The 57,671-nt window shown below is 45.9% G+C and carries 44 protein-coding genes and 2 pseudogenes (2 of these 46 cut by a window edge); 19 read left to right on the top strand and 27 right to left on the bottom strand.

What is annotated here, in order from left to right; translation table 11 throughout:
* Positions 1–942 carry the 5' portion of a 3-phosphoserine/phosphohydroxythreonine transaminase gene (gene serC, locus AC6I8Y_RS07100; protein WP_498021246.1) on the bottom strand. It extends 153 nt beyond the left edge of the window, so only the first 942 of its 1,095 coding nucleotides appear in the window; the start codon lies at positions 940–942; its stop codon lies off the left edge, out of view.
* Positions 943–1,073: 131 nt separating this feature from the next.
* Positions 1,074–2,390 (bottom strand): DUF945 family protein, encoded by a 1,317-nt coding sequence (locus tag AC6I8Y_RS07095; RefSeq protein ID WP_498021244.1) that lies wholly within the window; start codon positions 2,388–2,390, stop codon positions 1,074–1,076.
* Positions 2,391–2,500: 110 nt separating this feature from the next.
* Between AC6I8Y_RS07095 and AC6I8Y_RS07090 the strand changes: the two genes are divergently transcribed.
* The 3 genes from AC6I8Y_RS07090 (at position 2,501) to AC6I8Y_RS07080 (ending at position 5,813) form a co-directional block, all read left to right on the top strand.
* A complete protein-coding gene (locus AC6I8Y_RS07090; RefSeq protein WP_498021243.1) occupies positions 2,501–4,471 on the top strand; it encodes an ATP-binding protein in 1,971 nt (656 codons plus the stop codon).
* The gene (locus tag AC6I8Y_RS07085) at positions 4,464–4,961 is read left to right on the top strand and encodes a response regulator (protein ID WP_394152091.1); all 498 of its coding nucleotides are present in this window, start codon (positions 4,464–4,466) and stop codon (positions 4,959–4,961) included. The genes AC6I8Y_RS07090 and AC6I8Y_RS07085 overlap by 8 nt, the downstream gene beginning before the upstream one ends.
* Positions 4,962–5,267: 306 nt before the next feature.
* Positions 5,268–5,813 (top strand): hypothetical protein, encoded by a 546-nt coding sequence (locus AC6I8Y_RS07080; RefSeq protein ID WP_042475437.1) that lies wholly within the window; start codon positions 5,268–5,270, stop codon positions 5,811–5,813.
* A 106-nt stretch (positions 5,814–5,919) separates the two neighbouring features.
* Here AC6I8Y_RS07080 and AC6I8Y_RS07075 read toward each other — a convergent pair whose 3' ends face one another.
* On the bottom strand, positions 5,920–6,513 hold the full coding sequence (locus AC6I8Y_RS07075; RefSeq protein ID WP_394152089.1) for a TfoX/Sxy family DNA transformation protein: 594 nt from the start codon (positions 6,511–6,513) through the stop codon (positions 5,920–5,922).
* A 368-nt stretch (positions 6,514–6,881) separates the two neighbouring features.
* Here AC6I8Y_RS07075 and AC6I8Y_RS07070 point away from each other — a divergent pair, with 368 nt between their 5' ends.
* The 5 genes from AC6I8Y_RS07070 (at position 6,882) to AC6I8Y_RS07050 (ending at position 12,455) form a co-directional block, all read left to right on the top strand.
* The gene (locus tag AC6I8Y_RS07070; protein ID WP_394152087.1) at positions 6,882–7,805 is read left to right on the top strand and encodes an HDOD domain-containing protein; all 924 of its coding nucleotides are present in this window, start codon (positions 6,882–6,884) and stop codon (positions 7,803–7,805) included.
* 52 nt (positions 7,806–7,857) lie between these two features.
* The gene (locus tag AC6I8Y_RS07065; protein WP_234493895.1) at positions 7,858–8,763 is read left to right on the top strand and encodes a LysO family transporter; all 906 of its coding nucleotides are present in this window, start codon (positions 7,858–7,860) and stop codon (positions 8,761–8,763) included.
* Positions 8,764–8,854: 91 nt separating this feature from the next.
* Positions 8,855–9,370: a hypothetical protein gene (locus tag AC6I8Y_RS07060; RefSeq protein WP_042475433.1), complete on the top strand. Its 516-nt coding sequence runs from the start codon at positions 8,855–8,857 to the stop codon at positions 9,368–9,370.
* Positions 9,371–9,580: 210 nt separating this feature from the next.
* Positions 9,581–11,224, top strand: coding sequence for a pyridoxal-dependent aspartate 1-decarboxylase PanP (gene panP, locus AC6I8Y_RS07055; protein ID WP_498021240.1), 1,644 nt, complete (start codon positions 9,581–9,583; stop codon positions 11,222–11,224).
* A gap of 376 nt (positions 11,225–11,600) precedes the next feature.
* Positions 11,601–12,455: a MurR/RpiR family transcriptional regulator gene (locus AC6I8Y_RS07050; RefSeq protein WP_042475430.1), complete on the top strand. Its 855-nt coding sequence runs from the start codon at positions 11,601–11,603 to the stop codon at positions 12,453–12,455.
* A gap of 86 nt (positions 12,456–12,541) precedes the next feature.
* Here AC6I8Y_RS07050 and AC6I8Y_RS07045 read toward each other — a convergent pair whose 3' ends face one another.
* The gene (locus AC6I8Y_RS07045) at positions 12,542–13,768 is read right to left on the bottom strand and encodes an iron-containing alcohol dehydrogenase (RefSeq protein WP_394152082.1); all 1,227 of its coding nucleotides are present in this window, start codon (positions 13,766–13,768) and stop codon (positions 12,542–12,544) included.
* Between the two features lie 407 nt (positions 13,769–14,175).
* On the opposite strand from AC6I8Y_RS07045, the gene AC6I8Y_RS07040 reads away from it, so the two are divergent.
* Both AC6I8Y_RS07040 and AC6I8Y_RS07035 read left to right on the top strand, forming a co-directional pair.
* On the top strand, positions 14,176–14,439 hold the full coding sequence (locus tag AC6I8Y_RS07040) for a GrxA family glutaredoxin (protein ID WP_234493899.1): 264 nt from the start codon (positions 14,176–14,178) through the stop codon (positions 14,437–14,439).
* A gap of 264 nt (positions 14,440–14,703) precedes the next feature.
* The gene (locus AC6I8Y_RS07035) at positions 14,704–16,386 is read left to right on the top strand and encodes an aspartate:alanine antiporter (protein WP_234493900.1); all 1,683 of its coding nucleotides are present in this window, start codon (positions 14,704–14,706) and stop codon (positions 16,384–16,386) included.
* Positions 16,387–16,496: 110 nt separating this feature from the next.
* On the opposite strand, the gene fabV is transcribed toward AC6I8Y_RS07035, so the two are convergent.
* From fabV to AC6I8Y_RS07000, 7 genes are all read right to left on the bottom strand, one after another.
* Entirely contained in the window at positions 16,497–17,699 is a 1,203-nt protein-coding gene (gene fabV, locus AC6I8Y_RS07030) for an enoyl-ACP reductase FabV (protein ID WP_252014270.1), read from the bottom strand.
* A gap of 167 nt (positions 17,700–17,866) precedes the next feature.
* On the bottom strand, positions 17,867–20,149 hold the full coding sequence (locus AC6I8Y_RS07025; RefSeq protein WP_498021238.1) for an acyl-CoA dehydrogenase: 2,283 nt from the start codon (positions 20,147–20,149) through the stop codon (positions 17,867–17,869).
* Between the two features lie 66 nt (positions 20,150–20,215).
* Positions 20,216–20,842, bottom strand: coding sequence for a TetR family transcriptional repressor PsrA (gene psrA, locus AC6I8Y_RS07020; protein WP_498021236.1), 627 nt, complete (start codon positions 20,840–20,842; stop codon positions 20,216–20,218).
* Between the two features lie 391 nt (positions 20,843–21,233).
* Complete coding sequence (gene nhaA, locus AC6I8Y_RS07015; protein ID WP_498021235.1) at positions 21,234–22,403, bottom strand: Na+/H+ antiporter NhaA; 1,170 nt, start codon at positions 22,401–22,403, stop codon at positions 21,234–21,236.
* Between the two features lie 307 nt (positions 22,404–22,710).
* Positions 22,711–23,817 (bottom strand): lipocalin-like domain-containing protein, encoded by a 1,107-nt coding sequence (locus AC6I8Y_RS07010; RefSeq protein ID WP_394152075.1) that lies wholly within the window; start codon positions 23,815–23,817, stop codon positions 22,711–22,713.
* A gap of 9 nt (positions 23,818–23,826) precedes the next feature.
* Positions 23,827–26,280, bottom strand: a complete 2,454-nt coding sequence (locus AC6I8Y_RS07005; protein ID WP_498021233.1) for an ABC transporter permease — start codon at positions 26,278–26,280, stop codon at positions 23,827–23,829.
* Entirely contained in the window at positions 26,261–26,932 is a 672-nt protein-coding gene (locus AC6I8Y_RS07000) for an ABC transporter ATP-binding protein (protein ID WP_042475417.1), read from the bottom strand. Before AC6I8Y_RS07000 ends, AC6I8Y_RS07005 begins: the two co-directional genes overlap by 20 nt.
* 261 nt (positions 26,933–27,193) lie before the next feature.
* Here AC6I8Y_RS07000 and AC6I8Y_RS06995 point away from each other — a divergent pair, with 261 nt between their 5' ends.
* Positions 27,194–28,618 carry a DUF2867 domain-containing protein gene (locus tag AC6I8Y_RS06995; RefSeq protein ID WP_498021231.1) on the top strand — a complete coding sequence of 475 codons (1,425 nt, stop codon included), beginning with the start codon at positions 27,194–27,196 and terminating at the stop codon, positions 28,616–28,618.
* 75 nt (positions 28,619–28,693) lie between these two features.
* On the opposite strand, the gene AC6I8Y_RS06990 is transcribed toward AC6I8Y_RS06995, so the two are convergent.
* The 3 genes from AC6I8Y_RS06990 to rsuA form a co-directional block, all read right to left on the bottom strand.
* Positions 28,694–29,347, bottom strand: a complete 654-nt coding sequence (locus tag AC6I8Y_RS06990) for a DUF2913 family protein (protein WP_498016684.1) — start codon at positions 29,345–29,347, stop codon at positions 28,694–28,696.
* Positions 29,347–30,552: a Bcr/CflA family multidrug efflux MFS transporter gene (locus tag AC6I8Y_RS06985; protein ID WP_498021229.1), complete on the bottom strand. Its 1,206-nt coding sequence runs from the start codon at positions 30,550–30,552 to the stop codon at positions 29,347–29,349. The genes AC6I8Y_RS06990 and AC6I8Y_RS06985 overlap by 1 nt, the downstream gene beginning before the upstream one ends.
* A 216-nt stretch (positions 30,553–30,768) precedes the next feature.
* On the bottom strand, positions 30,769–31,467 hold the full coding sequence (gene rsuA / locus AC6I8Y_RS06980; protein ID WP_498021228.1) for a 16S rRNA pseudouridine(516) synthase RsuA: 699 nt from the start codon (positions 31,465–31,467) through the stop codon (positions 30,769–30,771).
* 70 nt (positions 31,468–31,537) lie between these two features.
* Between rsuA and radD the strand changes: the two genes are divergently transcribed.
* The 5 genes from radD to rplY all read left to right on the top strand — a co-directional run bounded on the left by radD (position 31,538) and on the right by rplY (position 36,236).
* Positions 31,538–33,274: a DNA repair helicase RadD gene (gene radD, locus AC6I8Y_RS06975; protein ID WP_498021227.1), complete on the top strand. Its 1,737-nt coding sequence runs from the start codon at positions 31,538–31,540 to the stop codon at positions 33,272–33,274.
* Positions 33,275–33,346: 72 nt separating this feature from the next.
* A complete protein-coding gene (locus tag AC6I8Y_RS06970; RefSeq protein WP_394152062.1) occupies positions 33,347–33,754 on the top strand; it encodes a PepSY domain-containing protein in 408 nt (135 codons plus the stop codon).
* 25 nt (positions 33,755–33,779) lie between these two features.
* Positions 33,780–34,436, top strand: coding sequence for a response regulator transcription factor (locus AC6I8Y_RS06965; RefSeq protein ID WP_128649432.1), 657 nt, complete (start codon positions 33,780–33,782; stop codon positions 34,434–34,436).
* Positions 34,429–35,796: an ATP-binding protein gene (locus tag AC6I8Y_RS06960; RefSeq protein ID WP_498021226.1), complete on the top strand. Its 1,368-nt coding sequence runs from the start codon at positions 34,429–34,431 to the stop codon at positions 35,794–35,796. The genes AC6I8Y_RS06965 and AC6I8Y_RS06960 overlap by 8 nt, the downstream gene beginning before the upstream one ends.
* A 161-nt stretch (positions 35,797–35,957) precedes the next feature.
* Entirely contained in the window at positions 35,958–36,236 is a 279-nt protein-coding gene (gene rplY, locus AC6I8Y_RS06955) for a 50S ribosomal protein L25 (RefSeq protein WP_042475403.1), read from the top strand.
* A 427-nt stretch (positions 36,237–36,663) separates the two neighbouring features.
* On the opposite strand, the gene AC6I8Y_RS06950 is transcribed toward rplY, so the two are convergent.
* From AC6I8Y_RS06950 to AC6I8Y_RS06935, 4 genes and pseudogenes are all read right to left on the bottom strand, one after another.
* Complete coding sequence (locus AC6I8Y_RS06950) at positions 36,664–37,260, bottom strand: fructose PTS transporter subunit IIA (RefSeq protein ID WP_498021225.1); 597 nt, start codon at positions 37,258–37,260, stop codon at positions 36,664–36,666.
* Between the two features lie 11 nt (positions 37,261–37,271).
* The gene (locus tag AC6I8Y_RS06945) at positions 37,272–38,969 is read right to left on the bottom strand and encodes a sugar phosphorylase (protein ID WP_498021224.1); all 1,698 of its coding nucleotides are present in this window, start codon (positions 38,967–38,969) and stop codon (positions 37,272–37,274) included.
* A gap of 9 nt (positions 38,970–38,978) precedes the next feature.
* Positions 38,979–41,606, bottom strand: coding sequence for a glycoside hydrolase family 38 N-terminal domain-containing protein (locus tag AC6I8Y_RS06940; RefSeq protein WP_498021223.1), 2,628 nt, complete (start codon positions 41,604–41,606; stop codon positions 38,979–38,981).
* A gap of 68 nt (positions 41,607–41,674) precedes the next feature.
* Positions 41,675–43,079: pseudogene (locus tag AC6I8Y_RS06935) on the bottom strand (PTS fructose transporter subunit IIC).
* Positions 43,080–43,251: 172 nt separating this feature from the next.
* On the opposite strand from AC6I8Y_RS06935, the gene AC6I8Y_RS06930 reads away from it, so the two are divergent.
* Positions 43,252–43,899: a MurR/RpiR family transcriptional regulator gene (locus AC6I8Y_RS06930; protein ID WP_498021222.1), complete on the top strand. Its 648-nt coding sequence runs from the start codon at positions 43,252–43,254 to the stop codon at positions 43,897–43,899.
* 67 nt (positions 43,900–43,966) lie between these two features.
* On the opposite strand, the gene AC6I8Y_RS06925 is transcribed toward AC6I8Y_RS06930, so the two are convergent.
* The 6 genes and pseudogenes from AC6I8Y_RS06925 to AC6I8Y_RS06900 form a co-directional block, all read right to left on the bottom strand.
* Positions 43,967–44,710 (bottom strand): oligogalacturonate-specific porin KdgM family protein, encoded by a 744-nt coding sequence (locus tag AC6I8Y_RS06925; RefSeq protein ID WP_498021220.1) that lies wholly within the window; start codon positions 44,708–44,710, stop codon positions 43,967–43,969.
* 300 nt (positions 44,711–45,010) lie between these two features.
* Positions 45,011–46,321 (bottom strand): MFS transporter, encoded by a 1,311-nt coding sequence (locus AC6I8Y_RS06920; protein ID WP_006069896.1) that lies wholly within the window; start codon positions 46,319–46,321, stop codon positions 45,011–45,013.
* 11 nt (positions 46,322–46,332) lie between these two features.
* Positions 46,333–47,845, bottom strand: a pseudogene (gene uhpB / locus AC6I8Y_RS06915) (signal transduction histidine-protein kinase/phosphatase UhpB).
* Complete coding sequence (gene uhpA, locus AC6I8Y_RS06910) at positions 47,845–48,456, bottom strand: response regulator transcription factor UhpA (protein WP_498021218.1); 612 nt, start codon at positions 48,454–48,456, stop codon at positions 47,845–47,847. The pseudogene uhpB and the gene uhpA overlap by 1 nt, the downstream one beginning before the upstream one ends.
* A 157-nt stretch (positions 48,457–48,613) precedes the next feature.
* A complete protein-coding gene (uhpT, locus tag AC6I8Y_RS06905) occupies positions 48,614–50,005 on the bottom strand; it encodes a hexose-6-phosphate:phosphate antiporter UhpT (RefSeq protein ID WP_498021216.1) in 1,392 nt (463 codons plus the stop codon).
* A gap of 363 nt (positions 50,006–50,368) precedes the next feature.
* Positions 50,369–50,515, bottom strand: coding sequence for a hypothetical protein (locus tag AC6I8Y_RS06900; RefSeq protein WP_498021544.1), 147 nt, complete (start codon positions 50,513–50,515; stop codon positions 50,369–50,371).
* 321 nt (positions 50,516–50,836) lie between these two features.
* Here AC6I8Y_RS06900 and AC6I8Y_RS06895 point away from each other — a divergent pair, with 321 nt between their 5' ends.
* Positions 50,837–51,751, top strand: coding sequence for an SMP-30/gluconolactonase/LRE family protein (locus AC6I8Y_RS06895; RefSeq protein WP_498021215.1), 915 nt, complete (start codon positions 50,837–50,839; stop codon positions 51,749–51,751).
* Between the two features lie 79 nt (positions 51,752–51,830).
* Complete coding sequence (locus AC6I8Y_RS06890) at positions 51,831–52,613, top strand: IclR family transcriptional regulator (RefSeq protein ID WP_498021213.1); 783 nt, start codon at positions 51,831–51,833, stop codon at positions 52,611–52,613.
* A 38-nt stretch (positions 52,614–52,651) separates the two neighbouring features.
* On the opposite strand, the gene AC6I8Y_RS06885 is transcribed toward AC6I8Y_RS06890, so the two are convergent.
* The 3 genes from AC6I8Y_RS06885 to AC6I8Y_RS06875 all read right to left on the bottom strand — a co-directional run.
* Complete coding sequence (locus AC6I8Y_RS06885; protein ID WP_498021212.1) at positions 52,652–53,443, bottom strand: IclR family transcriptional regulator; 792 nt, start codon at positions 53,441–53,443, stop codon at positions 52,652–52,654.
* Between the two features lie 134 nt (positions 53,444–53,577).
* On the bottom strand, positions 53,578–54,159 hold the full coding sequence (locus AC6I8Y_RS06880) for an NPCBM/NEW2 domain-containing protein (RefSeq protein WP_498021210.1): 582 nt from the start codon (positions 54,157–54,159) through the stop codon (positions 53,578–53,580).
* Positions 54,116–57,671: the 3' portion of an NPCBM/NEW2 domain-containing protein gene (locus AC6I8Y_RS06875; protein WP_498021208.1), read on the bottom strand. 920 nt of this gene lie beyond the right edge of the window; 3,556 of the gene's 4,476 nt are visible here — the last part of the coding sequence; its start codon lies off the right edge, out of view; the stop codon is at positions 54,116–54,118. Before AC6I8Y_RS06875 ends, AC6I8Y_RS06880 begins: the two co-directional genes overlap by 44 nt.

The following is a 57,671-nucleotide window of genomic DNA, read 5'->3' as shown; positions in this document are numbered from 1 at the left end:
CTTAGCATCAAGCTCTGGCTTCGCTAGCTGGAATGGTACATTCATAAGAGAACGGTTGTCCGCATGAATATTGTTGTTGTAGAAAGGCGACGCATCAATATAGTCGTAAAGGATAGACGCCTTCTCGCGGTTGATACGCTCAATCGCTTGTACGCCACCTAGCTCTTTTAGCCATTTGAATACCAAGCCAGAGAGATACCAAGCAAACGTTGGTGGCGTGTTGTACATCGACTCTTTTTCTGCCAACACTTTGTAGTTTAGAAACGTTGGTAGTACATCGCTTGCAAGCTCCAGTAAGTCGTCACGTACAATCGCGATACAGATACCTGCAGGACCGATATTCTTCTGAGCACCGGCGTAGATCACGCCGTATTTCGACACGTCAATTTGACGAGAAAGGATGGTAGAAGACATATCTGCCACGATTGGCAAATCAGTGTCTGGAAGCTCATTAATTTCGATACCGTCAATCGTTTCATTCGGGCAGAAATGCACGTAAGCAGAGTCAGGGTCAATGAACCATTCACTTGCCGGTTGTACTGCTACTTTACCCTCGATTTCAGTCTTTGCTTGATAGACAACTGGCGTACAGTATTTTTCCGCTTCATCTACTGCGCTTTGTGCCCAGTAACCAGCATCAATGTAAGTCGCTTTGTCTTTACCGCCAAGTAGGTTTAATGGCACTGCCGAGAACTGGGCTCGTGCGCCACCTTGGCAAAATAGGACCTTGTAGTTTGAAGGGATGTTCAGAAGATCTCGTAGATCTTGTTCAGCCTCATCGGCAACCTGAATAAACTGCTTGCTTCGATGACTGATCTCCATAACCGACGTACCCAAGTCATTCCAATCAAGTAGCTCGGACTGCGCTTTTTTAAGCACATCTCTTGGCAACCCTGCTGGACCTGCACTGAAATTAAATACGTTATCTGACATCGGCTCCATGACCCTACTACTCCTAACAAAATACTTAAAGAAGCCATCAGTAATATCACGTTTTCAAAGAGATAAAAAGCAAGAAAAGAGGCTAGAAGCCTCTTTTCTATTGGGGGATGAAAATTTGATCAATCTAGGCGCTATTGCCCCATTGATTGTCCCATCAGTAACGGGAGAAACAACGCAATCAAAGGTATTTGTTGACCGTTTTCAAACACCAATTGTCCGCCCTCAATATTGGCATCCAACTCGTACCCAGCATCTTTCTCTTTGATCATATCCATCACGACCAGCTCATCGACACCCTGCGCGAGCATTGGGTGGGCAAGCGCCATACCCTGAGACATATACGCATTCATGTTTCCTTGCAGCGCCGGCAATACAACACTTGGATCACGAGATACGTTTTCAGTCCCTTCCGGCACTTCAACTAGCCACTTTGACTTGAACTCTTCTTCAGCAATTTTGAAGTGCATGTCATTCATCGACACTTGGAAGCCACGAGCAAACAAGTTTTCGATAAGTGGAGCAATCTCGTTAATATCTGCATGCGCTAAAGATGGATTAGAGCGGTACAAAGAGACCAAACCCTCAAACGCTGAACGGTCGAGAGAGTTCATCGCAAAATCGACGTTTAGATCGCTCAACTGAGCGCCCTCTGGATAAGTCAGTTGAGTCATATCGAAGATATGTTGAGTATCGATACGATCACTCTCAGCATTCAGAGACGACTTGAAGGTGTATCCGATCGTGTCGATATCAAACAAACTATCATGATTTTGATCAAGGATGCTGAACTGCTTCATCGATGCGCTCTGTTCACCGAGCCAGAAACCATTTTCTTGTTTACCTTCGCCTTTAGCAGAGACTTGGTTAATCACTAATTGCTCACCATTCTCGAAGTCGAGCTGAACAGAAGGCACGTTTAGTTGGAATGATACCTGACCAAGCACGGTTGCTGTACCTGTCACGACCGACGGCGAGATCGACATACTCACGGTTTGTTCATCACTGCCTTGATAGCTCCAGCTATCCAACGACAACTCAAATTCTGTGTTGCCATTGAGTTGAGTGACGGTTTTCAGAAGTAGCGGAAAGTCCGGGAAGTTCTTTAGAACTGAGTTGGCGGTCAAACTCATCAAACCATGGCTGATATCGCTTTTCACCACTAACTCTGTTGGCAACCCATCGACTTCAAGCTGCTCTTTAAGAATAGGGTCTTGGACTTGATATCGAGTTTCTACTACCGATGAGAGATAGCTGCGATCGTAAGAAACGATTTCTGCTGCCACGCCTTCATTGTTGAGCTGCGCCACGCCATCTTCAATAACTTTCTGACCAATGTGGCCAACCGCTAGGGGCCAACACAGCACTAGAGCGACTGCGCCACCAATTGCGCCATACTTCTTAAGTTGATTCATAGAGATAATTAAAACGTTTTGTGAGGTGTATTTCATTCAGTCTAACTCAAGTCGTTAGGATCTCCAATCTCATACCTACTTCTCATAACCCTCTGCTTTTTATTGATATATTAAATTCACATAGGACACGAGAGACTCATGTATCAATGACCCAAAATAACCGTTATGCCGTGCTCTGTTTAGACAGTGATTTAGCGAGCTTGGATAAGCTCGATACTGAGCTTTCTTTGTACCAATCGCATTTCGATATTCATTTGGCGACCTCCATTCTCGAAGGGTATGAGTTGATTCAACAGATCGGTCGACAAGGACAACATCTCGCACTAGTGATCGCGAGACATAGCAGACTGTTTGATGGTGGAGAGTTCTTGGTTCAGCTTGAGCAAATGGCTCACGCTCAATCGGCTAGAAAAGTGCTCATCAGTAAAACAGATGCCCATGACATCACTGCGATTCTCAATGCGGTGAATGAAGGACGACTTGACCACTGCCTGACCTACCCGATCGCACAAAGTAGCCTGCATAAAACGGTGGTGAAAGAGCTCACGCAATATGTAGTGCAACATGAAACAGAACATCTACTGCATTTTGGAAAAGTACTCGATCAGCAAAAGATACTCAGAGCACATATAGAAAACAAAATGCATTCCTATCGTGCGAGCTTTATTCATGATTTTCATGAAATTTCAGACAATCAACTCGCGGTACAAGTCATTGAAGCCTTGCTCGCCTTCTTTGCAGAGAAAGATGAGACTCGAGCCGTTCGAGCCTACTCTGCAGAGCACCTACTCACGGCCGAAGGGCAGCCTAATCAGTTCTTATGGTTTATCGTTGAGGGGCACGTTGCACTTTATAAGAAAGATGACATTGGCCAACAGCGAGAAGTAGTAAGACATGGTAGAGGCGGTATTGTTGGTGGTATGTCGTTTGTGACGGGTGAGCAGTCTTTCTCCACAGCAATGACCCTAACCCCAACTCAGGTCATCAAGCTTGATCGAACGGTATTTACTCAGGTGATGCATTCCAACACAGATTTGCTGCCACTATTCACCAACCTATTGCTCCGTCACTTTAACCGGCGATTGCAGCGAAGCATCAATACCAAACTCGAACTACAGAAAACTCTCGAATCACTCGAGTCCGCACATCAGCAGTTAATCGAGCAAGAGAAAATGGCCATGTTAGGTCAACTCGTGGCAGGTGTCGCCCATGAATTGAATAACCCCGTTTCTGCCATTCTGCGCGGTTCAGAAACCGTTTCTGACAAGATTGACTCGATTTTAAATGCCAATCATGACGCTAACACCTTTCAATTAGGTTTAGATGTTCTGCAAAAGTCTCGACTCTCTTCGCCCCTCTCAACTTCAGAGCTGAGAGAGCGCACCAAGCAGCTTCAAGAAAGAATCAAAGACCGCCGATTGTCTAAGCGTTTGGTGAGCCTGGACCTTCATGATCACTCCACATTAGTTGAGCAAGCCTTAAAACAGCCAGAGCTGCTTGCCGACACGCTCTCAAAACTGGAGAGCTTCCAAGTGACGGGGGCAACACTGCGCTCGATTCAGGTTTGCGCCCAGCGCATTGCGGACATGGTAAAAAGTCTTAAAGGTTATTCGAGACAGGATAATGAATCTTATGAACTCGTTGACCTTCATGAAGGCATTGAAGACACCTTGGTGATATTTGAAAATCGCTTAAAGCGACATAAGCTCATCAAGGAATACGGCGCCCTTCCCGCTATTTTCTGCAAACCTATCGCCCTGCAGCAAGTTTGGACTAACCTCGTGTCCAACGCTTTAGACGCCTTGCCTGAAAAAGGCACCCTAACGATTCGAAGCAGCCAAATTAATCGAGATGGCGACATTTACAACCTATATGAGTTTATCGACAACGGTTGTGGTATACCTGCTGAACAATTAGAGAGTATTTTTGAGCTTAACTACACCACCAAAAAAGAAGGCAATTTTGGCCTAGGCATTGGCTTGTCGATATGCCAACAGATACTGGCTCAGCACAAGGGCTGGATTGAAGCCCATTCTGAGTGTGGACAGTACACCAATATGGCAGTGTTTATTCCTGTCACCCAAGAAGAACTGATAAAGGAGCACAACCATGACTGAGTATCTAATTTTGTGTGTGGATGACGAAAGAGAAGTCCTTGATAGTGTCTTGCAAGATTTGGATGATTTCGAGGAGCACTTTATCGTCGAAGGTGCGGAGTCGGTTGATGAAGCTCGCTCTGTGATTGCTGACCATACTCAAGAAGGGGCAAAGCTGGCACTCATTCTCTGTGACCATATTATGCCAGAGCAAACTGGCGTGAGCTTTCTTATCGAACTCAGCGAAGACGAAGAACTAAAGGCATGTAGAAAGGTTCTACTTACTGGGCAAGCGGGTCACGAAGACACTATCGAGGCGGTTAATCACGCGTGTCTGGATTTCTATATTAGTAAGCCTTGGAAAGGTGATGAGCTTCGTTCCATCGTTAAGCAACAGCTCACGGATTACATGATAAACAATGTCAAAGACTTAATGCCTTGGGGACGCGTACTTGATACTGAACGCATCTTTAATGCCATTGCCGACAATAGAATAAACTTTGGTGACTAGTGGATTATGTGTCTTAACGCCTATTCCTGACAACTTGGCTTAGAAAACTCACACTTCCTAGGGCGTTAGTGTGCTACATCTCTCACTTTTGATTACGATTTTCTTACACAAAGCGTCCATATTGCTTGAATTATGTATGGCATTGTAAATTTTTGGGAATTTGCACCCGATAAAGGCACTTTTTGTTGGAGAACCAAGGACAAATTGATTTATCATAGCGAGATACTTTAAGTCACCATAAGCATCTTGCTAAGCGCACTCTTATGGTCAAGGAATTGAGTTCAAACAATAAGGTTTAGAGACACTATGCGCAAAACTCTATTAGCTGCTCTGATGGTTATCACTTCGCAGCAGGCATTTGCCAACCAGGACGAGCAACGAGCGACGATGAGTAACTTCAATTACGATTATGCTGAAGCTCGTATTGGTGCAAGCCCAATGACCTTCGGTGCTGCTATCAGCAAATCAATCCACCCAAATGCCCACATCGTAGGTAGCATCGACTCTAAATTTGAGGGTGACTACGACTTCTCTGGTGGTGTTGGCTTCCACGCACCGGTGAACAACTGGGCGGATTTCACAGGTGAAATGCTAGCTCACATTCACGACAGTGGTGATCATCACAAAACTGACACTGGTATGGAAGTAAACCTAGGTGTGCGTCAATGGCTTGGTCCACAACTTGAGATTGGTGGTAAAGCAGGTTACCTAAACGTTGGTGATAAAGACCGCTGGATGGGTTCTGTATATGGTCGCTTCCACTCAACAGAGCTTTTCTCTCTGGGTCTTGAAGGTCGTATCAACCATATCTACGGTGACCAGTTGATGTTCACTGCTCGTTTTGCATTCTAATCTAACACCTATTTGTAGATTACGCTGATTAGCAAACGAATGAAAACACAAAGACCGTACTTAGCACGGTCTTTTTCAATTCTGAACTACTGTTTTAACTTCGAATCTACTGTTCTATCTTCGAGCAATGCTCCAAAAGTCTCTGTTTCATTGGATCTTGAATCAGTTTCCAATGCACGCCATCGACTGCACCCGCAAACTTCCATAACAGTTTAAGGTCAACATCGTTGCCATACGTGCGTTTCACTCTATTGAAAACACGTGGCGCGCCTAACTCTAAGAACGTCTTAACATCCTGAATCCCCGACTTTTTCACCATGCGCTCTAATGTGAGTTGCATGTTAGGCAAGTCCCTCAATCGTCTATTCTCGACTGAATTCTTACTACAGTGCTGATCGACTGAGTTTTCGATGGACTGTCTAACCAAATCTTTGAGCACAGGAGCTTGCTGGTTGTACAGATTCGTTATGTCGTAATAGTTTACCGTTGCTGTTGATTGTTTTTTTACATGACGAAATTTCTCGCATTGCAGCTCGTGCAACTGAGTATCCAGTCCTTTTCCACCGCGGATGAATACTTTGTCGTTACTAATCAGTGCATACATGGCGCCTTCCTTGAAGAGCCCAGTGCCACCAAACATCGAACGTTTTTGCGATTCGCCAAATTGAGTCGTGTAGTCGTAAAAAGATTGCTCTATCATTTCCTTTGATCCTTAATCTTTACCCCGATTAATCGATCACCAGAAATAGCAGCTAAAAAAATGAAAAATGTTATTAGCAGGGTCAATTTATAGCAGTATAAAATGCCACGCTTTTTTATATGTTTTTATAATAGTTCACTATGCAAATTAAGTCTGGCTCAATGTCACAGTTGTGCGAGTTGGTCACAATTCATTTGCGAGTCACTTCACAATAACGCTCATACACAACCAGTTTCAAATCTAGTTACAATTGAATGATGTTCTAAACGCCATTTAGGCGACATTCGCCAATTAAAATCACTAATGTTATTGTCAATGACTGACCCACAAAGGTACACTTGCGCAATCGCTTCACCTGTCGAATGTTTATGAATCACTTATCATTTTATTGGCTTCCAGAGAATCAACAGCTCTTCATCAAAAGCCTCGAAACGGAATTTGCAGACTTAGTCGAGCAATCAATCAACACCGGAAAGATTTCCCTTCCTCCTATTTCTGAAGTTGTACTAAAAATACAAGCCTTATGTAATGATGAAGCTACAGGCATCTCCGACATCGCGGACTGTCTATTAGAAGATCCAGGTCTTGCTGCTACCGTCCTTAAAGTCGCAAACTCGGTGATATTCAATCGCAGAAATATCACATGTAACGATCTGAACACCGCGGTCTCCCGTCTTGGTATTTTCCGTGTTCGCGACATAGTCACAGCTCAATCCATCGAACTGCTCAAACACTCAGTCAATTTATCGAAAGAGTGCCACGAAGTACTGGTAAACAGTGCCACTGTATCTCGAGAGTTGGCTGCTGTTATGGTCATGGTTACCCGCAGCTTCCAAGACCTTTCCGTTGATGATTACACCCATCTCGAACAAGAAAAGTCACTTTTGGTTGGCTTTCTCGCGGATATCGGTCTTTTCTGTTTGGTCAACGAGTACCACCTTTATTTAGAGAAAGGAAACTACCTAGACCCTGATCTCGCGATGCAAATCTTCCAGTCTCGCTGCGCACTTACCAGTGAGCAAGTTCTAAATACTTGGGGATTCGATAAAGATTTTATCGAAGTCGCATCAAACCAAGTTAAACAGATTGAGCGACCTGAGGTTTCTTACCTAGATATTGCCCGTATCGCTAACCACATACTTCTTTTCCGCAAACAAGATCATGACGCACTTGAAGAACACGAAGTGGAAATCAACGTTGATGGTGCAGAGGTCATGTATCAACTTACCTCACTGAGCGAGGTTGAGTTCCAGGAAAAAATCAAAGACGTTCTTCGCTCTGCAGGCATGTAATTAGCCGCGAGCCGCTCATTGCTCAAATAATACTTTTACGAGGCACACGGAAATGTTTTCAGGGATGTTGTTCATTTTTACTCCGCTGGTTATCGGGTATCTATTCCCAGTTTCCAACGCGGCTTACCTCAACACCATTAACCGAGCAACCTCCTGGTTAATATACGTCATCCTGTTCTTGATGGGTTTAAGTTTGGCGGCTCTCGACAATTTCGGGAGTCACCTCAAGACCATTATTACAATGACCGCGACGTTTTTTGTCGTCATTGGTGGATGCAACCTATTGTGCCTTCCGATGATTGATAAACTGATGCCTCTTCAAACAGAGCAGCTCAAGAACCAATTGCCGTTATCGTCGATGGCGCTTGAATCACTCAAGCTCATCGGTGTTGTAGGCTCTGGTCTCATCTTGGGCTTAATGCTGCCAATCGGTCTTGGCTGGGTTGAAGCAGCCAGCGAATGGATTCTGTTTGCCCTCCTCTTCTTTATTGGTATCCAACTGAGAAACAGTGGACTGACACTCAAGCAAATACTGGTCAACAAACAAGGCATGACCATAGCGACTGTCATTGTGGCAAGTTCTCTGATTGGCGGCATAATCGCAGCGCTTATTCTCGACATCTCTATATATAAGGGGCTGGCCATCGCTTCGGGTTTTGGTTGGTATTCGTTGGCAGGTATTTTGATAGGTGATGCGTTCGGACCCGTGTTTGGCGGCACCTCCTTTATGATTGAGCTACTAAGAGAGCTTGTGGCTTTGGTCATAATACCGATGCTCATTGCCAAACGACCATGCACCGCAATCGGTTATGCCGGCGCGACTGCAATGGACTTTACGCTGCCAATAATTCAAAGCAGCGGCGGTGTTAGATGTGTACCCGTAGCGATAGTTAGCGGCTTTATCCTGAGCTTGCTGGTACCGGTTTTAATGCTGTTTTTTGTTTCTCTTGCTGCGTAGATCTCAGGAATGATTTTCTCATTCCTGTATTCTTGCCCCTCAAACATTACAATAAAGAAAAACGCTCGTTAGCCCACGAAAGGATACAATAATGAAAAAATGGCTCGCCGCTGCGGCAATTTTAAGCACCTCTTTTTCCGCAATGTCTGCAGACTCTACTCAATGTTTCGAGAACAAGTACGATGCGTACATTGATGCGTCGATTCATTGGTATGAAGATTTGGTTCAAATGACGACCAGCGAATACCCGGAATTGAACGAAGTCAGTAACTGGTTTTTGGAAGGCCGCAAACACCACTTCGAACTAAACCGTGAAGCCGTTCGCTATTACTTGAAAAATGAACCGCAGAAAGTAGCGACTGAGCAATCTATCGAGACCTGGCTGCAGCTTGAGCAACAAGACGTAAAAGCCTTAGCTCAAAGAGATGATGAGCTTGGACAAATCGCTGCAAAAAGCTTTGCTGACCGTCAAGCTAAGCCGCACCCTCAAAACTACGAGCTACGTAGCGCGTTTGCCGATCTATTGAGTCACCCTAAGAAAATCGAGACGGCATTAAATAGATACAATGAATCTATTCAGGAAGTTGAGGCAACCACTTGTAATTAGTGTACTAACTCTTCTCGTTCCAAAAGACGTACAATTCTTAAACAAAAGCTGGCTTATACGCCAGCTTTTGCATTTTTCGTAACCAAATACAGTAACAATACGCTGTGGCACGGCAAAAAATCGGCGCTGTGCTACATTTTTGCGAGACATTCGGACTCAATTGGTTTAGATTGTGCCGCTTGCAGTAACGGAATAATAGTAGATAACGATATGGTATCTGAGCAAAAAATTGCTGATGTCAGCTTTGAGAGCCTCCTTCGAATATTCACTATCCCTGAAGGACCTGACTCGACACTAACGCAAATTGAAGAGAGTTTATCCAAAAACTTGAACCAGTTTTTGCGAGAGCATATTGTTGCTGAAGAAAAACCACTTCACGAAATCGAAAAAGACTTCTCTAGTGCAGCAATTCCAGAGCAGCCTGAGTTCGTCTCTGCTCATACAGAACATCTGTTAGATACTTTAGTTTCGCACTCCGTTCACACCTCATCGCCAAGCTTTATTGGTCATATGACATCGGCACTTCCCTACTTTTTAATGCCTCTGTCTAAGATCATGATCGCTCTTAACCAAAATTTGGTGAAGATTGAGACTTCGAAGGCATTCACACCACTAGAGCGCCAAGTTCTAGGCATGCTTCATAAACTGATTTATACCGAGCAAGACAGCTTCTACCAAAAATGGATGCACAGCGCAGAGCATTCTTTGGGCGCGTTTTGCTCTGGTGGCACCATTGCCAACATTACCGCTTTATGGGTCGCACGAAACCGTGCGTTGAAAGCGCAAGGCGATTTTCTTGGCGTAGAAAAGGAAGGTCTTTTCAAAGCGATGAAACACTATGGCTATGAAGGTTTAGCTATATTGGTATCTGAGCGAGGTCATTACTCACTTAAGAAAGCCGCTGATCTGCTCGGCATTGGTCAACAAGGTCTTGTCGCTGTTAAAACAGACGAAAACAATCGAATCTGCCCTCTAGATCTTGAACGAAAATTCAAAGAGCTGAAGCAACAAAAAATCCACCCATTCGCGGTTATTGGTGTTGCTGGTACCACGGAAACCGGTAACGTTGACCCTCTTCGCGAGATTGCTGCTATCTGTGAGCGAGAAGCCTGTCACTTCCACGTTGATGCAGCTTGGGGCGGCGCGACATTGATGTCCGACAAGTATCGAGCCATCCTTGATGGTATTGAGCTTGCTGACTCTGTCACGATTGATGCTCACAAACAGCTCTACATCCCGATGGGTGCGGGTATGGTACTGTTTAAAGATCCCGATGCCATGAAAAGCATCAAACATCATGCTCAATATATTCTTCGCAAAGGCTCAAAAGACTTGGGCCGCCACACGTTAGAAGGCTCTCGCTCAGGGATGGCCATGCTTGTGTATGCGGCAATGCATATCATCAGTCGACCAGGTTATGAGCTGCTGATTAACCAAAGTATTGAGAAAGCCCGTTACTTCGCTGATCTTATTGAACAACAAAATGATTTCGAGCTGGTCAGTAAGCCGGAGCTTTGTCTGCTTACGTATCGCTACGTACCAGAGAATGTGAAACAAGCACTAGAGCTTGCATCTGAAAGCCAGAAAGATGAACTGCATGAGTTGCTCAATCAATTGACCAAGCTCATCCAGAAGAAACAGCGTGAGACTGGTTTGTCATTTGTATCTCGTACCCAACTTAATCCGACAATTTGGTCTGGTCGTGATACGATTGTTTTTCGCGTAGTGCTAGCAAATCCACTGACTTCAACAGAAGTATTAAGCAATGTGCTAGAGGAACAGCGACAAATAGCGCATGCTTCACCTGAAATACTGACCAAACTAAACAGCTTGGCAGACCAAATTCAGGCGTAACGATACCTCATTATTCGAGAATGAAATCAATTTCACTTCCCCAGTTATGAAACTTTCTTTCTGTTTTGTGGGAGTGATACGGTAAAACTGCGCTAGAAAGAAGCAAAAAGCGAGCAATTTTCGTTCTATTGTTTTTTTTCTTCCAGTTTTTTGTTTGATGCCTGTCATATTCTAAAGATTTCATGTGAGCTTTTGTTACAGATGACAAGAAGCATCGTTTATACTGAGGTTATGGAGTTGGCGTTAATCGACCTATTATAAAAACTCGACATCACGGACTCCGATTATAACAAACCCTTTTTTTACTATCGTGTTGGTTATTTTTCGGGCCTGATTAATTACGCCAGCAAGTTGTTCTCTTTACCCTGTGAACACTATGAATACACTAGAGAAAGTCCAAAAAAATTTAGAAAACTTCAGTAAGTCAGAACGCAAAGTTGCTGAAGTTATTATGGCGTCCCCCCAAACCGCCATTCATTCCAGTATTGCTACGCTAGCTAAAATGGCTGACGTTAGCGAACCGACTGTGAATCGCTTCTGCCGCAGACTCGACACCAAAGGCTTCCCTGACTTTAAACTGCACTTAGCACAAAGTCTTGCTAACGGTACACCTTATGTGAACCGCAACGTTGAAGAAGATGATGGTCCAGATGCATACACGCACAAGATTTTCGAATCAACCATGGCGTGTTTAGACGTGGCGAAAAACAGCTTAGATTCAATGCAGATCAACCGTGCCGTTGACTTGTTGACTCAGGCGAAGCGTATCTCATTTTTCGGTTTGGGTGCATCTTCGTCCGTTGCTCGCGATGCTCAAAACAAGTTTATCCGATTTAACATCCCTATTTCTTGCTACGAAGACGTCGTAATGCAACGAATGAGCTGTATTAACTGCTCAGATAACGATGTTATCGTGCTTATCTCTCATACTGGTCGTACTAAGAGCCAAGTAGAGGTTGCTCACCTTGCTCGTGAAAACGGCGCAACGGTTATCGCCATTACTGCGAAAGATTCGCCGCTTGATAAAGCAAGTTCACTGTCTATTACCGTCGACGTTCCAGAAGACACTGACGTTTACATGCCAATGGCAAGTCGTGTAGTGCAGATGACTATCATCGACGTACTAGCAACAGGCTTTACTCTGCGTCGTGGAAGCGGCTTCCGCGATAACCTTAAGCGTGTGAAAGAAGCACTTAAGGACTCTCGCTACAACAAAGTGCCGAATTACTAATCGAGCCATTTGTATAGCGCTAGATATTTAAAGGAGGTCAATATTGACCTCCTTTTTGATTTTTACAAACCTACCTCAATAAGGCATTAGTCAGTCTCGATAGGATTGTTGCGATATTCTACCTGCATACTGTCATCCCTGTTTTCCGTGCTGCCATCGCAGTTGCACTGACAGACTTGGTTGAGGATGTAGATTAGGCGGTCCTCGGTCAATGGAATTGGATTACCTTTTATTGCCATTGACTTCATCGCGTCAGCTGCGACTTGCTCAAACGATGTCCCACACACACCAAATTCCGACAGTTGTGGAAGCGCTAAGCGCTCTAATATCATGTTCACCCACTGAATGCTGTCTTCGATAGACGCATCATTTCGTCCGGTCAATATTTGAGCCATAGTGCGATAACGGTTTAGTACGTCACTGCGACCAGCCCTTTTCGCGGCTTTGATGTTTTCCATCATTACATGTGGAGCCAGCCTTGCAGTGATCACGCTATGAGGTGCTGAGATCTTACCGCCAAGCGCAGAGGCTAAGCCGTGTGCTGCTCCCAATTTAGCATTGGTAATCGCCATGCCGCCCAGCATGGCAGCAAAAGACAGATCCGCACGGGACTTAGGGTTGTCTTGCTTACACCCAGGAATGATGGAATAGCTCAGCCGTCTTAGCCCCTCCTCACACACCATGTCAGTCAATGGGTTTGGTTCACCACAAACGTATGCCTCCATAAGGTGAGTGAACGCATCCATGGCACCACGCCCGGAAGTGTATACATCGGTACCGTAAGTTAAGACGGGATCGACAATGGCAACATCAGGAAGCATATCAGGGTTTCGTAGACTGACTTTTACCTTATCCTGCCCTGATTTAAGCACCGCGTTCTTGGTGACTTCGGCCCCGGTGCTTGCGGTGGTTGGAATGGCAATCATTGGAATGGGTTTGGTTTTTAACGGAACATTTCGGCCAACAACTTCTACGTAATCATAGACATCGCCTTGATTAGGAATGATAGCGGCAAGTGCCTTACCCATATCCAACACACTGCCACCGCCAATCGCCACCACCATGTCGGGTTTAAAGCGACGCCCCATGATGGCGGTTTCTTCCACCATGGTAATATTTGGCTCGCCACGGATCGCTACGTGTTGATAACGCATTTTTTGATTATGGAGATAGTGAATAACGGGCTCTGCTCGTTGTCGATCTTGCCCGGTTACTAAGAGAACGCTGTAACCAAATTGATTGATGATAGAAAGAGAAGACTGAAGCGCCCCCTCACCAAAGATAATGCGACTCGACGTCATAAACTGAAACATACCAGATTCCTTTAGGTATACCGTAAACTCACCAGTCGAAACATTGCCAAGACCGCCAGCAATACGAAAAACAAACCATCAGTGAGTGTTATCGGTAGAGCAAACATACAAAGCTGTACTCAGCATGCTATCTCAAAGGACGACAGTTTTTGATTTAAGCCAAGCAATTAGCGCATGTCGCCCGTTTAAATTCGTAACTTTTGCACATCATCACACACTAGATAGGGTCATTGTTACGACGATTTGCCCAACTTCTGCGCTGATAGGTTTTACCTATCGCACCAAGAGACAAATGACACTTTATTTCCTCTTCATCTTAAGGCATAGTGGATTTCAACAAGATGAAAGAACCACAACCATTATTACTCGTGGTTCAAAGAAAAGTTTAGTCTTCAAGGAGAAATTGAATGTTCGTTGTTATTTTTGGTCGCCCTGGTTGTCCTTATTGTGTTCGTGCAAAAGAGCATGCTGAAACGCTAAAAGCAAAACGCGACGATTTTAACTATCGTTACGTTGACATCCATGCAGAAGGCATTTCAAAAGCTGACCTAGAAAAAACCGTTGGTAAGCCTGTTGAAACTGTTCCTCAGATCTTCATCGACCAAGAGCACGTTGGCGGCTGTACCGAGTTTGAAGCTTACGCGAAAGAGAACTTAGGTCTATTCGACTAATTAGCCTCTGCAATCAACTCAAGTATAGTTGACGATAGAATTGAATAAGCCAGCGTTTTACGCTGGCTTTGTTTTTTGCGAGGTAACCCACCTTCGGTACATACTTTCACCAACGGAATAAATAACCCTCTGTTTTTCCTAAGCTAAGGCACTCAAGCTGAACTAATGCAAAAAGGGGAAAAAATTCACTTATCTTTTTGAAAATTTCCGCTACAATCGCCACACTTTATTTATTCTCCACTACTGTCTGTTTGAGTCGTACTAGTGAACATCGACGTCGTCAATTTGCTTGACCAAAACCCTATTCTCCTCATCTTTGTCGTTCTCGCGATCGGCCTCGCCTTTGGCAAAATTCGCTTCGGAAATCTGCAATTAGGCAATTCAATTGGTGTGCTGATCACCTCATTGATCATGGGTCACCTCGGCTTCACATTTAATGCTGAAGCGCTAACTATCGGGTTCATGCTGTTTATCTACTGTGTAGGTATCGAAGCAGGCCCTAACTTCTTTGGTATTTTCTTCAGAGACGGCAAGCACTATTTAATTCTTAGTCTGACGGTGCTGGTCACCGCTTTGATGGTGACCTATTTCGCCAGTCACTACCTTGGGTTGGACTACGGCTTATCGGCTGGTGTCATGGCAGGTGCTCTAACCGCAACACCAGTACTCGTAGGCGCGCAAGATGCACTGAACTCAGGACTGGCCACTATACCGCGCGGTATGGATTTCTCTCTAGTTATTGAGAACCTGTCCGTCGGTTATGCGATGGCCTATCTTATCGGTCTTATTAGTATGATTATGCTCGCCAAGCTACTACCTAAGCTTCAAAAGCAAAATCTTCACGACTCTGCGCAGCAGATAGCCCAAGAGCGCGGATTGGGTGGCAGTGGTCAGCGTAAGGTCTATTTACCCATTATTCGTGCCTATCGTGTCGGACAGGAGCTAATAGACTGGACTGATGGTAAAAACCTGCGCGAGCTAGGTATTTATAGACAAACCGGCTGCTACATTGAACGTATTCGCCGCAACGGCATTCTAGCCCACCCTGATGGTGACGCTATCTTGCAAGAGGGTGATGAGATTGCATTAGTGGGTTTCCCAGATAGCCATGCTCGACTCGATCCAAGTTTTCGCAACGGTAAAGAGGTGTTCGACCGTAACCTTCTTGACCTTCGAATCGTTGAAGAAGAGATCGTTGTTAAGAGTGACAATATCGCAGGAAAAAGCCTGTCCGATTTAAACTTGTCTGAATATGGCTGTTTCTTGAACCGCGTCGTTCGAGCTCAAATTGAGATGCCAATGGACGCCAACATCGTACTTGCTAAAGGTGATATCTTGCAGGTCAGTGGTGAAAAGAGTCGTGTTCATGGACTTGCTGAAAAAATCGGTTTCATCTCGATTCACAGTCAAATGGCAGACCTCTTGGCCTTCTGTAGCTTCTTTATTCTGGGCATCATGTTCGGTCTGATTACCATGTCATTCGGTCAAGTCTCATTCGGTCTTGGTAATGCGGTGGGCTTACTTTTATCAGGTATCACGCTTGGCTTCCTGCGTGCTAACCACCCTACGTTTGGCTATGTGCCTCAAGGTGCGCTGAATATGGTCAAAGACTTAGGGCTAATGTTCTTTATGGTTGGTATCGGACTGAGTGCCGGTGGCAAGATGTTCGAGCACCTAACCCAAGTTGGTCCTCAAGTAATATTGATTGCCTTCTTGGTCAGTGTGCTGCCTGTCGTGCTCGCGTACTTGGTTGGTAACTATGTGTTAAAGATGAACCGAGCACTCCTTATCGGTGCAATCGTCGGCGCTAGAACTTGTGCACCTGCGATGGATGTTATCAACGAACATGCACGCTCAACTATCCCTGCTCTGGGGTATGCGGGCACCTATGCGATAGCCAATATATTGATGACGTTGGCTGGTACGATTCTGATTATTCTCTCTTAACAGACGAGGTTAAACGCAGACAAAAAAAGGGGCGCTTACATAGCGCCCCTTTACTTTGTTACTCAGTTTTTTGTTACTCAAATAGTTAGTAACTAAAAGACTGTATCGATTTATAGGTCGATAACATCAAACTCAACTAGTGGAGAAACATCCGCTTCGTAGTCTACGCCTTCAACACCAAAGCCGAACAGTTTCAAGAACTCTTCTTTGTACTCAACGTAGTCAGTCAGTTCTTTTAGGTTTTCAGTCGTGATTTGTGGCCATAGCTCAGCACAGTGCTTCTGGATATCGTCACGAAGCTCCCAGTCATCAAGACGTAGACGATTCTTATCATCGACTTCTGCTACGCTGCCGTCTGCTTTGTATAGACGTTGAGAGAACATACGGAAGATCTGCTCCATACAGCCTTCGTGAATACCTTCTTCACGCATCTTCTTAAATACCATTGCGATGTACAGTGGCATAACTGGGATTGCTGAACTCGCCTGTGTCACTACAGACTTAAGCACTGCAACGTTCGCGCTACCGCCAGTTTCAGACAGTTTAGCGTTTAGCTCAGTTGCTGCGCGGTCTAGGTCCATTTTCGCTTTACCTAACGCACCTTCCCAGTAGATTGGCCACGTTAGTTCTGTACCGATGTACGAGTAAGCAACAGTCTTACAGCCATCAGCAAGCACACCAGCTTCAGATAGCGCGTTGATCCACAGCTCCCAATCTTGACCGCCCATAACAGTCACTGTATCTGCAATTTCTTCTTCAGTTGCAGGCTCTACGCTTGCTTCAATGATCTTGTCAGAGTTAGTGTCTACTGCCGTCGATGTGTAGGTTTCACCGATTGGCTTAAGAGAAGAACGTACAAGCTCACCAGTTTCAGGAAGCTTACGTACTGGAGACGCCAGTGAGTAAACAACCATATCGATCTGACCTAGATCTTCTTTGATTAGGTCGATAACTTTCTGCTTCGCTTCGTTAGAGAACGCATCGCCGTTAATGCTCTTAGAGTACAAGCCTTCTTCTTTCGCTAGCTTGTCGAATGCAGCAGAGTTGTAAAAACCTGCTGTACCAGGTTTTCTTTCTGTCCCTGGTTTTTCGAAAAATACGCCGATTGTTGCTGCACCACCACCGAACGCCGCAGCGATACGAGAAGAAAGGCCGTAACCGCTAGAAGAACCAACCACAAGTACGCGTTTTGGTGCGTTTGCGATTGGACCCTGAGCTTTGGTGTAAGCGATTTGTTCTTTTACGTTAGCTTCACAACCGACTGGGTGTGTAGTAGTACAAATAAATCCACGAATTCTTGGTTTGATGATCATATTCAGTTCCTCAAAAAATCCCTAGTAGGATAAGAGTTTCACACCCAGTTCGCATCCTATTTCTGTCAATTTCTCTGATTTTTATAAGTGGTTGGAGCACTTTCATTCTCCATGAACACAAAAAAAGCGCTCTAGAAACTAGAGCGCTTAAACCTATCTAATTCTTATTAAGCGACGCTGTTTAGCTTCGGCTTATCAACTTCGTCCGTTCTTACTTCAGAGAAGTCATGACTGAAGTGGTCAACCTGAATCGCTTTGTAGCGTAGAGCATCAGCAGCAAGAATCTTATCTACCTCTTGCTCTGTTAGCACGTTAGCTTCAATCGCTTGCTGTAGGCGCTCTTGAAGAAGACCTTTTCTAGCAATCTTGCCCTCTTTGACGCCAATGAACAGCTTCTTCTCGAGGTCACGGATGTCATACATCGCCAAGAACGCGTTTTCCATCAAACCGATCTTGTCATTTGGGGCATCACCGATGTAACAAAGATGCGTCAAACGATCACGGTGTGCACCTGGTACCATCATGCTCTTCGCTAGACTTAGCGTTAAATTGTCAGACGGTTTTTCGAAATGATTACCTAGTGGGAATAACAGCCCTTTAAGCGTTACACCGGCCCAGCGCGCAGGGAAGTTCTTATAGGCTTCGTTTAACGACTTAGCAGCATTATGGAAACAGTGTTGAACTGCGTAATGCACGTAATCAAGATCAGAAGCTTGGCGACCATCGTCTTCGTACTTCTTAAGTGCTGCTGAAGCCATAAACAGATACGCCAAACCATCACCCAATCGAGCTGAGATCATCTCTTTACGCTTCAGATCACCACCTAGAGTTAGCATTGCAAAGTCTGCACTTACCGCAAGCGCTTTACTCAAACGCGTAAGGTCTTTGTAGTAAACTTTTGTCGGACCACTCATATGCGCTCCAACAAACTTAGAACCTGTTAGCGCTGCAGTGAACGCGCCTAGCGTGTTCTTCGTCGCATGACCAATGTGCTTAAATAGAAGCTTGTCAAAATCAGCCGCACCTTGTTTTGCGTCAGGGTTCGCTGCCGCTTCCATCTCTTGGAGTACGTAAGGGTGACAACGCGTTGCACCTTGACCGAAGATCATGAGGTTACGCGTTAGGATGTTTGCACCCTCAACAGTAATTGCAACAGGAATACCTAAGTAGCTAGACGCTAAGTAGTTCATCGGACCGTCTTGAATCGCACGACCGGCATGCACATCCATCGAATCGTTGAGAATCGTACGCGCCATTTCAGTCATGTGGTACTTAGCAATCGCCGTCACGATCCCTGGTTTTTCGCCCATGTCTAGCGATGTTGTTGTCAATGTTCGCGTCGCTTCAAGAAGATACGTCAGACCACCGATTCGCCCCATTGCCTCAGCAACACCCTCGAATTTACCAATCGACATGCCAAACTGCTTACGAACATAAGCGTATGCACCAGTGGTTCTTGTTGTGAGGTGACCGATCGCTGTGCCAAGAGCCGGAAGTGAAATACCACGACCTGCAGATAGACACTCAACCAGCATACGCCAGCCGCGTCCTGCGTATTCTTGACCACCAATCAGCCAGTCCATAGGGATGAACACATCTTTACCGCGCGTTGGACCATTCATGAATGCCAGGTGAAGTGGATCGTGTCGCTCACCAATCTCTACGCCTTTATGGTCAGCAGGAATCAGCGCACAGGTAATACCAATATCTTCTTTGTCACCCAGAAGCTGGTCTGGATCATGAAGTTTAAATGCTAGGCCCAGAACCGTTGCTACCGGAGCGAGTGTGATATAACGCTTGTTCCAGTTAAGGCGAATACCCAGCACTTCTTTGCCTTCATGCTCACCGTAACAAACAATACCTTTATCAGGGATACCACCAGCATCAGAGCCCGCTTCTGGCCCCGTCAGTGCGAAACATGGGATGTCAGTACCATCGGCAAGTCTTGGTAACCAGTAATCTTTCTGCTCTTTCGTACCATAGTGAGAAAGAAGCTCACCTGGGCCAAGAGAGTTAGGTACCATTACCGATACTGCTGCACTAATACTGCGTGTCGCAATCTTAGTCACAATCGTAGAGTTAGCAAGTGGTGAAAACTCACGACCACCGAACTCTTTAGAGATGATTAGCGAGAAAAAACGCTCTTTGCGCAGATAATCCCAAACCTCTTTTGGTAGGTCACGATCTTCTTTGACGATCTTGTTGTCATCAAGCATTGCAAGCAAGGTTTCTAGCTCATTATCCATGAACGACTGCTCTTCAGCGGTCAGAACGGGTTTAGGATACTGATGCAGCGTCTTGAAGTTTGGCTTACCCGAGAACAGCTCACCATCCCACCACACACTACCCGCCTCCATCGCTTCACGCTCAGTGGCGGACAACGGCGGTAGAACCTTTTTGAACAGTTTAAACGCTGGGTCGCTGATCCATTTTCTTCGTAGAGAGCTCATGATACCTATCCTTTTGTTCAGGTGTATTTTTATTATTGGTTTCGTATTTTGTTTTGATTAAAAGCGTTACTCTGCAGCGACACCCGCTGCAAGGTAAGGAATGATTTGATCAATAATCGCCTCGGCGCTGATTTCTCTCTCAAACGAGCTCAACGCGATTTCAGACAGTGCTTGGCTAGAAGCCATAGTGAATACGCAAGTACCTAGTGTTAGGTGCAAGCGCCAGAACAGTGTCTCTGCATCTAACTTAGGGTTTGCTCGCATCACTGACTGAGTAAACATTGCTAATGCTTCGGTGTAACGCGTCGTGATGAACCAGCGTAAGTGACCTTGTACGTCGGTATACCCTCTTCCGACCAATGACATAAAGCGGCTTGCACCATTTGGCTTTAGGTTATTAAGTTCAAGGAGTGGCCCTTTCAGCGATTGGAAGACATCAACCATGTTGTAGTCATCTCGGTCGTTCAACTCGTACAGCGCTCTTTCAACCGCCGGCATAAATGCTTCTAGGTAGCGGTTCAACACTGCTCGTACAAGCGTCTTCTTGTCACCGAAGTGATAGTTTACCGACGCTAAATTAACGTTTGCTTTGCTAGTAATGGTGCGCAACGAGGTGTCATTGAAGCCATGCTCTGCGAACAATACCTCGGCTACATCTAGAATCTTGTCCTTCGTGGTTACTCTCGTCGTCATTTCAATCACCCGTATCAAACATATGTTTGAATATACTCCCGCAACACAGGGATAACAAGTGATTAACATCAAACTTTTTAACTACTGGTCGGACAAGATTCACAATTCATTGTTTTAAAAGAAATAAATATTTTTATGAAAAATTCTTCATTCTGATTTGAACTATTTGGTTTTAGGTGGGTCTATTTAAGAGTAATCAGCAAAGAATGAGTTTTCTCTATGCCACTGTTTTATCTATGTTGACTACATGCTGCTTTTTTCTTATTAACTCCTATTTGTATCCGCCCAAACCCCTTGTTGGTTTGGGCTTTTTTTTGCCTATAGAACACCTCAAACGTAAAAAACCCAGCCGTAGCTGGGTTTTTTCTTAGTCACTGCAATGCCTGAGTGTTTAATATTGTATTTTTGGCTCAGGAGCCGCTTCCTTTGGAAGAGAGAAGTTCAATAGGATATAACCTAGAACTGCTGCTGTGGTTGAGCCCATCAGGATGCCTAGCCTTGCGTAAGTATCAAACTCGGCACTGACACCCGTAAAGGCAAGTGACGCAATAAAGATAGACATGGTAAAGCCAATACCACACAGCACTGACACTGCAAAAATCTGTTTGAAGTCCACACCCTCAGGCAACTTAGCAACACCCATTTTCACTGCAGCCCAGCTGAATGTGAAGATACCCAGAGGCTTACCAATAAGAAGACCTGCTGCGATACCAAGTGGCAGCATAGAGGTTAGTCCTGACATTGATACACCTTCAAGCGAGATACCTGCATTTGCGAATGCAAAGATAGGTAGAATACCAAATGCCACATATGGGTGAAGCGCGTGTTCTAGGTGTTTAAGCGGCGAATGCTCACCGGGCTTACCATTAAGTGGGATAGCAAAGCCCAGCACAACACCCGCCAGCGTCGCGTGAACACCCGATGCCAGTACACTTACCCAGAGCACAGCACCAACGGCTAGGTACACTGGAATGCTCGTAACCTTCTTAGCGTTAAGTACAAACAATATGGCCGTCATTATGAAGCCAAGTGTCAAAGCGATAGTTGATAGGTCGCTGCTGTAGAACAGCGCGATAATCACAATAACACCCAAGTCATCGATGATAGCAAGAGCAAGTAGGAATACTTTAAGTGCAACAGGTACACGCTTACCGAGCAGTGCCATGATACCGAGTGCGAACGCGATATCAGTAGCAGCAGGAATCGCCCAACCACTCATCGCTTCCGCGTCACCCGCGTTGAAAAGTACATAGATAACAGCCGGAGCAACCATACCACCGACCGCTGCAATTGCTGGGAAGATAGCCGTTTCTTTGGATTTCAGTGCGCCTTCTAACAGCTCACGCTTCACTTCCAATCCGATCAAGAAAAAGAAGATTGCCATCAAACCATCGTTGATCCAGTGTGAAATAGACAGACCGAAAACGTAGGTATGAAGCACGCCTTGATACAATTCATTCAGTGGAGAGTTGGCGATAAACATCGCAATTGCCGCAGCAATAACGAGGATGATGCCCCCTGCCGATTCCATCTTAAAAAAGTTACGAATGACGTCATTCATAATGTAAAGCCCTTAATATTTATTCACATTGTTTGAATGTTAAAAATTGTATATCTAGTTAAATTCCATAAAAAATCGATTCTACAGATGTTAAATGTAGAAATATCCGAATAATACTCTTGTAAGATTCGAGATATGTATACCGTTTTGGCAACAATAGTAAAAGTATAGAGCATAGATAGCGCTGATGAATGAATGGCTTAGCCCAGACTAATCAATGTCAATATCATTCTAGCAAGGGAAGCCTTAAGGAGAGAGTAACAAAGCATTACAGATGTAACTGAATAACAGGCAAGAAAAAAGCGGCTTAGTAGCCGCTTAGTTGCATGAATCCTTGAGCCTTGTGAGAGCCGTTAGCCATTGCTGCCCCTTGCCATTGGGGGACAACGAAGTTGACCCAGTTATCTCGTTTACGAGCCTTCACAACAAGGTCAATGCCTTGACTCGGAATACGTAAGCTCCAACTCAAGGGAACACGAACTCCTGATTCAAATTCTGTATAACCAAGTGCTTTGAGAGCGATGTCGTCTGTAGGAATATTGGTAACATTGCCTTTTCTATCCACTATCGCAGCACTGGTATAGGGCATATTATCTTTATAGCGATAACGACTTACCATCAGCGCCTTAGCGTCATCGAGCCATAGAATGAAGTTGTCTTCGCCGACATAATTGGCACCAACCAACTCACTGCCCCACTCCTTGCTCAGCCAAGCTCGACCCCTGACCTTTAGCAATCGACCGTCAGCAAGCGACAAACTTCCCAGAGTTCGCACAAATGGCGTTTCAATGACATAAGAGGCGCGCGGAAGGAGATCGTGTTTAATCTGGTAGCCCTTATCGCCCAGAACTGCGTAGTTACCAACCGCGGTCAGTTGGAGGTTAATGGCGAACTCTTCTGTCGCGACTTTAAGATTGCCTGGCAGTGGCTCACTCGATAGTGAGCGCCATGACCAATCGTCAATCCATACTCGGAATGGACGGCTAAGCCCACCAGCTTGACCAATACCACCGCGTGCTATTCGTTGGTCGGTAAACATACCCAAATGGCTATTGAGCACAACATTTGAAATATAGATTTGAGGATCTTGCCAACCAGTCGCCACGCGATCATCACTCGCATAACGGAAGAAACGAAGGCGTAACCAATAGGTTTGACCCGCTTCATCTTCAAGCTGAGCCACGACCTGCCACCATTCATGTTGAAACTCGGGATGGAAACGAAAGTCCCGCGGCAGTGCCACTTCCCTATCAGGGAGTACTGGCTCAAATACTTTCTTTCCTGGGGAGCCGAAGATTGCATTTATCTGGCTTGTCTTCGTCACCTTGATTCGGTTGTTCTCTGGCTTAGCAAGCCATATCACCGTACCAGCGACAACCACAATCAATAAACAGGCGAAGATAAGTTTCTGCATTCGACTCATTTATAGCGCATCCCTTAACGAATGAATCGGACTGTTTCGAATAAGCTTAAGAACAGGTAATGCACCTGCAACCACCAGCGCAGCCAAAGACCATAAACACGTCCCTAGATACTGCCACGGCACAATTTGCAGCTGAAGTGACCATCCAAAAGATTGCTTAATCACGATATCAACAATTAACTGAGCAAGTGCAATACCCAACGGCATAGCAATGGCCGCTGAAATCAAACCAAACACCAAAAGTTGCAAGCCGCCAATTAAGACTAGTTCTTTCCCAGAGACACCAAGGCACCGCAAAAGCGAGGTATGCTTTTGACGTGTTATCTCACCTGCGATAGTTGCAAAGAAGATACCAAACACCGCGATAACTAGAGTGATGTTTCCTAACGTATCAGCAATGGCAAAGGTTCGATCAAACGTCGTCATTGCCTTGTTATGAATCGACGTATTATCGTAAATACGTTCGCTATTTAGGCGGAACGTCGACTGCAATCTTTGCTCTACAAACAGAGACTGGGACTTATCGTTTAGAACTGCACCAAGTGCAACATCACCGCTACCGGCAAGATTCGCTAACCAACGATTCTGAGACAAGAGCACTTGGTCATAGGGATTACCATAGTCGTAATACACCCCGACAACATGCCAGTTTTTGCCCAACGGCGCTCCTAGATTGACATAATCGCCCGGTCGTAGGTCTCGCTTCAAGGCCATCGACTCACTGATCATCACACTGCGTGAATGATGTAAATGATACCAATAGTTAGGGACCGCAATTTTCACTGTCAGCGCGTCCATCTCGCCATTGGAGTCACCAGTACTCACGACTTGCATCAGCCCTGATTCTGTTGGGATTTCCTCTTCCCAACGCCACCAGACTCTCTCAACTTCAGGCTGAGCTTCAAGCCAACGGCTCATGCGAACCGCACTGTTATTCGTTGGATAAACGTAGATATCCGCAGCGAGTCTTTGAGTCAGCCATCGGTCGGTCGTGTCTCTAAAGCTACCCACCATAGTTTCAACGCCCATATTCGCCGCCATAGCCAGCATGAACGCCATATTGGCAACACCGCGATAGCTCATACTCGCCGCTGCATCAGCAAAGAACCAACGAAGTTTCACCCAGCGCAATGAATATGAGAACAGGGTGAAGATCTTCCAGGTGATAAATGGGGTGATTAGGGCTACGCTGAGCAGCATTAATACAATGATAGCATAACCGGAGTTTTGCGACTTAGGCGCTTGGTAGATCGCGATCGCAGCAACGCACAACCCACACGCGACAAATGCTTGCCAGGTGAACTCTGCGCCTGTAAAGCGCATCAAAGATAAGCGTGCAGACAATCGAATCGGCTGCGTCTTAAGCAAGCGGATTAATGGCCAGCCACAAGAAATAATTGCACCCGACAGTGCGAGGACTAAGCTGTAGAGGCTCCACTCCCAACTCCAATCGATCGTCAAACCAATATTCGCGTCATAAAGATCGCTCAAGCTCTGTGAAACCGCAGGGATCAATTGATTAGCAAGTACTAGACCAAATACGTTTCCGCATAGCCAGCTTAAAAAGACCAGGACAGCGAGCTCTAGGCACAGCGCCTGCGTCAACTGCCAGCCGGAAACACCAACTTGTCTTAGGTTACCTACCAATGGCTGTCTTTGTGCAAGTGAAAGTGACATTGCTTGATAGAAAATAAAGAGGCCCACCACAAACGACAACATACTCATTGCTGACAAGTTAGTATGGAACGCAGCAGTCAGTGACTCTAGCTCTGACTGCGAGCTTCGCGACAGTGTCATCCCATTAGGAATCAACTTTCTTAGCTTCTCCAATTGAGCTGGGCTCATATCGCCACAAGCTATCACAGAGAGACCGGAAGATCGCTTGATCGCACGAACCAAAGACATATCCGCAACCACCTGCATCCCCTTGATGCCGGCTTTCTGATCAACCTTCACTGGCCCCAAGACAAGTCCACTATCGAGCGTAATGGAATCGCCATCTTTCCAGCCTTTGTGCTCGGCAAGATCTTGGCTAACAAGAATTGTGGTCGGTACTTTAATCAGATCTTGTGAAGCAATATCACTGATAGTGACTCTGTGCTTTAGTTGCAGCAGTGAGATAGGGTCGGCACCAACAAGGTTGAGTTCTATGCCATCATTGGTTGTCACTTTTTGGATATCAAACGGGACGCACTGCTTAAAGCCTTCACGTCGAAGTTGAATATAGAAGCCTTGCGGGATCTTAGTTTCCGCATGTTTAGGACGAATGCGATAAGGTACCGGATTAGCAAACAAACGTTCGCCGCTGGCATAAGCTTGCTTGGCGTGGTGATTGATGGCCGTAACACCAACCAAGAGTGATACCCCTAGGGTTAAACCAAGCCAGACTAGAAGAATTTGAAGAGGATGGCGACGGTAGTGCCCAAGTAGTGCCTTAACTACGGGCCATAACATGCAATTGCCCCCCTTGAAGGCGAATAGAACCATCCATATGAGACGCCACCTTCTCACTGTGTGTGACGACCAACAGGGTACACTCTAGATGACGAGTCAGGGAGGTAAGAAGGCGCATGACCGCTTCAGCATTGCGCTCGTCGAGGCTTCCGGTTGGCTCATCGGCTAAGAGAATTTTTGGCTCCATATACAGCGCACGTGCAATCGCAGCACGCTGCTGTTGTCCACCCGAAATCTCTTCAGGATAACGACCAAGCAAAGCCATTAAGTCGAGTGCAGACAGAATTTGACGCCATAGGCCACGGTCTTCAGGCAAGCCTTTGATCTGTCGACAAAAGCGAATGTTATCGGCGATGTTCAAAGTAGGCAGCAGGTTAAACTGCTGGAAAATATGGCCAATATTGTTGCGGCGATAAGCCGTACGTTGGCTTTCCTTAGCTTCGTGCATGGCAAAATCTGGGTACCAAATTTCACCAGAATCAACCTTATCAATGCCCGCAATCAAGTTCAGCAAAGTACTTTTGCCAGAGCCACTTTCGCCCATTAATGCCAACTGTTCACCTTGCGACAGGGTTAACTCTGCACTTTGCAGTACGGGATGAAACTCACCACCGTCAATGTAGCCTTTGCTAAGGTCAGACAACTTAAGCATTAATACTCTTTAAACAAACGAAAATTTGGACACTGAATCTACACTAAAAACGCCTCACAAGGAAGGGTAATCACGGAGATAACCTGACTATTCTGCCCCTTCACTGCCAAGGCGAAACAAGGCACCAGTTTGTTACTGTTAGACCTGTCGATTATTCGTGTTTCATTTCATTAAATAGCGATGAAATTTACGCCAAGATTTTCTGAAAAGTCTGAAAATTGTGATAAGTTTTAGAGAGATAGTTTTTTTTGAGGGATACAAATGAAGCGCGTTTTAGTCTTAGGAGCATCCGGTTACGTCGGATCTCAATTAATCCCTATTCTATTAGACCAAGGATACCAAGTCACCGCAGCCGCACGGCAGATTGATTACCTAAAAGCGCGGGTACTCCCCCACTCTCAACTGACATTCGAATATTTGGATCTTGCCGATCGAAAGGCCACCCTTGCGTTGGTGCCTCAGTTCGACATCGTCTTTTTTCTTGTCCACGGCATGGCACATGGACATGATTTTCTCGACTACGAGCTCTCTCTGGCACAAAACTTTCGGGATGCCTTGGAGCTAAGCAACGTCCAACACGTGATTTATCTGAGTGCGATTCAGCCACAAACAGGAAACTCTGAGCACTTGGCGGCACGCAAAGCCACAGGCAAGCTACTTAGAACCAGTAAAGTCCCCATCACCGAGCTTCGTGCAGGCGTTATCATTGGCCCGGGTTCAGCCGCCTACGAAATAATGCGCGACTTTGTTTATAACCTTCCTGTTTTGATTGCGCCTAAATGGGTGGAATCGAAAGCCAACCCCATAGCACTAGAAAATCTTAACCATTACCTCATTGAACTCGCTAAAGAGACGTCCCCTACTACCGAAATCTACGAAGTTGGCGGTCCTGATACTCTCTCCTATCGAGAGCAGTTTGCGACTATCTGCAAACAAATTGGCAAGCCACTGCGATTATGGGCAACGCCTCTTCTTACACCCAAGGTTGCGTCGTATTGGCTCGGCGTCGTCACATCGGTTCCATCCAATATTGGTCGTGCGCTCCTTGCTGGATTAGAGCACGATTTCATCGCAGACTCTTCAGCAATTAGGCAGCACTTCCCTCAGACGTTGATTTCCTACGAGCAGGCTGTCAAAACCAGTATCGAACAAGACGGTAAATTTATCCGAAGCAATGTATGGGGATTTGAGCCTGCGGCTCTGAATCGTTGGCAAGCAGGTTACGGATACTACCCTAAGAAAACGGGGGCGAGTTTCACCACCTCCAAAACCGCCAACCAGCTTTGGGATGTAGTAAAAACCATTGGTGACCCGAAGGACAGTTACTTCTTCGCAAACATTCTGTGGCGTACTCGAGAATGGCTAGATATCTTCTTCGGTGGAGGGAGACCTGTTAGGCGCTCTCCAGAAGGACCAGAGCTAAAAGTGGGTGATTTTATTGACTCGTGGAAGGTCATTCGCTGCGAGCAGCCTTATTTCCTATCACTCTTGTTTGGGATGAAAGGTCCGGGTTTAGGTCGACTAGAATTCACCATCACCGACCACGGAGATAAAAGGGAAATCAACATTAGCGCTTGGTGGCACCCTAAAGGCTTTTTGGGGCTTTTGTATTGGTTTGCCATGATGCCCGCTCACCTGTTTATCTTTAAAGGCATGGTGCGAGCGATTGTTCGTAAGGCGAAATAGTACCTCCCAGTTACGGCTTATCAAAACGAAAAAAGCGTAGCCATTTAGCTACGCTTTTCATGTTAAATCAGTTGACTACGCCTTGAAAGAGAGCGGGATCTCGGCAAGCTGCGTACCTTGATTCAATGGGTATACTAGGTACTCACCGTGGTACTTCACCTTAGACTTATAATCGGTCACTTTATGGAGCATAAAGCCCGCTTCATACGCCTTGGTGATAAACTCTGCGTGGTTACCGCGAATAAACCAGCTCATAGGCTTAATGAGGTTCTCGCCTTCAAAACAGTCGTCACATTGGTTAGCACATACCGCAAACGAGTTAGCGCCATCGGTAAAGAACTGCACTTTGCTGCCATCTGTCAGCACTTCTGAAGTACACACCCCCCAACCTGCCGCTTCCATATCGTCAATGAACTGCTCAATTTTTGCGTCTGTAATTGGTGCAATGTCGCCACCAAAAAAGCCAGCATAGTAAGCAGAGATGCGCTTAAATGTCGGCTCTAACATGGAATCATTGCCTTTAGAGCGTCCTGTTTTTTGCCATTGAACTAAATTGGCACTGGTCGCCTTACCAAAACGTTGAGTCTTAATGGCACGAGTCACCCACCTTACAAGGAAGTGATTGTTCGTTACAGGTGAGTTAATTAGCTTACCTGAGGCGTGCTCTGCCGCTAACTCTTCTAAAGCTGAGTTCACGACCATTTGAATTTCTGAATAATATGCAGACATTATGCTTTCTTTCCCAACGTCCAATACAAGGCGGCGGATAATACCGAACAAATTGCCATTAATGCAATCATTGGCCACTCAGTGCCACCAGGTAAAAAGGCAACAATCGCCCCAACAACAGAGCCCGTACCAAATCGCAACGTACCAGCGAGTGACGACGCCGTGCCCGCCATTGTTGGATAACCACTTAGTAATAACCCCATAGCGTTACTGCCGATCGTCGACAGGGTGCCAACAAACAGCATCACAAATGGCACAATGCCCCAGATACCAAGTTCGAACACACCGCTCACCAGAAGTCCCATCCCAGCAAATAGCTGAACACCGATACCAAAACGCAGCATTCCATGCAGCCCGACTTTCTTGACCAGACGACCATTGATACTCGTCATGATAATCATCGTCACAATATTAAGGCCAAACAGATAGCCAAACTGGTCAGGTGATACACCATAGATATCAATATAGACGAATGACCCGGCGGTTAGGAATGCAAACATCCCGGCAAACGAAAACGCGCCAGAGAAAATAAGCCCCATTGCGACCGGATTTTGACAAAGGCGTAAATAATTCTTGATGGTCGTTCGAAAACGCAGCGGTTGCCTGTTTTCTGGTGCCAGCGTTTCCGGAATTTTCCACAGCACAGCAGCGATCACCACCACTGAAAAGCCCGTCAGTACCCAAAAGATAGAGCGCCAGCCAAACCAAACAGCTAGGTGACCACCAATCATAGGGGCAACCAAAGGTGCCAGCGTGATAACAAGGGTAACGAACGACATAGTGCGCGCAAAATCTTCTTTATCGAACATATCACGCACGACGGCCTGAATGATCACCGCCGCCGCCGCACCTGCAAAGCCTTGCGCAGTGCGAACCAGCGTCAGAGATTCAATGCTGGTTGTCGTCGCACAGACGGCTGAGGCAACGCCAAAAAAGAATACGCCAAATAACAGGATGGGTCTTCGACCAAAACTATCAGCAAGCGGACCATGCAAAAGCTGTCCAATAGCAAACCCAGCGGTATACACAGTTAACGTGATCTGCACAGCACCAGCAGTGACGCCCATATCCTGCGCGATCGTTGGCATCGCAGGAAGGTACATGTCAATCGCCAGCGGCGTCAACGCGCCAATAGCGCCAAGCACTAAAAACAGTATCAAACCAAGTTGAGGTGTATTGGGCTGCGATGTGGTTTGAGAACTCATATCGCTCCTAACAAAACGTCGATGAGCCGCATTCCTTGCTTTTATGCTCATGTTTTACTCAACTTCCCGTTGAGTGAGAATGGTTGTGAAAAGGGCCGCGAGAATAGGAAGGTCGTCAGCGTAATACCGAACCGGTGTTAGGGCTGATAAAATTGAAGGCTCGCGACCATTGCATTCACAGGGTGAATCTAAACTTTGTAAATCAAACTATTAGTATTACTTTTTCCAGACTGAGTCAATTTCTTCTTGAGTGAGATAGCGATACTCGCCAGGCTCTAGCATATCATCCAAAACGATGTCACCAATGCTCTCTCGGTGCAAACCTTCAACTTTGTTACCAAGTGCCGCAAACATGCGCTTAACTTGGTGGTATTTACCCTCGTGAATCGTCAGTAGGACTTCTTTATCGTCGATAATCTCAAGCTGCGCGGGAAGAGTCGGTGCTTCTTCATTTCTAAGCTCAATTCCCTCTTCAAACGCTTGCTGGTAGTTTGGCTGAACAGGGTCTGCCAACCAGACTCGATAAGTCTTCGCACACTTGTGTTTTGGTGAGGTGATTCTGTGAGACCACTGGCCGTCGTCAGTGATTAAAACCAAACCTGTTGTATCCACATCTAGTCGACCAGCAAAGTGAAGGTTTTCCATCTTCACTTCATCGAGCAACATGAAGGCTGTGTGGTTAAAGCCATCTTCATGAGAGCAAACAAAGCCATCTGGCTTAAATAACATTATGTAGCGAGGGCCTTGCATGCGAACCTCACGATCCTGCCACTCGACACTGCTTTCTTCCGTAACCTTGAATGCACCACTCTTTTGAATCACACCATCTACGGTCACATCACCAGATTTGATGATTTTTGTGGCTTCTTTACGTGTTGCGCCTAACGCGTCACACAAAAACTTATCTAAACGCATGAATACCTCGTTTTCATTTCGTGGGGTATTATAGAGGGGTTTTTCAAAATGTAGAGTAAAACTGAGCCGTATGTACACGCTTCGACCTTATCAAGCCGACTCCGTTAAAGCCGTTATCCATTATTTCCGTAAAAATGACACGCCTGCTGTTATCGTGCTGCCAACTGGAGCCGGTAAAAGCTTGGTCATTGCTGAACTCGCGCGTCTCGCGCGTGGCAGAGTATTAGTGCTTGCTCATGTGAAAGAACTCGTTGAGCAAAACCACGCCAAATATGAAGGGTACGGTCTCAAGGGCTCTATTTTCTCTGCAGGCCTCGGGCGCAAAGAGACTTCTGAACAGGTTGTCTTTGCTTCAGTGCAGTCTGTGGTCCGAAACCTAGATGCGTTTGCCAATCAGTTTTCGCTATTGGTGATTGATGAGTGTCACCGCGTACCGGAAACCAAAACCTCCAGCTACCAAAAAGTGATAAGCCACTTATGCGAGATTAACCCTGGCATTAAGATCCTTGGGCTTACGGCAACGCCTTACCGACTCGGAGTGGGTTGGATCTATCAATACCATACCAAAGGTTTGGTTCGAAGCGACAAACCCCGTTTTTTTAAAGACTGTATTTTTGAGCTTCCTATTCAATACTTGCTCGACGAGGGCTTTCTGACCCCCGCCAAATTGATCGATGCCCCAGTGCTAAGTTATGACTTCTCGCAGTTAAAACCCACCAGCATGGGGAAATACAAAGAATCGGAGATGGACTTAGTCATCGAGCAGTCCAAACGCGCGACCCCACAAATCGTTGAGCAGATCATCCGCTACAGCGAAGATAAACAAGGCGTGATGATTTTTGCTGCAACCGTGCGTCACGCGCAAGAAATCCTCTCTTTATTACCTGAGGATTCTAGTCAAATCGTCATCGGTGATACACCAACACCTGAGCGCGACGACATTATCAATCGATTCAAGCAACGAGAGATAAAGTTTTTAGTCAACGTATCGGTACTGACCACAGGCTTTGATGCGCCGCATGTTGATTTAATCGCGATTCTTCGACCAACCGAGTCGGTGAGCCTGTATCAGCAGATAGTTGGTCGTGGCCTTCGACTTTCTGATGGTAAAACCGAGTGTTTGGTACTTGATTATGCGGGCAACACGTATGATCTCTACCAGCCCGAAGTCGGAAATCCAAAGCCAGATTCAGACTCAGAAATCATCACGATTCCCTGCCCTGCCTGCGGCTTCAACAACGACTTCTGGGGCAAGCTTGATGCGAACGGCTTTTTGATTGAACACTTTGGCCGCAAATGCCAAGGCTACTTTACCGATGAAGAGACCGGCGAACGAGAACACTGCGACTACCGATTTAGAGCTAAATACTGCAATGAATGCGGCGCTGATAACGACATTGCGGCGAGAATTTGTCACGAGTGCGATGCGACTTTGGTCGACCCAGATAAAAAGCTGAAAGAGGCGCTCAATCTCAAAGATGCTCTGGTGTTCGAATGTGTTGATATGAACCTTCAGGTCCACAAAGACGACAAAGGTAAAAGTAGCCTTCGAGTCAACTATATCGGCGATAACGATGCGCAAGTCAGTGAGTTTTGGTCTTTGACGACGAAAAAACAAAAACAAACCTTTTTATCTAAGTTTGTTCGTCCTCATTTAGCCGACAAACATAGAGAGTTTGATGCCACATCGCCGACCAAGGTGGTCAACAACCAGCACAGATTCAGATTACCAGCGTTTGTTATCGCCCGTAAAAGCGGACGTTTTTGGAAAATGCGCGATAAAGTATTTGATGATGAATTAAACTAAACAGCCGTTCAGGTTTGATTCATATTTAACGTTTTATATTAGTACCATGTTCGATAATGCAGAGATCTTGCTATGCCTAACCAAGTGAATAAAGCCCTTGCCACACTTGCTATCTTTACCTTAATAGCGACACCGCTGGTTGCTCATGCAAACTTTTTTTCTGACAACCCAAGCGGTCATGAACTCGTTCAAGATGTTGAAACGGGTGATACGCGTATTGAGTTTGAAGAAGATCAGGACGAGGTCTATGAAGCGGTTCAGCAAGGTCTTATTAAACCTTTTTCTGAGCTGTTTGCGACAGTTGAAAACGACCTTAACGGTCGAGTCATCAAGGTCGAACTTGAAGAAGACGATGATGAGTGGATCTACGAGCTAAAGCTTTTACATGACCAGGATATCATTAAGGTCGAATACAACGCGGCAACACTGGAGATGATGGAGATCAAAGGCCATAATCTACAACGAGTTATCAAGAAATAGCGTTACCAATAAAAAGAGAAAAATAATGAAAATTCTTGTTGTTGAAGATGACCCTAGGTTGGGCGAACAAATTCTAGAAACTCTTGAAAGCGCCGGCTGGGTGCCTGAACTGGCTCAAGACGGTATTGATGCCCTCTATCGTGCGACTTCTGAAGAGTGGGACGCTATCGTTCTCGATTTGGGTCTGCCAAAGATCGACGGTCTTACGGTACTAAAAGGCATTCGAGATGAAGGCATCAATACACCTGTCGTCATCCTCAGCGCGCGTGACACTCTCACTCAGCGTGTCGAAGGGCTTAACGCTGGCGCTGATGATTATCTGACCAAGCCATTTGAAATGATTGAACTCATTGCCCGTATTCGCGCACAGCTACGCCGTGCATCCGGTAATGCCTCACCTCTTATGCAGATTGGCGATCTCAGCCTAGACACGCGCACATCTAAAGTAATGTGGCAAGGCAATGCAGTGAGTCTTACCGCGCTTGAATACAAGGTTGTCGCTTACTTTATGCATAATGCAGACAAAGTCATCTCACGCACTGAGCTTGTCGAGCATATCTACAAGCAAGACTTTGACCGCGACTCCAACACCATAGAGGTGTTTATCGGACGCATCCGTAAAAAGATTGCCCCAAACGTTATCAAAACCGTTCGAGGCCTTGGGTATCAGTTGAATGCCTAACCTTTCTAAAGAAAAGCTGCGCCAAGGCGTCAAAAAGCTCAGCCTCAAGACTCGCCTACTTCTTGCTGCAACCCTCTGGTTATCAGCGATGACCATAGCGGCGGGTGTATCCATACCAGGATTAGTTCGAGATTACTTAATCAGTGATCTCGAGATCCAACTTGGCCACGCTATGGATGAAATCGCCGCCAACTTAGAGGTTAACAATGAAGGTCAACTGGTTCTAGCGACTCGCTTATCCGATCCTCGCTTCAATCAGCCATACAGTGGGCTTTACTGGCAAATCAACACAAAGAGCGACTCTTTGCGTTCTCGCTCCTTGTGGGATAAAACGCTCCAAACCAAAGGTAAAGACAAACGCCCCCACTACTTTGGTGCGAATAATGAAAAGCTCATCGCCATCAAGCGTACTTTGTTCTTACCTGATGTAAGTGACGGCGTCACGATTGTTATTGGACAAGATGAAGACCCAATAGATGATACCCTTGAATCTCTTACTGGCGAGCTATGGCTCATTCTCGGCGTCATGGTACTAGGCATACTCGCACTTATCGTGGGTCAGGTCAGCTGGTCTCTAAGACCACTAGGCAAAATGCAGCGGGAGTTAAAACGGTTACGAACCGCAGAGCAGCATTCATTAGACGAGCAGTATCCAAAAGAAATTGCACCATTGGTAAAAGATCTTAATGCTCTATTATTCCATTACCAAGAGCTATTGGAGCGAGCCAGACACCACGCGGGTAACCTATCTCATGCCCTAAAGACACCATTGTCTGTACTCAAAAACGAGCTTGAGAGCTTGTCTGAGGAAGACAGGGCTAAGCTACAACCGCAAATAACACAAATCCAAGCTCAGATTGACTATCACTTGGGACGTGCACGCATGGCAGGTGCAATGAACATCCTTGCGGTAAAATCGTCACCTAGCGAACGTGTCGACGCCATTTCTCTCGCGTTTGATAAAGTCTACGCAGAGCGCGAAATTGCGCTGATTAGCGAACTTGATACCGATCTTGAGGTCGCCGTAGAAAAAGCTGACCTAGACGAAATGCTCGGTAACCTACTCGAGAACGCCTACAAATGGAGTGACAGTTTAATCCGAGTTCACTCTAACGATATTGATGATTCTGAGGTAGAGCTCATTATCGAGGATGACGGACCGGGCATTCCATTAGAGCAATGCCGTGAGGTAACCAAGCGTGGTGTTCGCCTTGATGAAAGCACCCCAGGTACAGGTCTTGGTCTCAATATCGTCTCTGAAATGGCGCACAGTTATCGTGGCCAACTGGAGCTTGGCGAGAGCAAAATGGGCGGATTGCGTGCAGTTCTTAAGCTAAAGCGAGCAAAGGGCGAAAAATAGTAGAGTTATAAGCAATTTGCTATTGCCGAGCCCCACTATGAATGTTAGTATCCGCGCTCGTTTTGAGAGTATCTTTACGATCACTCAAAGCGATTAAAGTTTTGACTAGGTCGCTATGTCAAAACGTATTTGTTAATTTTACTATTTTGAGAGTAAAAACTATGAAATTCGAAGCAGTAGTACGTACTGAACTAGGTAAGGGTGCGAGCCGCCGCCTACGTCACGCTGGTCAATTCCCAGCAATCGTTTACGGTGGTGAAGCAGCACCTGTATCAGTTGCTCTAAACCACGATGACATCGTAAACCAAATGGACAAGCCAGAATTCTACGAAGGCATCACTCTAGTGATCGCTGGCGAAGAAGTTAAGGTTAAGCCACAAGACGTTCAACGTCACGCGTTCAAGCCAAAAGTTGAGCACATGGACTTCATCCGCATCTAATTCCCCTACCAAGGAATTAATCGGATTTAATCCAAACCTTATGCATAGAAAGATTCTCGGCCTTACCAACCAAGAATTTTAAAAAATTCGGAACCCCGATGCTACCAACATCGGGGTTTCACCTTTTCTGAGGCCTCGAAAATCAATAAATCAAAGTTATCTGGCGACCTAACCCGTTGAGACGATATTGATGATTTCGATAATTAAATGGTTCAAATGAAATGAGGCAAAAACGTGGTTGCCCAGTGTCTGTGTGAAACAATACTTAAACCGTTTCCTCGCCAAAATCGACGAAGAAACGGTTTAAGTATTGGGATTATAGATCTAGTTGAACGAAGCCTTGCTCGCTGCATTCATAATGCCTACTAGACTAGAAGTGTTTCTTCAAATGAGTCAGTGACAATTACTATTTTTATAAAAGCTCTTGTTACAATAGTAAAAATAAAAACGCCGAGATGATGACACCAATACCCAGTACTGCTGGGTAAGCAATATGACTGATATCTGCTGCAGTCTTATCTTGTTGAGCTGGCTCATTCTCTGATTGTTCAAACTCTGGCTCACTAGCAGTATCATCACCAAAAAGCATCATAACCTCTTGAATACTGCTGGCTGCAAGTAACTTATCTCGAAAGTTGTCATCTACCAATGATGAAGTCAACGTCGTTAGCACCTCCATGTGTGTCGAGCCCGCCTCTGCAGGCGGAATCGCAAGCAAGAAAATCATATTGACTGGTTCATCGCCATCCAGGCCCTTCCACATCAGCTCATCTTTAACAAATGTACATGCAAAAACCGGCTCCTTCACTGCCTCTGATTTACCATGAGGTACGGCTAAGTATTCTCCCAGTGCCGTTGGCCCTTCTTCTTCGCGCTTCATTACCGCATCAAGAAATTGTGCTTTGTTAGTGAGTTTACCTGTTTTTTCAAGTCTGTCGGTGAGTGCATTGATGGCGCTGAATCGGTCTTCAAACACAGCATCAAGCATAATTAGCTCTGGCGTTGTAAGTTGAGAAAGTTTCATGATGTGTTCCTTTATTTTTGCTGTGTCAACCAAACAAATTGGTACGGCGCTAACTTAAAGTCTGTTGGCATAAGCTGCTCACTAACGAGGTCAAAGCCAGGTTCAGTTAGCGCGACCGCTTGAGATTTTGATGTCAGGTTGACCGCAAATCGGATGGCTTCTTCACCTTCGCCACGTTGTAATGCGAAAATGCCATCACCCAAACTCAGTACTTGTTGAGAAGCCTGTGGCGAGAATGCAGAGTATTGCTGACGAAGGTTCAATAATCGCGTCATTGGTTTGAATACTTTTGAACGCAATGACTCCTCGTCTGCCAAATCACTTTCTAGCTTGTCTAGATCTAACTTTTCACGGTTGATGCGTCGGTTTATCCCCGAATCAAGCATACCTTGCACATCATTTTCGCTACCCAACAAGCTGTGATAGTAGATTGCTGGTACACCGATGAATGACAACAAAATAGATTGAGCTGCGATGAATTTCTTCGCTTTCTCGTCAATATTATCGGTCGGCTCTGTAATCGCACTGAGGTAGTTAATATTCAGCTCATAAGGCGATTGTGTCCCATCACCGTTATTTTTATAGTTCACACGACCGCCCTTGCGCTCAACTTGCGCGCACATCATCTGGCGATCTTCATCCGTCAATATGCCTTCCGTTGGGCGAACCCCTATCCCATCGTGACTGGCAAGGAAGTTAAAGTACGTAGTTTTATCACCTTGGGCGAGTCGCGCCATTGCTTCATTTGTCAGCGAAGTCGCCCATTGAGTTAATGTCTCGCTATTTTCACTCATTAAAGCGTGTAGCGTTAATGGCGGCAGTGGGAATTGATAAACCATGTGTGCTTCATCTCCGCCCCCAAAGTAAGATACGTTCTCTTTGTGCGGCACATTGGTTTCGGTGATCAACAGTGTCCCTGGCATCACTTCATCTAAAACGATTCGCCATAGCTTGATGATTTCATGCGCTTCTTCTAGGTGGATACATGTGGTTCCGAGTTTTTTCCAGATAAAACCAATCGCATCTAGACGAATCGAACGTCCACCATTTGCCGCATACATTAACAAAATATCGACGCTCTCTAAGAGCACTTTCGGATTGTGGAAGTTAATGTCGATTTGATCGTCCGAAAAAGTCGTCCACACATGTACAGTCTCACCCGATGCCTTGCTAAACGGAGTGTGGAGCGGCAACGCACGGGGGCGCGTTACACTTGAGTAGTCAAGGCTCGGATCAGACTCTACAAAGTAGTCTTGGTATTTCGCATCACCCGCAAGGTAACCTTGGAACCAATCACTGCTCTTAGAAATATGGTTAATGACACAATCGTACATCAGGTCAAAGTTCTCAGAGAGTGCATTCAATTGCTCCCAATTACCGAGATTAGGATCCACCTGACGATAGTCGACCACACTAAAACCATCATCCGAGGTATAAGGGAACATTGGCAAAATATGAATGTTGCTCAATGCCCCTTTCAAGTGGCGATCAGCGAATGTCTTCATCGTCTTCAGAGTGGGTTCCGCTTGAGTAGAAAAACTGTCGCCATAGGTGATCAAGTAAGAGGTACGTTGATCCACCCAATTCTGATATTGCGGCGCTTTGTCTTGCCACTTTTTCATTAAAACAAGAATATCATTGGTAATTTCTGTCGCGCTGGCCTCGCCATATAACTTGGCAACTTTGCTATAAATAGTATTTTCAATCATGACTCTCTCCTACTTCTCTTTGTTACCAAGCGTTAAACGCACATCTAAGCTGTTATTCGAGCGCACAATGTAAGCACCATCAAGTGGCTGCTCGCGATAGTTCACCAATTCAACGTCTGCAAAATGCTTCAGTGAATCAAGCTCAAGCTCGATTGGGCTCTCAGTTGGGTTGAACACGCGTAGAATGATCGCATTATCACGGTAGAATGCGTGTCCTAAGCTAGATAGTTCGAGCTCTTGTGGTAATGCAAACAAACTGAATGATGGTGAATGCTGCCTCGGTTCAAAGCGAACTTGGAAGCGTTCAAGACGATTTTCAAAGCTGTTCAGCGATTGTTTTTGGTACCCAAAAGGTTGGTCCAAATAACGGCGTTCTAACTGACGAATAGTCTTGTGCTGTGCGTTATCGCACAGAGCCAGAGCAAAACTAAAGCTCATCGCTTTTTGCAGTTGAGCATCGGGTGTGTACACCACAGTGTTGTTGATGCCAGATGCACGCCCCGGACGCCATAACAAGTCATCTTTGCCAAGTCGCCCGGTCGACTTAAACAAAGTCAGTGCGATCTTATCGCTCTCTGAGCCTTTCAATATTTGAAACTCTTTAAGGCCGCGTCCCGTTAGAATAAGAGCACGCTCCGACTTAGCAATCGCTACAGAACCATCTGTGGTTTCAATATCGACAGGACACTCTCGGTACTTTTCACGCCATTGTGCTAAGTCGGGAGCAACAGGACGCTCCATCAGTGCGAACGGTTGAGTGCTAATTGAGGTGTCAGTCTGAAGATCTGAGTTAATCAGAACGCGTACACGATGATCGCAAGTGTTGTTCACTGTGTTGATATCAAACAGAAGCTGAGATTCACCACTAACCAGACGCATCGTGATATCGAATACCGCTTGTTGTTTCTGTTCACCAATTTGGCGTTCAGTCAGATCTTGCGGCACCGCTAACGTTGCTCGAACGCATAAGCTTTGTTGCGTTTCACCAACCGTGCTCGACAGCCACTCAAATGAAGTACTGTAGTTTGGTGTATCCCCTTCTAGAGGGGAGAAATCGTAGGAGTCACCATCGTCGGCTTGCTCTTCAAACGTCAGCAATTGCTCTATCACGCGGCCACTGATTTTATCTTCTAAGCGCAATTGACCTTGCTCTAAAGAAACTCGCAATGCTTGGTTTTCAATCGCCGTTTGTTCGCTACTCACTTGCTCGACATTGGCTTGCTCACATGCTTGAACTTCAAATACGCGATACCCCATTGCCGGCAATTCTGAAACAAGCACGTTCAGCTCAAATCGGTAGTATGGCGGTACGTCGACTTCCTTCTCGCCGTCTTTTGTCACCTCAATGATCTTACCGCCACTCAACGTTTCTCTCTTGAGTACTTCAACTGATAGCGGCTGGCCAGAATCTAGGATATTAATGCTCTCACTAGCACTAAATACAACCGCTTTCACAATCCCGCTGTAAGGGGTCATTTGCCCATTGAATAACATCAACTCATCATCGTTGCATGCACTAGCAATCTCTTTGATAACGAGGTTGTAAAGGCCGTGACTAATCTCTTCCGCTTGTTTCAGGCGATGCATTATATCGGCGTTGGTGGCATCACTATTACATCCACCCATGCTGTCATGGGCATGACATTCAAGAATTTTTTTCCAAGCAATATCGACCAACTCAGTGTGTACGGTAATACCCTGAGCCTTCGCAATAGCAATGACAACTTCGAGCTTTTTCAATAAGAACTGCTCAATTTCAAAGTTGAGTTTCTTGATGTCATAGCGCACTGAACCAATCGTTTTATGGATGCGCGTGTAGCGTGGTAATTTGAACTCACCTTGGTACGTTTCAAACGTCTGGTCATTGTCTCGCAACACATCAACAAAAGCTTCCATCGACGAAATTACGTAAACATCTTTACCTGATCGCTCAGTCGCGGCCTGTAAAGTCTTTGGTAATTCAGGATCGATATTAACTTGGTCACCGCCCGACGGAATCAGCACATCATCTAACCCGGAAAGTGATTTAATCTTCTCCACCATAGGGAAAATTTTCTTGTCCAGATGTTCAGGCGTTGCATTGATGTTCTTAGCGGCTCCATAACCATGAACCAGGTTGTAGGCGTAGATCTCATCTCCCCCCATAGAGCGCCAGAAAAAGTGCGATTTTTCGACTTGCTGGTCATAATCAATACCGCGCCAGAAGATAATGTTATCTATGCCCATACCTTTAAATAGGGTTGGCATTTGTGCGTTGTGTCCGAAGGTATCTGGCAAGTATCCCACTTTCATACTGTGGCCAAGACTCTCCGCGATATGCATACCGTATTTCAAATTACGGATGATTGATTCTGCCGCGACGTTGTAGGTATCTGTTTGTGTATACCATGGTCCAATAAACAGTTTCTTCTCTGAAACCAACTTAGCCATGCGCTCCTGCATATGAGGTAAGACTTTAAGATAATCTTCCACAATAGAGGACTGGCCATCTAAGTGGTAACAGGTGTAACTCTCGGTGTTTTCGAGCGTTTCAATCACTTTTGTAAAATTATAAGTCGCGAGTACATCACTATCCTGTTGGGTGAAATACCACTCACGATCCCAGTGAGTGTGAGGAATTACATGTACTTTAGCCATTGTCGTTGTCTCTAAATTTTGGTCTAAAAATTGTTGGAGGAAGACGGCTCTTCCTCCATTGAAATTGATTAAGCTTGAGTAGGCTGAGGTTTAGTGCAAAGTAGCAAAGCGACAGCAATAAACAGAGAACCTGCGATAACAGAAATGGTGTAACTCACTGGGTCAGAAGATAGGAACCACCCCCATACTGCTGGCAATGGCAAGCTTTGAAATACGTTAAGAACTACGGCTAATTGCGTACCGATAATAGAGCCCAAAATCATAATTGGAATCATCTTAGGGTTCTTCAAAATGAAAGGAATCGCCCCTTCTGAAATACCAATTAGGCCCAGCATCAAAGAGGTTTTACCGACCGTTTGCTCTTCCGATGAGAATACTCGAGGGCGGAACTTACCATCGAGTAGCGCCGCAATACCTACACCGATTGGTGGAATAACGATGCCAAGCTCTCGAGCGACGAGATCAAATCCTTCCCCCATGCCGTTTAAACCAAGTGCGACCGAGCCCGCAGCCTTATTGATTGGTCCCCCCCAAGTCAAACGCCGTACCGGCTGCAATCACCATTGAGTAGATACCACGACCAGCATCACCAGCCTGAGTAAACAGGTCAATCATGGCTAGGTTAACCGCACCAAAGAATGGGTTGACCGCATACTCCATAGTCAAGACCATCACCACACCCGTGACCGCTGGAACGAGCAACATGGTCTTAAGCGTCGTTAATTCGGTTTTCACCTTAATCACATCGTTGAGGTAACGAACTAGATATCCAACAAGAAAACCAATCGCAATCGCGCCAAAGAATCCTGATGGTGCCCAGCCTTCTAGATCAAAGAACCGTTTATAGGGCTCATCCGTCATCAAGCCACCGATAAACGCGGGAATAAGTGCCGGTTTACCTGCAATTGAATAAGCCAAATAACCCGCAAAGATTGGGTACATAAACTTAATAGTCATGAAGCCCAATTTATCTAAGGTTTGGATCGGGGTACCCGAGATATCGATGAACTCGCCCGTAATTTTGGCCACCGCCATCAGCAATCCGCCCAGCACAACAACCGGCAACATATAGCTGATACCCGTCATAATGTGACCAATGGCAACTTGATAAGCCGAGCGTTTTTCATCATGCACTTCTACATCACCTTCCGATTTCTCTTTGCCACGCAAAAAAACCTTAGGTAATAAATCATCAACGCGTTTTATCAGTTCTTGAGTTCGAACTTGAAGCGGATTGGCATTATCAAAACGCTCCATATCCATAATCGGGACGTCAACGGCTAAAACGACGCCATCAGCGGTAGCAATATCGTGGGCAGTTAGGCGATTTTTCACACCATCACTACCTTGGGTTTCCACTTTAACTTCATAGCCATGCTTGTCTGCCCAGCTTTTAATTTTCTTGGCTGCCATAAAGGTATGCGCAATGCCTGTAGGACAGGCAGTTACTGCAACCAGCTTCTTTTTACTCATGGGTCTACACCTTGTTATTATCTACTGCGAACAGTATATGAACCCCGACTTGGTTCAGATATTGTTTTCTCATACAACTCACGTATCACGATACATCTGTGATCCGACGCAAAGACAACGCGGACATTTTCAAGCGTAATACCGACAGTTTTCTCAACAATAGTTAAAAGCAATGAATACTTTTCGAGGCATAGAGCGCGTTATCTACGAGTATCTGATTGGCCACGCCAGTCAGCTACATGAGATCTCGGCAAAGACCATAGCCAACAAGGCTCTTACCACTACAACTTCGGTCAATCGGGTTTGCAAAAAAATGGGGTATGCTAGCTACACAGAGTTGCGCTATAAATTGGCTAATGAGCTAAAAGAACAGGCACAGAATCTAGACGGTGAAGAATGCGAGCAAAGTGTCATTTCACAAGTAGCAAAAACTCTGCGTGACTCACCTGTTGTATATCTCTACTCTCGCGGCGCATCAATTGTAAGTGTAAACTACTTATCGCGCTTTCTCTCACTGGCGAATGTGCCTCACTTGGTGATCACAGATATCCATCAGCTCACGCGAGCTGAACTGGGTACGCTTTTGTTAATCAGTAAATCAGGGGAAACACAGGCCGTTGTAGAAATGGCCCACAATGCTAAAAGAAAAGGTCTAAAGGTGATGGGAATCAGTCGAAAAGACTCAACGTTAGCGCAGTCGAGCCACTTGAATATTCCCCTTACAGAGCAAGTGGATGGCATCTCTCTCTATAGCCGAGAGTCGCAAATCCATATCCTAAGTTTCGTTGATAAAATCGGAAAAGAGCTACTCACTTTTTAACTCTCCCTTGCTGTTATTTCGATCAAAAAAAGGCGGTCAATGACCGCCTTTTTCATTTCTTTCGTTACTACAGATTCATCACAAAGCCTAGGCGCACTGCGTAATCGTTCTCTCGGTTACCTTGTTCATCCACATAAGTTTCATCGACAGAAACCAACTCGATGTATGGCGTCCAAGTTTCATTTATCTTGTAGTTAACCATGATTGTGTGCTCCCAGTAGTCATCTCGCCCAGTTCCTTGATCCACGCCATTTTGATAACGGTAACGTGGGTTATACATCAGGCCCACTTCGCCAAAGTTTTTTGAGATCCAAAGATCATACTGGTTGGAAGCACCACGTGTCGTACCCGAACCATCAAGAAAGTTCTTACCATTTGCATCGTTTGACCAGTTATAGCGGTATCGACCTGTTAAAGACACACCGTTGTCAAACGTAGTGCCAAGTTTCAAGTAAGGGCGGTATTCTGTCCAGTTTGGAGCGGTTACCATCACTAAGCCTGGCGCCCAAAACCAATCTTCACCAAGATCAAATTTGTAAGTTGCTTCAAACTCTTGAGCGGCGGCCTTTAAACCATTCTTATCAGGGTCACTGGAATCATTGCCAGCAAAATAGCCATCATTGTGGATCTGCGCCGCTTCAGCACTAAAGTAAAAACCTGTATCGAAAGTATGCATAAACTTCACACGGCTGTCGCGAATATCAGATGTGGTGTTGTGACCAAAACGCACATCCAATTTGGTCTCACCGGCAAAGGTAGGTAGAGCTGCCATTGCAACAAGCGAAGAACACAGTAGGGCTTTTAATTTCATTGTAGACCTTTCTATCGTCGTATTTAACTGATTCGCGGCTACTATAGAGCCCAGAAATCAGGCACGTACAACGTATTGTGATACATTCGCTGTATTACCGTTCGAGTGGAATATCGGTCACATATTAAAATTGATCAAACTATATTCCATTTTGATAAATAGAGTAGTAACACTATTCACTTTTATCGATTTGAATATTCATTCGAGCTACACAGAGATTCGTATAAATATGAGCAATGCAAGGTGAAAGTAAGGTAGATTTAGATTAGTAATCCATCTAAAACTAAGAGAACAAACGTATTAACGCTGACTAAATTGTGCTTGTAAGAAAGGTAACAACAATAGGCCAATGACAGCCGAACAGACCGATATCACCACAAAGAACCCAGTCCAATGGAACTGCTCTAATACCATCGCCAGAGGGTAACCAGCAAGTGCTGCGCCCATATAGGCGAACAGTCCAACAAATCCTGTAGCCGCACCTGCTGAGTCTTTATGTGAACACTCAGCCGCCGCCATACCAATCAGCATCTGCGGCCCAAATACAAAGAAACCAATGGCAAAGAAACCAGCAGACTGAAACACAAAATTGGTTAGCGGCATCAACCAAAGCGCGGCGACAGACAGGAAAATCCCCATTGCGAAAATCAGGTTCATTGGCCCACGATTGCCGCCAAATAGCTTGTCTGAGCCCCAACCTGCCACTAAAGACCCCACAAAGCCGCCTACTTCAAACAAAGATACTGATGCATTGGCGTTGATTAAACTGTAATGGTGCTGCTCAGTCAGATACAAGTTACCCCAGTCATTAATCGCCGTACGCACGATGTAAACCAACACATAGCTAAAAGCGAGCAACCAGATGTATTTATTGTTGAGAACATACGACCAGAGAATCTGCTTCGGCTTCAGCCCTACTCCGTCGTTTTCTTGAGCCAATTCTAACTTATCATTGCGCCATTGGCCTACGGTAGGCAATCCCATGGACGTGGGTTTATCACGCAGTCGCCAACAGAGAAATAAACCTATCAGCACGCTTATTACGCCCGGAATAATAAACCCTTCACGCCAGCTATAATGAAAGGTTAGAAAGCCCACCAGCAAAGGAATCATCGCACCACCGACATTATGTGCCGTATTCCAAAGCGACCAGAAAAATCCTCTTTCGGTTCTGGAGTACCAGGTGGTCAAAAGCTTGGAACAGGACGGCCAGCCCCAACCTTGGAACCAAGCATTAAGAATCCATAAGCTCGCAAGAACAAACAGCGAACTCGACAAACCAAAGACAATATTAACCACTCCACTGGCAATAAGCCCGATACCCATAAAGTAACGAGGGTTGGAACGGTCTGAAATAATACCTGAGACAAACTTTGATAGCCCATACATCAAATAGAACATGGTCCCCATCATGCCGATATCTCCCTTGTCTAAACCAAGGTCGGCAATTAGTGCAGGCGCGGTGTAATTGAAGGTTTTTCGGGTGAGATAAAAACCGGCATAGCCGAGATACATTCCCAGCATGATGTGAAAACGCCAGTACCGATAGCGAGTATCGACGCTAGCGCTATCTTGATGTTTCATCTGTTGTTCTGCTACTTTAACTGTCATGAACTACCCCGCTACACCAATGGAAGTCGTGCATCAATTTCGGTGCCACGTAGTGTTTCATCTCCGTCAACAACGCTACGAATCTCAAACTGGCCACCTAACGCTTGAACACGCTCTTTCATGCCTTTAAGGCCAAACCCTTTTTGGCTATCTTGAAGCGGAAAGCCAATGCCATCATCAGCAATCTTCAGCGTGATTGTCGCATCAATGACGAGCTCTATTCGCACCTGTTTGGCTTGAGCGTATTTGAGAATGTTATTCAGCGCTTCTTGGCATAAACGGAACAAAGTAACCTCCATCATATCTGAGAGCATTCGCTGGCTAACATTGTCGACAGTAAATTCAACTTCAATACCAAGCTGTTCAAACTCCATCTCACGCACCATTTGCTGAATGGCAGAGATCACGTCTAAATCATCCAAGGTTTTTGGTCTTAATCGAGTAAGCAACCCTTTTGTGGTGTCATAGACATTCAGAGACAAGGATTCAATGGTATCAGCGCAACCAATGCTCAATTCAGGGTTGTTGACGCGCTTAATAATGCTCGCTTGCGTTCGAATAGCAGTGATATTCTGACCAATTTCATCATGCAGTTCGCGAGCAATGTCCTTACGCACCGACTCTTCCGCTTGCACCAACTGTTTCGCTAAGTGTTTGTTGCGAGTAAGTTCAGAGCGAAGCTGATGGTTTAAATCGCGCTGTCTCTGCACCGCCATTCCCAGCAATATTCCCGTTAATGATTGAGCACTTATTGATAACAGTAGGTCCGTGACTTCCAGCTGTGACACCCCACTACGCGCCGCTATTAATGCACAGCTATTAAGAAGCGTGCCTAGCAGAGCACCCTGCCATCCATAACGAAACGCAAGCAAGATGATGGGTATTGCCAAACAAAACGGAGCAAAGCGCCTGAGCTCGTCAGGCAATCCGACTTGCAGAGAAATGCTCACCGCAAACAGTGCAATGAACAGCAAAATGGGCTTATAGTGAAATTCGATTGGTTGATGAATGAGGTTAGATGTCAAAGGTCGCCACGTACTTTGAAATAGGTAATTCCAAATGAGGTAACAGCTCGGCACCAGCATAAGCCCCGCCGTAATACTCACCAAACCGACGAAACTGAGAGAGTCACTATGACTGCCGACAGCAAGCATGTTAATCAGAGCGCAGGCAACAATCGCTGCGGCTTGAATAAGTAATCGTCGCCACTGAGCACCTTGATAATAACGCTCAGCAACCAAGGCAACAGGAATACTTAGCGCACTAGCAACCAAAATGGCCGACCACTGAGGCTGCGCAAGCAAAATAGCCAGAGAGATGGTTAAGCACCACTCAGCAGCATAAACGGCACCCCCAGTATTTTTTAGCGGCATGCAGGGTAATCCCAAGCCTAAGGGCGAACGGGAAAAACAGAATTGCCAACTCAGCGTCGTTAACGAAGTAATAGGAAATCACCCATAAACAAAACCAACTGCACAGGGTTATCAGCCATGCACTGGCGCTGGCAACGAGGTAAGTTCGCATTACAACGTCGCTTCTGCCCTAAACAACTTGGCAAGTTCCACATTGTTTTTGACAGCAAGTTTATCCAGTGCATTAGCACGATGGACATGAACGGTTTTGTGACTTAATCCAAGTTCGGCCGCTACCGCCTTCACATCGAGTCCCGTCGCCAAGAGCTCTGACACTTCATATTCACGTTTAGTGAGTCGAGATAAGGCTTGTTGGAACGGTCTTGGAGAAGCCAATTTCATGGCAATATCCGGGGTAAGATAGCAACCACCGTTGGCACTGGTTCGCACCGCTTGAATAAGTTCATCAGGAATGCAGCGTTTGGTCAAATAACCCAGTGCGCCTAATTCCAATGCCTTTTCCACCATAGCAGGAGAGTCATGCACACTAAGCATCACACAGGCAATGCCCTTGGGCATCGATTCAAGTAACGCGAGACCACTTTCGTCCGGCATCGAAATATCCAGAATACATACCTGCACACGACTGCCCGGCAGACCTCTTTTAGCTTCTTCAACCGAGCTAAACTCACCTACAATATTAATGTCTTCCTCTAGATTGAGTAATTGTGCAAATCCAGAACGTACGATGATGTGGTCATCCACTAAAACAACATTGATCATGATGAAATACCAACTAGAGAAAGGCGAAAAATGGGGTAACTTAACGCCGACGCATCGATTAAGCAAATAGTGTTTAGTTCTAAAAAAGCGCTATCTATGATTCCAATGGCTCAGGCAAACCAAATGCGAAATCGTAGACAGCGCTTTTAGGGGGATATTAAGCGGTAGCTTGTTGTAACTGCTTCTTAGCTTTACGAATTTTCTTCTCTTCTGCGATAGCAACGAAGACCAATAGACCGATACAAATCGCAGCAGATGTATCCAGCGCCGCAAAGGTACCTTTCCATCCTGTCAGACCAAAGATAGGCGTACCATCGGCAATCATACCTAAACCTAACTTCGCGAAGCTGTCACCAATGAGGTAAGCAAACGTCCCTTTCACGCCGTCGGCAACGCTGATGGCTTTCTTAGGAACGAAACCTACTGCCGCTACACCGATAAGTAGTTGAGGACCAAAGACCAAGAAACCTAGGACAAATAGCGAGGCAAGATACATGAACTCGCTTGTCGCATGCTGGTAGAACTCCAAGCTCACGATGATTAGCGCCAATGACACACACGCAACCAGAGCACGGCGACCATTCGCCAAATCAGACAGATAACCCCAAAGTAAGGTACCCACTAACGCACCGACTTCGAATAAAGTGAAGCCAGAGATTGCCGTTTCTTTGGATAAACCAAGTTCTTGGTAGGCATAAACCGTTGACCATTGGTCGATACCGATACGCACGATGTACAGGAAGATGTTGGCAAAACACAGCAGCCAAATCACTTTGTTTTTAAGTACATACTCAACAAAGATTTCACGCTTGGTCATTTGGTTTTCTTCAGCGGCTTCGTCTTCTTCACTCACTGCTTCATCAAATAACTCTTCTACTTTACCTAGACCGTAAGCTTCTGGAGAGTCACTACCGTAACGAAGACCAAAGAAACCAACCACTAAAGCAATCATAGATGGGAACACAAACATACCAATAACGTGACCATCAAACAGATAGTTAGCACCGAATAGTGCAACACCCGCCGCACCTGCACCACCTACGTTGTGCGACATGTTCCAAAGGCCAAGGTATGAACCACGCTTGTTACGTGGCGTCCACTTAGTAATGGTTGAGTAACTAGAAGGTCCGCCAGTACTTTGGAAGAAACCGCTCAGTGCATAAAACGCAATCATGAGGAACAGACTAACGCTACCGCCCCCCATACTGAAGCTAAAGCCAAGCATTGCAAGGCCTGAAAGAATCAGCATAAACGGAAGGAACTGTTTGGTGTTCTTGCCATCGGCATAGTAGGACACCACGGTTTTACCAATGCCGTAGGTAATGGAGAAGCCAAGACCAATCAAACCAAGATCTGTCATGGACAGTCCGTACTCCGAAATCATATCGTTTTGCGCGATATTGAAGTTCTTACGGATAAGGTACATGGTCATGTAACCGATAAAGACCACTAAGTAGGACTGTAAGAAGGGTTTAAACCACATTTTGCGTCTTTGCTCGACGGGAAGATCCAACGTCGGCTTACGCACTTGTTCTAAAAGTTTTAACATGATGAATCCTTAGACTCTCAACATAAGGGGTAGCACAACCCAAAGAGCAGCCCAATGCCGAACTTGGTATGGTGCAAAAAGTAAATTCGTTTGAGGAACAGCGCTAATAACGCTGAAAATCTATGAGCAAGAGTGTAAGAATTGGCCGGGAGAGTGGCTTGAGAGGCGGTCCTAGGAATACTAGGAAAAATTCCTAGTACTGGCAGGTTAACCAAGAATACGTGAATCACATCACAGGTTAGGACGATGCGACGACTTGTTTCGCACTAGTAAAACGTTGGGAGGCGGACGTGCGTTACATCCTTAACATGGGATGAGTCGCTGACTCAAAAAGAAGGTACAGCGCTCTACTTACATGAGCACTCACCTTACAAAGGTGTCGTAAACGATTGATAGGTCTACGTTACCAATTTGAGTAATCAGGTTGTCTTCAATAAGAACCGATACATCCTCGATAAGCTTTTCATCAGTACCATTAAAAACGTTCGCACTAGTAATTAGCTTCTTCATGTCGTGTACCTCGTTTCTGTTGAGCATTGTTAGCTGATGAACTCATCATAAACTTGCTCAGAACTCAAAAACGGCCATTTGACGACATCAGTGCAACAGCAAGATAGTCACGGTCAATGTTGATGCAAATAACTGCGCAATTTTCGATTCACAGACCACGCTCAGGCTTTAGTTTTCACGACGACGCGGGCACCTCTCCTTATAGGTGTCCGTTTGACTTCCATCTTTCGACTAACCTAGTTCACACTTTTCAAATATTCAAAACCTAGAGACAAAAATTAACCTATATTGATTCTTATTGTATCAATATAGAGTGAAGTGATGTTTATCTACGAACATACTCAACCCAGTATCGGTGAATCGCCTATCTGGTCGGAATCAACCAAATCCATCGTTTGGGTTGATGCTGCGGGCAGAGAAATTTATCAAACATGCACCATTACACATACCACCCACTGCTATACCGTCCCATTCGATGTCACCGCCATCGTACCCGGTGAGAACGACTCGTGGATCTGTGCAAGTAAACAGGGTCTATTTCTTTTAAATCATCAATTTGAGGTTACTTCAAAGATCATCGACCCGTGCAGCGAGCACGCGCACCTGCATTTAAATGACGCCATCGCATCACCCAACGGAGAGATCTGGTTTGGATCAATGAACAGTGCAGATTTAGACTTGCCTGATGGAAAACTATACGCATTACGTAAAGGGAATTTAGTCAAACTCGATCAAGGTTTTAGCGTTGCCAATGGCATTGCGATTAACCAAGAACTAAAGCGCGCCTACTGCTCTAATATGTTCCAGAGGAAAGTGTATGAGTACCAGTTGGATGACTCCCTTACTCAAATACTCAGCAAATCTGTTTTCATTGAGTTCGATAATTCTCAAGGGTATCCCGATGGCCTAACGGTGGACAGCTTAGGTAACCTCTACGTCTGTCACTGGGATTGTGGTGTTGTCAGTTATTACTCCCCTTCATTAACGCATATAGGACATCCAACTAAGCTTGGTGAAATAGAGCTTCCCGTCAAACATGCCACGCGATGTACCTTTGGCGGACATAATTTAGAGACGCTCTACGTAACGACTGCAGCTTACGAACTGTCACCAAGCGAGATCGAATGTTATCCGCAATCCGGGTGCCTATTTAGCCTACCCGCGCCAACAAAAGGTCACCCAGAACCTTGGGTGAAACACAATGTAATGTCACCATCCCTGCTCGTCGCTGGTTGAAACTCAACTCAGAGTTTGGGAATATAAAGTCTTGTTGTCCTTAACTATTCAAGGGCAAACTTTTTAAGGGAAGATTAAGGTGTCAGAAAAAGTAAACTCAGTTGACCGTCTCATTGATGTAATTGAGAGGATCGGAGAAGCAGGAAGCCCTATCGCTGCCTCTGATATTATTTTTGAATCTGGCATTCCTAAACCCACGTGCCATAGACTGCTACAGCAACTTGAGGAGGCCAATTACGTTCAGTCCGATGAACGAGGCCACTTTTATCCTGGCTCACAATTGCTCTCTATCGCACTCGACGTGAGATGGACAAACCAACACAAGTTGCAGCGACAGGCGATACTTCAAGGACTATCCAACAAGCTTGAAGAAACCTGTGGATTAGCGCTCGTGAACGAAGAACCATCCCCTCACATGGTGTATTACGATCGAATCCAAACCAATTGGCCGCTTCAAATCGTTATTCCTGTGGGCTTTCCTACTCCACTTTGGGCATCCGCCAGTGGAAAGCTTTACTTGAGCACGCTATCAGCTACTCAACTGAGACGCGTGTTTAACAAAATTGAGCTGACTCAATATGCCAAAAACACCATCACCGATATCCAAGCCCTTAAGAAAGAGCTCAGCTTGATTCAAAAACGCGGCTTTAGTGTGGATGATGAGGAGTTCATCGATGGTATGGTTGCGATTGCGCTGCCGCTGTATGACCAAGACAACAATTTCATGGCAGCGTTATTTTGTCATTGTCCGAAGAGTCGAAAAGACGTTGCTGAGCTAGAGAATTACCTGCCCATATTACGTGCTGCGCAGCAGAACTTAGAAAAGGTATATCAGGACATGAAATCACAACTCACGACGTGATTTTGTTCTTTTACTACTAACGACCTACTATTCAGCTATTATCCATCTACGGCATTGCGCTGAGTGAGGGTAAAATCCAAGATTTCTTGTGCAGCGCTCTTCATAGCAGGAATATGTTGCTTCAGGCTTTCTAGCGACATTCGAAAACTTGGCGAGTGGCAAAACAGGTAACCAAAGTTTAGGGCGTCTGAGCCAATCGGCACAGAAACCGCGACCATTCCATCAACAAACTCTTCATTGTCTTCCCCGAAACCTTGTGCCTCAATGCGTTCGAGTTCGGCCAAGAACTGACTTTCGTTAGTAATGGTCTTGGGCGTATGAGCTGTTAATCCCATATGCTGAACAACATTTTCTCTTATCTCTGGCTCTAAACTAGAGAGATATAGCTTGCCCGATGCGGAGGCTGCAATTGGTACAGGACTGCCTTCTGCCAAATTGATTTGCAGTGGCCAGTTGCAGTTCACACGCTCAAAGTAGATCATTTCGATACCATTAGGCACTGAAATTCCGCACGTTTCACCAATCGTGTCAGCAAGGCGTTGCAACACCGATGTTCTTTGTTCAGAAAAGCGTTGGTTCTTCAAAATATCATGAGATAAAGACTGCAGGTTCGGCCCCGCGATAACGCGACCAATGATATTTTCTTGGAGATGGCCTAAAACGATAAGCTGGTTGATCAGTTTGTTCGCAGACGCAATTGGCATAGACAGTTGTTCGGCAATAGACTCTCTATTGAGTTGACCACGGCTGTGAGCCACGATGGCGAGCACTTGTAGTACTCGGTCTAGTGTTGAACCTTTAGTAGTATTTGCCGAACTAGAGCTTGTCATAGAGCTACATTCATCCTTGATACGGTATTCGATATGCTTTGAATAGCCTATTGCTTTTACTGATTGAGTGCAACCGTGTACAAAGCCTAAGTGACAGATATTAAAAGGGCTTGCCGGAGCAAGCCCTGTTCAAGCTAGTTTTGCAATAGTTTCGCATCCCCCCAACTCGCGTGGTCATAACCATTGCCATTTCCGGCATCATTCGCCTTAAGTGTGATGATCGTAGCGTCTACTGGAATATCAACAGAAACGGATTCTGCGTTATCTGAACCGGTCAACGTCGCACTTTGATAGTACAACACGCCATCTAGTTCTACTTGGAATACTACCGAGCCAGAGTTACCCACTTCGTCATCAACACCAACACTCGCAGTAAAGCGACTGTATTGACCGGCAGAGATGGTATAAGTGATCGTTGAGTTCGCATGTACCCCCAATCCTTTGGCGAAGGTTTGCCCGCCTATTGAAATGGTGGTGCCATCTTGCGCTTCTCGCTCACCATTACTCATATCTTTTTCGATAGAGCCCCAGCCATTGGTCGAGCTGTCTTCCTGTAAGTCGCTAAGATAAACACTCGTTGGCTGTGTTGGCGCACTTCCTGGATCCTCAGTCATAAAAAGATTACCCGAACCGTTATCGGATGGGTGAATCCAGTTGCTGCCACCATCTGGGTCATAGGCAAACGCCAATCCAGTATGAGGCCCGCTGCCCCCCATTACCATTACTCAGCCTCAACTCAAACTGATGCCAACCAGGGGATAAGTTTAGGTTGCCAGTCGAGACTCGATCGCTCCAGAGATCGCTACTTAGTACTAGTTGTCCATCAATCCATAGACGCGTCTTGTCATCATTGTTTTCACTGAATGAAATCTGACCGTCAGCATCGTAGATATAACCAGTAAACACTTCGGTAGTATTACCAGCAATAGCATCTTCCGTTTCGCTTAATGAGGTTGTTATTGACGTTTTCGGGTTAGCATCGGTTTCATTAATATTGCCCGAAACGGTTCCGTAAAACAGCCCAGGTACGGCGGCGCCGCCCCCTTCACTTGGCGTGCGAAGCTTAGCATCACCCCAAGAGCCGTGGTCACTACCGACTCCGTCACCCGCATCACTCACCACCAGCTTAAGCTCTTGCGCGCTACTCGGAATATTCACCTGCACGTACTCGGCAACATCACTTCCTCGTAATACGCTACTTTGATAAGCCATCACGCCATCAAGCCAGACCTCAAACACGACCGAGCCTGAGCTGCCCGTCTCATCATCAACACCGATGAAAGCGGTAAACTGATCGTAGGTGCCACCAGTCAGGCTATACGTCACTTCTGAATGAGCATGAACACCCAGTCCTTTGGTAAATTCACTACCACCAATGGATATCGTTTGACCATCACCCGCAGCGTTTTCACCGACACTGGTGTCTTTTTCAATCGGTCCCCACCCATTGGTGGCACTGGTTTCCGATAGATCGCTCAGATAGGTATAGGTGGTCGCTTGCGGTGGTTCAGGCACCACAATCTCAGGGCCTTCGTATTCAATTTGCTCTAGATATGCCACTAATGCAGCACGCTCTGCGTTATCCGCCACGCTATGCTGCGAGCCAATTTGCAACACGTCATCCAGCGTTGCCGCTTGACCGTTATGGAAGTATGGCGCGCTACCCCAAAGACCTATCAAACTCGGCGTATCAAAGCCCGTACCTGCCAACGGAGCACCGATGCCTTGCCCTGAGGACGCATCAATGGTGCCGACATCGTGTCTCTGCATATCGGTGTAGTACACTCCTGCATGACAAGTGTCACACCCTTTCGAGGTAAATAGCGCTTGGCCCGTTAAGGCTTCAGCCGTTAAAGCGCCAGAAGCATCTCGGTGTGGACTTTTAGGGAACTTGTTTAAGCTACTGACGTAAAACGCGAGGTTATCTAAGTCTTCACTCTTACCTGATTTCGATGTTCCTAGTGGGTTTTCTGACAGGCTAAATAAGGCGTCTACCATAAACCCACGACCGCCGAAGGCGTAGCGAATATCGTTTTCGAAATCCTGTATCTCGTCAAAATTCGCGGTCCAATGCACTCGACCATTGCCTGTGCCTGTCTTGCCCAATAATGAGATGGTGTTTCTTAACCCTTCACCACGGTCGGTAAAGTCCCACACCCTATGGTCACTATCGCCATCTGCGTGGCAGCTGGCACAAGATATGTAGCCATCCTGAGTCATTCTCGCATCCGCTGCGTTGTAGAAGATCTGTTTACCGCGTAGCACTCGTGGATGCAGTGTTTCATTTGCCACCACAGAGACTTGTGCCAAGGTTGGGATATCACCTCGATCCGTTAAGAACGCATTGACGTCATGCACAGACACCGTTCTTGACATAAAGTTGTGAACAAATAACGTCGTGCCTGATAGTACGAGCCCTCTTGGCGCTAAACCAGTATCAAAAATCTCCCCAGCTCTGTTTAGGTTGTAGGTATTGCGAATTTCAATGCTATTTTGACCTTCTACCGCAATAAAAATCAGGTCGCCAATATCACTAAATACGGCGGCTTTGGGCTGCGCGCGATCATCAATATCTAGCGCATTGTCCATCACAGTTTTCGAGTTAAGATCGAGTCGGTTGACCACAGCTCTGACCGTCGTTTCGAAAGTCAGTTTTTTTGAAGCATCGCCTTCCAGATAGGAACCACGGTCAACGTTTGCCTTGTTAGATGGCAACCAAGCGCTATATCCATCCGGAGAAATCGCAACAGAACCAAGATAGTTAGCAATGCCTCGACTTCTATCTGGGCCATCAATTGTTGTCGTATCTTTAGCGATAAGATAACTCTGGTCGATTGTCATACTTGACGCATCAACCGCGACTACTTCCGCGTTAGTTTGAGGCGAAATAAAGCGGGTGACCAAAACCTGTGATGATGTGCTGTCTATCGCAATACCTCTTGCGCCATAACCAACGTCCACTGATGCCACGATAGCTTTGGTGCTTGGGTCGATCTTGAGCAACTTACCACTCGCCTGCAGTGACACAAACGCGTTACTGCTATCTGGGGAGAAAGCGATGCCATATGGCTGAGACCCTCTTGGCAGCACAATCGTATCCACAAACTGACCGGCATTTGTCAGCACTGTGACACTGGCATCCGCCTGATTAACCACCCATAAATTGCCATTAGGCGCAACTGCCAGAGTTCTCGGCTGATCGCCCACCACAGCTTCCCATAATTTGCCGTACGGAGCTGTGCTTTCGATGGCACTGACGGTATCGTTGTCTTCATTGACCACAACAACCTGACCATTGGCTTCCACTATGGTTGATGATGCCGTTGGCGAGACCGTTGTTGGTTGACGATATACTGTGATTGGTACCGACTTACTGCTTTCAAACACACCATCCGCCGTGGTTTCTTTAATCGTCACCACCGCAGACCAATGATTAGGCTGATTGTAGATATAACTCGCGTTTCCGCTGGTCGAAAACGGTGTCGAACCACTGCCATCACCAAAGTTCCAAGAATACTCAAGGCTGCCACCTAACAACGGCGTCGTTGAAGCAGACACATTAACACTGCTGCCTAGCGTCACTTTATCATTGGCTGACAAGCTCACATCGTGGCCGACTTGCGAGCCCGTAGCAAAGCGATATTCAGTGCGTGCCATCGGGTTACCAGCAAAGTCCTCAATGCCTTCAAGCACGACTTCGTAAATACTGTCCGCTTCTAGTGCTTGGGAGGGAGCAAAGTGGATGAATCCGAGGTTGGTGCTGTACTCCCCTTGAAGAGGGGTTGAACTACCGATTTTGGTGACAGTAAACGAGCTACTATTGACCAATTCCATCAACACGCTATCTGATAACGCCACACCAATACGGGTCGATAAAGGTTGCAGTGTCGCGTTGATCGCTGGGTTAGCGGCGGATATATAAGGAGGAACATTGTCCGGCATACTTTGATGTGCAATCAAACCACTGCCAGAACCATGGTCGTTTCCAACCCAAACTAGGTTACCAAATGGGAACACCTGACCATGGTCAGTGTTGCTGCTTGTGGCATTCAATGAGCTGCGCCCAAGTTCACGTATATTGTTGATATCACTGACATCTAATACCGCAATATCGTCTTGGTTACCCAGAAACAACTTGTTGTCTTGAACGTTACAATAAAGATTTTCGAATCCAGTCAGTTTTTCATTAACTAACGTCATCGGGTTAGTAGTCGTGTCATAGACACGC

This window comes from Vibrio sp. KUL78 (assembly GCF_059725505.1).
This window is presented reverse-complemented; position numbering and strand designations above follow the sequence as displayed.

Excerpts from the sequence above, each read along its gene's own strand:
- AC6I8Y_RS07080 (WP_042475437.1), top strand. The coding sequence starts at position 5,268 with ATGCGCAAAACTCTATTAGCTGCTCTGATGGTTATCACTTCGCAGCAG.
- AC6I8Y_RS07010 (WP_394152075.1), bottom strand. The coding sequence starts at position 23,817 with ATGCAGAAACTTATCTTCGCCTGTTTATTGATTGTGGTTGTCGCTGGT.
- AC6I8Y_RS07090 (WP_498021243.1), top strand. The coding sequence starts at position 2,501 with ATGACCCAAAATAACCGTTATGCCGTGCTCTGTTTAGACAGTGATTTA.
- uhpT (WP_498021216.1), bottom strand. The coding sequence starts at position 50,005 with ATGTTAAAACTTTTAGAACAAGTGCGTAAGCCGACGTTGGATCTTCCC.
- AC6I8Y_RS07075 (WP_394152089.1), bottom strand. The coding sequence starts at position 6,513 with ATGATAGAGCAATCTTTTTACGACTACACGACTCAATTTGGCGAATCG.
- rplY (WP_042475403.1), top strand. The coding sequence starts at position 35,958 with ATGAAATTCGAAGCAGTAGTACGTACTGAACTAGGTAAGGGTGCGAGC.
- AC6I8Y_RS07070 (WP_394152087.1), top strand. The coding sequence starts at position 6,882 with ATGAATCACTTATCATTTTATTGGCTTCCAGAGAATCAACAGCTCTTC.
- AC6I8Y_RS06990 (WP_498016684.1), bottom strand. The coding sequence starts at position 29,347 with ATGTCTGCATATTATTCAGAAATTCAAATGGTCGTGAACTCAGCTTTA.
- AC6I8Y_RS07045 (WP_394152082.1), bottom strand. The coding sequence starts at position 13,768 with ATGTTTCAGTTTATGACGTCGAGTCGCATTATCTTTGGTGAGGGGGCG.
- AC6I8Y_RS07000 (WP_042475417.1), bottom strand. The coding sequence starts at position 26,932 with ATGCTTAAGTTGTCTGACCTTAGCAAAGGCTACATTGACGGTGGTGAG.
- nhaA (WP_498021235.1), bottom strand. The coding sequence starts at position 22,403 with ATGAATGACGTCATTCGTAACTTTTTTAAGATGGAATCGGCAGGGGGC.
- AC6I8Y_RS06940 (WP_498021223.1), bottom strand. The coding sequence starts at position 41,606 with ATGGCTAAAGTACATGTAATTCCTCACACTCACTGGGATCGTGAGTGG.
- AC6I8Y_RS07065 (WP_234493895.1), top strand. The coding sequence starts at position 7,858 with ATGTTTTCAGGGATGTTGTTCATTTTTACTCCGCTGGTTATCGGGTAT.
- AC6I8Y_RS06885 (WP_498021212.1), bottom strand. The coding sequence starts at position 53,443 with ATGACAAGCTCTAGTTCGGCAAATACTACTAAAGGTTCAACACTAGAC.
- AC6I8Y_RS06900 (WP_498021544.1), bottom strand. The coding sequence starts at position 50,515 with ATGAAGAAGCTAATTACTAGTGCGAACGTTTTTAATGGTACTGATGAA.
- AC6I8Y_RS06945 (WP_498021224.1), bottom strand. The coding sequence starts at position 38,969 with ATGATTGAAAATACTATTTATAGCAAAGTTGCCAAGTTATATGGCGAG.
- uhpA (WP_498021218.1), bottom strand. The coding sequence starts at position 48,456 with ATGATCAATGTTGTTTTAGTGGATGACCACATCATCGTACGTTCTGGA.
- AC6I8Y_RS06920 (WP_006069896.1), bottom strand. The coding sequence starts at position 46,321 with ATGACAGTTAAAGTAGCAGAACAACAGATGAAACATCAAGATAGCGCT.
- AC6I8Y_RS07025 (WP_498021238.1), bottom strand. The coding sequence starts at position 20,149 with ATGAGCTCTCTACGAAGAAAATGGATCAGCGACCCAGCGTTTAAACTG.
- AC6I8Y_RS06930 (WP_498021222.1), top strand. The coding sequence starts at position 43,252 with ATGAATACTTTTCGAGGCATAGAGCGCGTTATCTACGAGTATCTGATT.
- rsuA (WP_498021228.1), bottom strand. The coding sequence starts at position 31,467 with ATGCGTTTAGATAAGTTTTTGTGTGACGCGTTAGGCGCAACACGTAAA.
- AC6I8Y_RS07095 (WP_498021244.1), bottom strand. The coding sequence starts at position 2,390 with ATGAAATACACCTCACAAAACGTTTTAATTATCTCTATGAATCAACTT.
- AC6I8Y_RS07085 (WP_394152091.1), top strand. The coding sequence starts at position 4,464 with ATGACTGAGTATCTAATTTTGTGTGTGGATGACGAAAGAGAAGTCCTT.
- AC6I8Y_RS06965 (WP_128649432.1), top strand. The coding sequence starts at position 33,780 with ATGAAAATTCTTGTTGTTGAAGATGACCCTAGGTTGGGCGAACAAATT.
- panP (WP_498021240.1), top strand. The coding sequence starts at position 9,581 with ATGGTATCTGAGCAAAAAATTGCTGATGTCAGCTTTGAGAGCCTCCTT.
- AC6I8Y_RS06960 (WP_498021226.1), top strand. The coding sequence starts at position 34,429 with ATGCCTAACCTTTCTAAAGAAAAGCTGCGCCAAGGCGTCAAAAAGCTC.
- psrA (WP_498021236.1), bottom strand. The coding sequence starts at position 20,842 with ATGACGACGAGAGTAACCACGAAGGACAAGATTCTAGATGTAGCCGAG.
- AC6I8Y_RS06950 (WP_498021225.1), bottom strand. The coding sequence starts at position 37,260 with ATGAAACTTTCTCAACTTACAACGCCAGAGCTAATTATGCTTGATGCT.
- radD (WP_498021227.1), top strand. The coding sequence starts at position 31,538 with ATGTACACGCTTCGACCTTATCAAGCCGACTCCGTTAAAGCCGTTATC.
- AC6I8Y_RS06995 (WP_498021231.1), top strand. The coding sequence starts at position 27,194 with ATGAAGCGCGTTTTAGTCTTAGGAGCATCCGGTTACGTCGGATCTCAA.
- AC6I8Y_RS06895 (WP_498021215.1), top strand. The coding sequence starts at position 50,837 with ATGTTTATCTACGAACATACTCAACCCAGTATCGGTGAATCGCCTATC.
- fabV (WP_252014270.1), bottom strand. The coding sequence starts at position 17,699 with ATGATCATCAAACCAAGAATTCGTGGATTTATTTGTACTACTACACAC.
- AC6I8Y_RS07040 (WP_234493899.1), top strand. The coding sequence starts at position 14,176 with ATGTTCGTTGTTATTTTTGGTCGCCCTGGTTGTCCTTATTGTGTTCGT.
- AC6I8Y_RS07050 (WP_042475430.1), top strand. The coding sequence starts at position 11,601 with ATGAATACACTAGAGAAAGTCCAAAAAAATTTAGAAAACTTCAGTAAG.
- AC6I8Y_RS06925 (WP_498021220.1), bottom strand. The coding sequence starts at position 44,710 with ATGAAATTAAAAGCCCTACTGTGTTCTTCGCTTGTTGCAATGGCAGCT.
- AC6I8Y_RS07005 (WP_498021233.1), bottom strand. The coding sequence starts at position 26,280 with ATGTTATGGCCCGTAGTTAAGGCACTACTTGGGCACTACCGTCGCCAT.
- AC6I8Y_RS06985 (WP_498021229.1), bottom strand. The coding sequence starts at position 30,552 with ATGAGTTCTCAAACCACATCGCAGCCCAATACACCTCAACTTGGTTTG.
- AC6I8Y_RS06970 (WP_394152062.1), top strand. The coding sequence starts at position 33,347 with ATGCCTAACCAAGTGAATAAAGCCCTTGCCACACTTGCTATCTTTACC.
- AC6I8Y_RS06880 (WP_498021210.1), bottom strand. The coding sequence starts at position 54,159 with ATGGGGGGCAGCGGGCCTCATACTGGATTGGCGTTTGCCTATGACCCA.
- AC6I8Y_RS07060 (WP_042475433.1), top strand. The coding sequence starts at position 8,855 with ATGAAAAAATGGCTCGCCGCTGCGGCAATTTTAAGCACCTCTTTTTCC.